The organism is Rothia sp. 11254D007BW (genome assembly GCF_053548195.1).
Genome location: NZ_JBPWPK010000001.1, coordinates 1,261,284 through 1,318,954, shown reverse-complemented (window position 1 = coordinate 1,318,954; position 57,671 = coordinate 1,261,284). Strand labels below are relative to the sequence as shown.

Below are 57,671 nucleotides of genomic sequence, written 5' to 3'. Positions count from 1 at the left end.
GTGAAGTTATTATAGTAAACAATTCTGATAAGCCAATTGTTCTATCAGGAAAAAAAGTTAAGGTTTTAGATCAAGGTAAAAATATTTTTGTGAACCCTGCCTGGAATCGTGGTGCGAAAGAAGCGAGATATGAGTACCTTGCTATTGTGAATGACGATTTACTATGCGACCCAGCAGCTTTTGATATCTCAGCAAAAATATTAGAAAAGAATGTTTTTGGTATTGTAGGTCCTGATAAATCTTGTTTTGATAACCCCGCGCTGAGACCTCGTGTACGACTAGCCCGTATTAGACCTACGGTGGATGGTTTTGGCACTTTTATGTGTTTGCGTAGAAGTAATTATATTGAAATTCCGGACTCTTTAAAGATCTGGGGTGGGGACGATATTCTTATTCAGTTTCAGAATAGACCTCCAGGAGTTTTGATAGGAGTTCCATTCGAGACCGAAATGAGTACCACCTCAGGAGACCCATCATTCCAAGGGATGCGTCAGAAAGAACATGAGAGAACTATTCAGATTCTGGATGAATCATTTGGTAGTAAATGGTGGCATAAACCATTCAACTTCTATAACTCTCGAGTCCGACCTTGGCAAGATAAATTAAAACTAGTAATTATGAAAACATCAAAATAAAAATAAAAAATATATTTTATTTATAACTCTTGAAAATTAAATTAACACTAATTTTTAATCCCTAGTGAACTTATTACATATAGACATTTTGATAGGGATAAAAATAGACATATCCAGAAGATTTTTATGCCTGTGAAAATCTCCATTCATACCTAAAATTTATTTTAGAGCTTATAAGGGGGTTGGATGTGGGATTACTTCTGTAATCCTATTTTGGAAATAATAAATATGATTTAGATGCAGATGGTGATATTGGCCTAATCGACATTAATTTGATGAAAATTGATTAATTTAATCACTGGCGGTTAAGTTGGAGAGAAAATGCTGAAAGGAATTTGAGATGATTAAGAAATTTGTAGTGATTTCACTAGCTGATTCTCCCCGTTTAGAAGGGTTTCAGAAATCCAATTGGGGTCTAGAATTTGAGGTCTTTGACGCAATTGATACGCGTCAGGGACATGTTCCTGACGATTTTAATATTGATGAATATAGGAAGCGAACCTTGAAAGATCCTCGCCCCGCAGAGGTTGGTTGTGCTATAAGCCACTATAGGGTCATCAAAGAATTTGCGGAGCAGGAAGGTGAGGGTGGAGATTTTATGCTTGTTGCAGAGGATGACGCCCGTGCGGTTGCCGGTTTTTCTGAAAAACTTAATAATATTTTAGCAACAAAAGGTAAAAAGGATATTGTTGTTCTGTCTGAACCTATATTTGGTTCAATGAAAAACCTTAAATATTATGCAATGTCGCTAATGGCAAAGAATTTGCCTGGTGGGTATAGAATGGGGCATTATGCTGATCGGCTTGCTGGGGCTGGTTTATATCTCATCTCACGGGAATCGTGTATTAAATATGTTGCTCAAGTGAAAAAAGCAGGTGGTGTTAGCTGGGTGGCAGATGAATACAATGTAAGTCCCTCAGCGACTGCTATTGAGTTGCCCTTCCATGTTCTTGACGTACAGGTCGTCCGCCCTGGTTTGGCTGATTGGGAGGGGGAAACTACGATTCATGACATTGAAGGCTACAATCAGTTTAAGCAGTGGAAGCTGGCTGAGCATAGTATTTCAGTTTCCGGGGTTATGGGATTGATGGAAAAAGTAAAGTCTAAAGTTAATGTTAATAACATTCGTCTCATACGAGATTTACTTATCGTGTCGGCAAAAGACTTAGGAGAACTATTGTCCAAAAAGAATCTTCGGTAACTCTGAGCCCTACTGAATGTTCTTGTTGTGGCGAAGCTCAATATGCTGAATGCGGTGGTATAGCTTGTGCAAACTACTTAACTCAATGATAATTAGTAGGGTCGTGCCGTAGGCGTGACAAGCCAAGGCAGTGGAATGCCGGTGGGAATCCCCGGTAGGTCCGGAACTGACGGTGGCTGGTTAGAAAGCGATTTCTGGCGCCAGTTCACTACACCACTTGGCGCATCGATAACTAACCACAGAAAGGATGGCCCTCATGTCAGAGACCATCAAGATTTCAGCAACCGTCCGCACCGACTTCGGTAAGGGCTATGCCCGCCGCATCCGTATGGCCGGCGACATCCCCGCCGTCATCTACGGCCACGGCGAAGAGCCCAAGCACGTTGTACTGCCCGGCCACGCAACCACCCTGGCAGCCCGCGTCCCCAACGCTATCCTCGACCTCGACATCGAAGGTGACTCACACCTGGCCATGATCAAGGACATCCAGCGCCACCCCATCCGCCCCGAACTGCAGCACATCGACCTGCTGACCGTTAAGCGTGGCGAGCGCGTTGAGATCGAGGTTCCCGTACACGTTGAGGGTGAGCCCGCCGTTGGTGCCGTTGCAAACCAGGAAGAAACCGCTCTGCTCGTTGAAGCAGACGCTCTGAAGGCTCCCGAAGCTCTCGTTGTTAACATCGAAGGTCGCGAAGCTGGCGCCCACGTTCACGCTTCCGACGTTGAACTGCCCGCCGGCGTAACCCTCGTAGCAGACGCAGAACTGCTGGTTGTTAACATCTCAGAGCCCGAGGAACTCGACGTACCGGAGACCGGTGAAGAGGGCGAAAACGCTCCCGAGGGCGCAGAAGCTGACGCCCAGGTAGACGAAGCTAAGTAAGCTCTATAGCTACCTCACCCTTTATAAGGCCCGTACCGTAGTCAACGACGGTGCGGGCCTTCTTGACTCGCTACACTTTTTGTATGCTTACCGCATTCTTGCGCCCTAGGAAAGGCGAAAATATGTCAGATGCATGGCTGATCGTAGGTTTGGGTAACCCCGGCCCCGAGTACGCAGCAACCCGTCACAACATTGGGCAGATGGTGCTCGATGAGCTCGCAAACACTGTGGGCGGTAATTTCAAGAAGCACAGTAAGGCACGAGCCCAGGTACTCGAAGGACGCCTAGGTATGGGGGGCGCAAAAGTTGTGCTGGCTAAGCCCCTGACCTACATGAACGTATCGGGCGGTCCGGTATCTGCACTGGCCCAGTTCTACGGTATTGACCCCGAAAAGACCATTGTGGTGCACGATGAGCTTGACATCCCCTTTGACTCCATCAAACTAAAAATTGGTGGGGGAGAGGGCGGCCACAACGGTCTACGCGATATTACCAAGGCTCTGGGAACTAAGAACTACTACCGGGTTCGCACCGGTATCGGCCGTCCTCATGGGCAGATGCAGACCGCTGATTTTGTGTTGAAGCCTTTTACAACCGCGGAGAAGAAGGATCTCCCTTTCCTTGTTTCTAATGCAGCTGATGCTACGGAGACTCTGGTTAAAGAGGGTTTGCTGGCAGCCCAGCAGCGTTTTCATAGCAATTAGAAACAGATTATCTACACGAGGTAGCAGATAAATGATGGAAGAGACAAAAAAGGCCGGGAAGCTAACCCTTGGAAGTCGGCTGAGCACAAACGATAACGCGTTGAATTTTGTGCGCCTTGTACTGGCTACTCTGGTCATTTTCGGGCATGCATTTCCGCTGGGTGATTTTGAACCAGTAGTTATTGGCCACTTTGCGTTGGGGGCGTGGCATGGTACGGCTGTTGAGTGCTTCTTTGTTGCCTCTGGCTACCTTATCCTTGCTTCAGGTATGAGAATGAGGGCTAAACCTTTCTTGTGGAGACGTTTCCTTAGAATCTATCCTGGATATTTTGCGGCACTACTAGCTACAGCTTTTATCTTTTCTCCTCTTGGAAAATTGTTCGGGGCTGAATGGAAACTGTCTGAAGCACTATACTTCTTCTTTAAATCATTAACTCTTAAATCGGGTGATTTGCCTGTTAACGCGGACGTACCCTTCACGACCACTTGGAATGGATCATTGTGGACTCTGTTCTATGAAGCCCTAGCCTATGTGGGAGTATGTCTCTTCGTGATGGCTCCCTGGGTTCGCAACCATTTGAAACCAGCAGTGATAGCGATAGCTACTCTGATGGTTTTGATTTACTTATTTGTTCCTTCCTCTGCCTACACTTTATTTCCGGGATCACTAGAAGTTATTCTCGCGAATGGTGTGAGGCTCTGGACTTTTTTTGCGCTAGGTATGCTGTTCTACGTCTTTGCGGATAAGATTCCCGCAAATTTACCTCTAGCTGCAGTTTCATGTTTGGTTGCGCTTTCCTTAGTATCGACTTCCCATAATATTTGGGGCAACATCGTTATTTTTGTTGCAATGCCTTACGCCGTTCTTGGATTAGGTGCGGCACTACCAACTCGGATTGGCTCTAGAAACGATGAGGCTTATTCAAAAGTAGACACGCACCCCACACCCACCAACTAGACAACGGCCCCACCCGCGGCAAAAATATGAGCGTTAAATCTCTATAAATAACCTCAAGCCATACCGGACAAGACCGTTGCTACACCAGCGTACAACCGGCCTCACAGCCACGCAATTCGCCACACTACACACAGCCCTCACCCATCACCTCACCTGGTCAAAACCAGGCGGAAGACCACCAGCGCTAACCCTCACCCAAGCCCTCAAAATCACCCTGCTCTACCACCGCCACAACCTCACCGAAGAACTCCTCGCAGAACTTTTTGCTGTCTCTCAATCGACAGTCTCACGAGCTATCAACACCATCGAAAAGGCCCTGGAGAAGATTCTCACTCCGCCGACTCAGCCTTTGAAAGAAAGCCTCAAAGCACCCGGGTCCTTAGTAGTTGACGGGACTCTGATACCCACGTGGAATTGGCGATCACTTGGTAAAACAAATTTCTCTGGAAAGCACAAACGAGCCGGATTCAACCACCAAGTCATTTGCACCTTGGATGGAAAGTTGCTGGCTATCACAGACCCGGTGCCCGGGGCCAGGCATGATGCTTACGCCTTCAAACATCATGGCTTGGAAAGATATCTTGATAAGAGCACTGTGGCTGATAAGGGCTATATCGGGTTGGGGTTGGCTACCCCGGCCAGGCGCAAGCCGGGTCAGCGGCTGAGTCGGGAGCAGAGGCGGAATAATCGGGTGCTGAATCGGCTGCGGTCGGTGGTGGAGCGGGTTATCGCTCACATCAAGACTTGGCGGATTCTTCATACGGGGTTTAGGCGGCCGTTGGGGTTGTATGGGCGGGTGTTTGCGGTGGTGCGGGGGTTGGTGTTTTTGGCTGCGGGTGGGACTTTTGAATAAGCCTCGATATCTCGTATGGGATATACGTTTACGCATTCCCTGTTCAACAGCTACTTGTACTAGCTGGTATTACACAGTATGGGTGGTTTTTTACAGCGCTTTCTTGCTTTGCTCTTACCGTGCCACTCGCTTTCTTATCGTGGCATTTGATTGAGAAACCAGCCATGCGGTTTAAGCGATTAGTTCCAACGCGGGTAGAGAGCTATACACAAAAAATCGCATAAGCTGTTGCGTGATGCATCTGCTGCTCACCTGAACGTCCAAGCCCACCCTAACTACCAATTCCGCCCGGCAGGGAATAGGCTAGAAAAACATGCCGTTATACCAGGCGTACCCAACGGAAAGGCAAAAACAGTGGCCAGCAGCTACCGCACTCCAGCCGGAGCAGAGCTCACCAACGAACTCGTCACCGACCTACGCAAGGACTACCCCATCCTCAGCCGCCAGGTCAACGGCCACCCCCTGGCCTACCTCGACACCGGAGCCACCAGCCAAAACCCCCTCCAGGTTCTCGACGCCGAACGTAACTACTACCTCGGCGCGAACTCAGCCGTCCACCGCGGCGCCCACACCCTCGCCGTTGACGCCACCGACGCCTTCGAGGACGCCCGCCGCACCGTCGCCTCCTTCATCGGCGCCGCCGAAAACGAGCTGGTCTGGACCTCCAACGCCACCGAAGCCCTCAACCTGCTCACCTACTCTTTTGGCAACGCGTCCGCTGGAATCGGCGGGGACGCCGCCGCCCGCTTCGCGCTGGCAGAGGGCGACGAAATCGTCACCACCGAGCAGGAGCACCACGCCAACGTCATCCCCTGGCAAATCCTGGCTGCCCGTACCGGTGCAACCTTGCGCTACATCCCCGTCACCGACCAGGGGCTTATTGACTACGAAGCTGCCGAGAAAATCGTCACCGACCGCACCCGCATCCTTGCCTTCACCCATGTCTCAAACGTAGCGGGCTCTATCACCGACGTGGACTTCATGGTCACCCTGGCTAAGAAGGTCGGAGCTCTGACGGTGCTGGACGCCTGCCAGTCAGTGCCCCACATGCCCGTTGACGTGAAAAAACTCGGCGTAGACTTCGCAGCTTTCTCAGCCCACAAGATGCTCGCTCCCACCGGTATCGGAGCCCTCTACGGCCGCAACGAGCTGCTTGAAGCAATGCCCCCCTTCCTCACCGGCGGCTCCATGATCACCAAGGTCACCATGACCGAAGCCGAATGGATGCCAGCCCCCATCAAATTCGAGGCAGGAACCCAGCGCGTCTCCCAGGCCGTAGCCTGGGCCGAAGCCGTACGCTACCTGCAGCACCTTGGCATGGAGCAGGTGCATGCCTGGGAGTCCAAGCTCGGCCAGCTCCTTGCCGAAGGCGTGAGCTCAATCCCCGGCGTCCGCCTCATCGGCCCGGCAGCAGGCCAGCCCCGAGCCGGACTCACCTCGGTACATGTCGAAGGCGTGCACCCCCACGACGTCGGCCAGCTCCTCGACGAAAAGGGTATCGCCGTGCGCGTAGGCCACCACTGCGCCCAGCCCCTGCACCGGGCACTCGGCATCACTGCCTCAACCCGTGCCAGCGCCTACATCTACAACACCACCGACGAGGTAGAGCGCTTCATCGAAGAACTCGCCAAGGTACGCAGCTACTTCGGCTACACCGACTAAGAGACACCACAGCAGTACAATGGGTAGGCTCCGCCAGCGACCCACCCTGAAAGAAGGACACCGAATATGAGCGGTCTTGAACAGCTCTACCAGCAGATCATTCTCGAACACTCCAAACAGCGCTCCGGCGAGGGACTCATCGACCCCGCCGACGGAACCCGAGTCGCAACCAACCATCAGTACAACCCCACCTGCGGCGACGAAATCAACCTGCGCGTTACCCTTAAAGACGGTGAGAACACCATCGACACTATCTCCTGGGAAGGCGACGGCTGCTCCATCTCCATGGCAGCTGCCTCCGTACTCTCAGAAATGGCCCCCGGCATGAGCACCCAAGAATTTCAGCAGCTCGTCGACGACTTCCGCGAAATGCTCCGCTCCCGCGGCCACATTGAGCCCGACGAAGAAGTCCTCGGCGATGCTGCCGCCTTCGCCGGTGTTTCCAAGTTCGTAGCCCGCGTGAAATGCGCCATGCTCTCATGGGTAGCGGCCGAAGAAGCCACCAAAGAAGCAGCCGTCTAACCCGGCATAAAATCCCAGCTCAGCGCACAGAACCCACCCCCAAGCGTCCGCCCCGCAAGGGCGCCACAGGGTGGGTTTCTTGTTACCCTAACCACGCTCTGACCTGGGCTGTCCCCCAAAGTGGCCCCGGCTGCGTCCTTACCCTGCCCCGAACCTTAACGTAGGGTTAAAAGACAAACACACCCGTACTAGCGCGCTCGCACCGCGCTCACACGCACACCTGGGGGACCCATGAACATCGGCTATGCTGCCGGCGCCTTCGACCTCTTTCACGTAGGCCACCTCAATATCCTGCGCCAAGCTAAGAAAAACTGCGACTACCTCATCGCCGGAGTGGTCTCCGACGAAATGCTAGAACTCACCAAGGGGCGTAAGCCCATCGTGCCTCTGGCTGAGCGCATGGAAATCGTCTCCCACATCGATTTCGTAGACGAAGTGCGCGCCGAAACCGTGGTTGACAAGCTCGAAACCTGGGAGCAGGTGCGCTTCAATACCTTCTTCAAGGGCGACGACTGGAAGGGTACCCAGCGCGGCATCGACCTGGAAAACCGCTTCGCTGAGGTCGGCGTGCAGGTAGTTTACTTCCCCTACACCGCCCACACCTCCAGCACCAAGCTGCGGGCAGCACTTGAAGCGCTCAACACCCCTGTCGCCGCTGCTGCGTAACTGCTTCCTGCCCTAGGGCAAAGCCCAGACATAATGAAGGACGCCCCGCCCTCCTTCCCCTTGAGAGGGGAGTGGAGGGCGGGGCGTCCTCGGTATCTACGGGCTCTTAGTAGTTAGCCTTGATGTACTCTTCAGCGCTGGTTCCCAGGGCTGAGAAAACGCGGCCAATCTGGGGCTCAGCGGCAGCAGCAATCTTCTTACCCACCAGGGGGATGGAACACTTGACCTCACCGTCGACCTTAACCTCGGTGGTTTCACCGGCGGGGGTCAGGGTCTGGGTCGCATTCCCGGTAACGGGGATACCCTTGACGGTTACCTCAGACACCACAGTGCGGGAGCCGTCAGCCGCAGGAGCCGACACCCGGTCAACCTGAGAAACGGTCACACCGTTGGATACGCCGGGAAGCTTCTTCGCCATATCGGGAATACGGTCAGCGGGGATAGCGCGCACGGTGGTGGCGGTGAAGGCACCGGCAGGGTCACCGTCAACCGAGAAGGACTCGAAGGAAATACGGACCTTTTCGCTAGCGAAGCGAGCAAAGTTTTCATCGGCAAAGGCGCGGATGACGTTGTCGATAGAAGCGTTGATAGTGGTTGAACTCTGAACAGCCATGGGCTCTCTCTTTCAGGGCGGTGATAAAGCGGTCGAGCCCTATTCTACGGGGTCGGCTTGAGGGCGTGAAAGCGTGGAGTGTCCTTGCTTACTGAGAGCGGAATCCGGCGATAATCTGGGCAGTTCGGCGGATAAAGCCGCTGTTATAGGCGGTACCGAGGGCTTCTAGCTCGGCCGAGAGATTATCTGAGGCCTGATCACTACCGGGCACCCGGTAGGTGCCGCGCAGGGAACCGGGATCTGCAAAGGCAGCATCGAGCTTGTTCCGAAGGTCCTCGGAGCTGGTCACAACGATAGCTTCACCGTGGGTCTCCATGACCCGGGAGAACTCTACCTGGTGGTTATCAACAACCTCATCGAGATCTGCTACGCGGGGGACCGCCAAAGGGATAGCCCCCACCTCACGAGCATCAAGAATAGAGCCGGGCCCTCCCTGAACCAGCACCACCTTGGCAGCGCGATACAGGTCAAGCAAATCAGCGCGAGGCATACGCTCGACGGCGTCCGCGTGCTGGGGTGGAGCGGTGAAGCCGTGCTGTACCAGGGCAGTGACCTCGGGATGATCTGCCAGGTAGGCATCAACCCACTGGATCAGCCGGTCAAAATGGTGGTGGTCGGTGCCCAGAGACACAACCAGGTCGTAGACCTTGGTCTGGACGTTGCCAGAGCTCGGGTTTTCAGTCACGGCAGCCTCCTAGAGTATATGGCCGATATTGACGGCTTCGGGGAAGGTCTTCTTCTGTTCATCCCACTGCACCACAAAGAGGTCGCTCATGGGGTAGCACATGCGACCGGTGAGGGTGGGCATGGTGATGCGGTCATAGGCCTCAATGAAGACAGTTTTGATGCCTAAGAGCTTGGCGATTAGGAAGAAGGGCACGGCAACAGCTGCGCCGGTTGAGACCACCGCATCGGGCCGTTCCTTGCGCAGCACCCGCCAGGCTACCCCGATATTGCGGATAGCGTTGGGGATGTTACGGGTGGTGGGGAAATGCACCCAGTAGGTGCGCTCGCCCTCTAAAGCCGCTTTGACCTCGGGTAGTTCAAAGGTGGCCCATGCCCGGTCATGTTCCTTCCAGAACTTATCCAGAGCAATGAGCTGGGCGAGGTGGCCACCAGCGCTTGCGGTAAGGAGTACTTTCATGGCTGTTTATTTCTGGGTGGGGGTGTCGAAGTAGACGGGGATGACGCGGGTGGAGCTGGCCGGGGTCAGCTCGTCAAAGAGCCGCTGGGCGCTCTTGACGGTGCTCTTGGACGTAAAGGGCAGCAAGAGGACGCGGGTGTGATCGGCTGCCAGAAGAACCTTGGAGGTAGACGCCGATGCGGGCGCATCGATGATGACAGGAGCGTTCTGCTTGATATGGTCCTTGAGGTTTTCTAGCCCCAGGGCGTTGAAGGTGGCAGCATCAGCGATGGTGTAGTTGCTGTCGGTAAGGACGCCCGCGAGTAGGGAAGTGAGGGAGGCAGCTGCGCGGGGGGTGGGGGAGAAGATGGTGATGCCGCGCAGGTCTGCGTTTTTGAGGCGTCCGTCTGCTACACCGATGCGGCGTAGTAGCTGGGTAGCTGATTCGTTTTCGGCGCCCCGGGCGATGATGGAGACCGGAGAACCTGAGATTTCTGAGAGGCGCTCCGAGTAGCCCAGGGTGCGGTTCGTGCGGTCTACAACGTAGGCTGCGAAGATGCCGATGAGCAGACCCATGGCGCCACCGATGAAGATGGTCTGAGCCAGGCTAAAGTTTGAGGGGGCGTCGGGCACCTGGGCCTCTGAAATGATGGTACCGCTGTCGGTGGAGGTTGCTTCCAGGGTCAGAATTGCCTGGTCAACAAGACCTTTATCCATACCACCGGAGACAGCGTCGATGTTATCCCGAGTCTCTTCGCGGCTAGCACGCAGGGTGTCTGAGCGGTGGGCGAGGTAGGCTCGAGCAACGGTGTTCGCGATATCTGCGGATTTCTGTGCATCATCGGTGTTGACGATGATATCGAGAATGGTGCTATTCGAATGACCGGCAGCGGTAACCTGATCTTTGAGATCGGCTACGTCCATACCCAGCTCATCTGCTGCCGCCTGAAGAACCACACGGGACGAAGCAATAGCTTCCTCGGTATCCATATCGATGGAGTTGAGGGCTGAACGTAACCCGGTTGCGCCTGCACTGGGCTGGGTGACGTTGATGACGGCCTTGGACTCGTAGGAGTTAGGCAGCGCTAGACCTGCTACTGCGCCCAAGACCGCGAAGATGAGGGCGCTGATGAGCACAACAATTTTGTGGCGTAGAATGCGGCGGACGGCGGCCCCCAGCGAAATGGGGGTAGCCTGCTGGTCGTTGGCTCTGGCTCGTGATGAGCGTTCCATGTGTGTTCCTTCCCTAGGAGTGTATGGGCCTAGCGGCGAAGTTTGCGAGTGATTGATGTGACGAGAGATTCAAGGCCGATTGCTCGGCGGAAGCGGTAGATGAGAGCTAAGTAGAGGGGGATAAGAAGCAAGGCATAGGCAGCTAAGGCTAGCAGGCTCTGCCCCCAGATGAACACCGTGGCAGCTGCCCCCAGCCCAGGTGCCAGAGCTGCCAGGAGCATCACCGGTAGCACCTCACCGAGGCGCGGGCGGATGCCCAGCTTGCCGTAGACCTGGGCAGTAGCTAGACCGCAGTCGGTCAGGACGGCTGCCGCCCAAGCAGTTGCTGCACCGGTAAGACCCCAGAGCGGTATAAGCGTTAGGTTCAGTACAAGCGCCACCGCGAGAGCCGACAGCTTGTTGTAGAGCTGCCAGCGGGCGCGTCCGCTCATGAGCAGAACCGACTGCACCCCGCCTGCTGCCATCTGCACCAGCATGGCAGCCCCGATGATGTAGAAAAGTGGGGCACCAGCGCTAAAACCATCGCCGAAGAACCCCAAAAGCACCGGGCCGAAGGCAGCGAGGGTGATGAAGAAAGGCCAGCCAACAGCAATGAGAATACGGGTAGCTGAGACAAAAATCTGGCGGGCCCGAGCCTGGTCACCGGTAGCGATAGCGGCAGAGATATCGGGGCCGGTCACCACACGGGCGGTGTGCTCCACCATGGCCCCCACCCGCACACAGCGGTTGACAGCCCCGTAGACGCCGCTGGCAGCAGGCCCCAGGAAGAGACCGATCAACAACACGTCAATCCATTCGAGGAGAGCTTCGACCATGGCTGAGACGCCGCGAGCTGAGCTAAAAGCCCAGAAAGAGCGGGCAGACTCAGGCGCGGCTACAGCGGTAGGGGGCACCTGCTCAACCGCCAGGTGCTTGGCCTGGTAAGTGGGAATGTCCTCCTGCTGGGGCATATATTTCCGTACCCACAGTGCTGCCACCGCAAAAACCACCAGCAAGGGCAGAGCCCAGGCAAGGGCCAGGTAAGCGATAGCGCCCGAGAAAGCTACAGCCAGGAGCACAGCCCCGATACGCAGGGTCGGTAGCAGGGCTGACTGCAAGAAAGTGAACTCAACCGTATGCCCCAGCCCGCGCAGGGCACCAAAGCACAGGGTCATCCAAGCCGCTACCACCACAAAGGGGGCAGAGACGAGAACCGCGGCGCGGACGTCCGCCCCCAGATTCGGGGTCACAGCTGGCAGCGCACAGAGCAGGGCCCCTAGAGCTAGCACCAGGGCAATGACGGTTGCCGGGCCGACAGCAAAACGCATGAGCTGGGGCAGGCTAGAGTAACGGCCCACGGCGCGCTGAGCGCTCATGGTACGCACCAAGCCGGTGTCGGCCCCAAAAACGCAGAGAGAGGTAGCAATCGCAAAGAAAGCCATGACCTGGAAGAAGGCGCCAGCCCCGGCCTGCCCCACCCCATTAGAAACAATCAGGGTAGCTACAAAAGCCGCGGCAGAACCGTACATCACATAGAGCGATGAAAAAGCACCGCTACGCGCAAGTGACCTAGCCATCAGAGCCCCTCCCCGTACATACGGGAGCGCATCATCAGGGCAACCGATAGCATCAGCACGGTCAGCTGGATAACGTCAAAAGAGTAGAAGAAAACCACAGCCAGAGCAGCGACAATCACCGAGTGCACCCACATACCGGTAATCGAGGCGATATTCCAGGTGTTGATCAAAACCGAGACCACATAGAGCAGGAAAAGCCCCAACCCTACAAACCCAAAGCAGAACATCAGCGCCCAGACCTGACCCTGGGTACCCATCGACACACCCACACTGTCGGCCATCTTCGAGGTGCCGTAACCCACCAGCGGAGAGCGCAGGGTGTACTCAAAGGTCAGCTCGTAGAGCGAAGCGCGGCCACCGGTAGAGTCAGAATACTCCTGACGGCCCAAAATATCCTCGACAGCACCAGAAACTAGCAGGTAGGTCACCACGCCAACGCCCAGCACCGCACCGATACCGAGCGCCCGCCAGTCACCCTTGAGTAGGAGCCGGAAGAGCACATAGGCAAAAGCTGACCCCAGACCAATAAACATACCCCGGTTAGAAGTAGCCACAGCAGGCACCAGCGACAGAGCCACCGCAAAACCCAGCCCCAGCTGAATCTTCTTCGAGTGCACACCGGTCATCACCGCAAACACCACAGGGGTCAGCAGCGCGTAGGCCAGGCCCCAGGAGTTAGCGTAGGGGAAGGGCGCGGACGGGCGGATATAAGCCACCTCAGCGCCCCAGGGCCACTGCACCTCAGCCATCGGCGGAAGCACATAGTCCTTCACCAGCTCGTTATTGAGCAGGGCCCCCGGCAGGACGAAACTCATCGGGGTCGGCAGACGGAAATCGGGGAAGGCCAAGGCCAGGTACCCCAAAATCACCACCGTGAACCAAATCGTCAGCAGCCCACCCAGCATGATGTGGTTGGGAATGCGCTCGCGGGCATTGAAGAAGTAGAGCGTGTAGATACCCACGTTAAAGATATTCATGTAGCGCTGGAACCAGCCCAGGAACTCTGAAGCGGTATCAACCGAAACCACACAGATAAGGCCCCAGAACATCAGAGCGAACCAGATCCACATGGTGGAGTGCACCAGCACATGGCGGCGCATGACCATGAGCACAATCATCGATGCTGCAAGAAGGGTAGGCGCAAACTGCATCATGCCCATGGCCCACACGAGTGGGAAGCCGTAGAGCAGAACCAGAATGGGCCAGGCAGGCAGGGGAGCTCCTGCGGTAGGAGCAACAGCAGATAAAAACCTGTTGTGCCTGTGAGTCGGGGTAAGCACGGTCATGGGGCTAGAGGCCTCGACCGGTCTTATTCACAGCCGCCAAAAGTGCAGAGGGGCTCACCAGACCCAGGGCAACAGGCAACGCAGCCCAGGCTCGTAGCTGCGCGGGATCACGGCGCAGCGTAGCTCGTACATAGGCAAGAGCCAGCTTTTTATTCCCCAGCGCAGCGTGAATAAAAGCAATCTGCCCCGATATGCGGGCAAGACCCTTGGGGTCGCATTCAAACTCGGGGAACTTACGCAGCAGGTAGGTGAGACCCGCGGCCATGTTCTCCCACTTGCCAGCAAAGAAGGACGGGCGATCCCACAGAATCAGTACCAGCGGCTTTTCGACCGAGTAGATATCACCGAACTTGGTGGCGCGCAGAAGAAGGTCGTAGTCCTCACCGTAGGCAGCCGGGAGGTCCTCGTCAACGAGCCCCACGCGTCCTAACAAATCTGAGCGGCGGTAGAGCATCGCCGAGGGGTGGATTTCGGTGATGCGGGACCGGAGAAAATCAGCAAAGGTGGCGCGGGCGGGAGCTAAACGGTCAATATCTTTACCGCCAGAGCGCACCCGGATACCCGAAGAAATTGCAATTGCCTGCGGGGCACGCTGCCAGAGCTCTAGCTGGTCAGCGAGCTTGGTCGGAAGCCAGTAATCATCGTCGTCGCAGAAGCCAAGAATGTCTCCGGCAGCAGCTTCAATACCGGTGTTACGGCCACCGGCTAGACCCTGGGGGCGGGTATTAGGGATAGTGCGCAAGGAGCGGTTCTCAGGAATCTGAAGATCTGCCAGCGGGTCAATCTCAACGTGGTCAAAGACCACCAGCACCTCAACCGGGCCGGTATAAGTCTGTTCGAAAAGAGCGGTAACCGCGGTACGCAGAAGCTCAGGACGCTTGCCGTTCGTGGCGATAATGACGGAAACACTCTGCATTAGGCACCTACCGGCTGAGCGAGGGTAACAAATTTACGGCGCATGGAAAGCAACACGGTGGCAGCATTGGCAGCAAAGAGCAGGCCATAGACCAGCACGAAGCCAAGACCTGTGCCCCAGAAGATAAAAATCCAGCAGAAGGTACCGGCATCCATGTGCAGGTTGACGAAAGAACGGAGGGTGCCCCCGGTTGCAGGGGCAGCAGTACCCCGATTATTGCGTAGCTGTTCAGCCAAAATCTGGCTCATGAAATGCCCCGTGACCAGTACCGTAAAGGCAAGAGGAAGCCACCATAGCTGCCAGCCGGTTACGGGGAAGGCCTGCGGGTACTTGATGAAGCCCACCAGAATTGTCAGATGCATCGCGGGAGTACGCATAGCGTCAACCACGTGGTCGAGCCACTCGCCAGCAGGGGAGGACGCCCCCGTAACGCGAGCAACCTGACCGTCCGCCGAATCCAGAGCGTAGCCCAGCGCGAACAGCAGAGCTACCCCCACACCCAGTAAGAGAGAAGGCGGGAAGAAAATCATCAAGAGCATACCCAACACAGAAACGGTGGCGCTGAGAGCTGTGACCCCGTTGGGGCCAAGACCAATCTTGACCGCAGCCGCAGCAAAGATACGGGCAACACGGCGGTTGACCCAGCGAGTATAGGCGGGCACCCCGACCCCGGACTTCTGGGCAGAATTCAGTTGCGTCAGTGTTTCCCTAAACCCACGGGGGGCCAAAGTGCGAGTGCTAGTCATAAACCCTAGTTAATCCTTGAAAGTGTGTGCGAGATAGGCGTGGCACTGGGCCATAAGCAGAGCTGCCACCGTGCGAATGTCAGGAGCTCACCCGAGAGAAACACGCCCGAGTACTTAATTTTAGGTGAACAACTGTGCCAGCCATAGGTGAAAACTAGCCCACAAAACTATGACCTTCAATATGTTCTTACCCTAGATCCGCCGACTCATCCTGTCGGGGTGAATACCGGCGTCCGCCTCTGCCGTCTTGAAGAAAAAGACGTGGCCCGTGCTCATCGAGCACGGGCCACAGACTCTTACCAGCAGGTATATGCCTTACTTAGTGCGCAGAACAGCTTCCATATCGAAGGTAGCGCTCTCGGAGCGACGGTAAGAGTGAACCTCAACAGCAATCACATTCTTACCCTGGTTCAGCTGGCTAGCAGGCACAACCACAGTAATCGGGGTTGCCTTGGCCAGTGAGTAGGGAACAGCCTTCCGCGCCGGGGTGTTGGGAGCTGCGTTAGCCATCAGGTTGGTGCGGTTGACCTCGCGACCGTTGACGTAGATAGCGAGACCATCATCGGCGTAGGTGGTCAGTACCAGCTCCTGGTTGGCCTGGGGAGTCAGCTGCATCTCCTTGCGTAGGAACATCGACATAGGCTGATTGTAGTAGGCGAACTGGACGCGGTTTGCCAGTGAGAATTCGCCCCAACCGATGGAGGTCGGTGCAACGTACCACTGACGGGCGGTGTTATAGGCGTAGTTGGTGTTACGCCAGGTCTTGTCGTATTCGTTGGTGAGTACGAAAGCGATATCCCAGTTATCGCCCGAGGCAACAACCTTCTGATCTGCAGGCTTGACCGGTTCAACCGGAGCAACAGGCTCAGCGGGAGCGGGGTTTTCCTCAACTACCGGGGGAACCGGCTCCTCAGTGATTTCTTCAATGGGCTTCACATTCGGGTTATCGGGCTGAGTGGGGGCCTCAGTGGTGGGTTCTGCGGTAGGCTCTGCGGTGGGCTCAGCTGGAGCTTCGGTGGTGGGCTCAGCAGTAGGCTCAGCCGGAGCTTCGGTTGTGGGTTCAGCAGTCGGCTCAGCAGGTGCTTCGGTGGTGGGCTCTACCGTGGGCTCAGGAGTGGGCTGAGGCTTAGCCGCTACAGCGACCGGGGTAGAAGCAGAGACGTTACCGGCAGCATCGGAGACGCGGACGAAGTAGCGAGCGTCTTCGGTGGTGGGCAGCTTGTAGCTGGTGTCCGCCGTTGAAGCAATCACGCGGTTATCGCGCAGAATCTGGTAGGTGACACCGCGCTCAGAAACACCGGTCCATGACAGGGTATCGGTGGTTCCGTCGGTGGTGACGGAGAGGTTGGACGCGGTAGCCGGAGCAGTAGAATCAGCGGGCGCGTAGCGGGCGAAACCGACAGTCTGCTGCACACCGTTGTAGCCCAGGGAGCGGGTGATATCGCCGCCAACCCAGAGGGTGCCGGTGGAGTCGGTGAAGGACGCCCAGATACCGTGACCGCGCTGGCCCTGCAGGCTGGGATTGAACTGGGGCAGAATCTCGCCGGTCTGGGCATCAAATGCAGAAATCAGACGGATGGTGTTCACACCGCTGTAAGTGGGTGCGTTCCACGGATTGTCGTGGGTGGTTGCACCGTAGTAAATCCAGTCGCCACAGTGGCAGGCGGCGTAGAGCACGTTATTGCTATCGAGTGATAGGTCCTGGAAGTCGCCGCCGCTCTTGGTGATAGCAGTGGTCAGACGGTTGCTTAGATTGGACTTATCGTACTGGGCAACGAGATGTTCAGCACCCGCAGTCCAGATAGTTGATCCGGCATCCTGCACATCGAACTGGAAGCCATCGCGATGGGTGGGGTTGGTGGCACGGTGAGACAGGGTCCACTCCCAGTTCTGGGCTGCCTTGCCGTCGGTGGTGTTGATGTAGGCCAGCTTCCATGCACGCTGGTCGTTGAGGGTTGAGAAGTAGCCGGCGATAGCGACACCCTCATCGCTTGCCGAAACACCGTTGACGGTACCGTTGGTCACGGGGCGCCAGGACCAGTCAACCGAGTTGTCGTTCAGACGGAAACGGGCGATGTTCTTGGAGTAGGCGTAGGTATCTGAGGTGGCACCCTTAACGTGGGTGAAGTTACCGCCGATGTAGACATAGTTGCCCTGCACATCGATAGCTTTGACGAAGGAGGTGCCGCTGGCGTTGCGGTTGACAACGTCCCAGCCCAGTGAGGTGTCGGTTGCACCGGTGACGGGGTCCAGAATGACAAAGCCGTTAGAGGGCTGACCGTTGACCCGGGTGAACTCGCCACCAACTGCCAGTTTGCCGTTGGGGAGGGGTGAAATAGCCTTGACCTGGCCGTTGAGCTGGGGAGCGAAGGAACGAACCAGCTCACCGGTGTTGACATTGTAGCCGGCGATGAACTTCTGCTGTACCTTCTCGCCGGTGGTGGCGTTTTCAACGAAGGCGAAGTCGCCGCCGGTGTAGACGGTATCGCCCAGCTGGTTAATGGCCTGGACGCGGGTGTTCAGCTCACTGGTGGAACCGGTGCCGCTGTTAGCGCTGGTACGCCAAATGACGCGGGATGAGAAGCTAGCGGGCAGCGCACGTTCGGTAGCTGCTGCGGTACCGCTATCTGCGATGTCGGTCAGGTTCAGGTCAGCCTGGGTAAGTTTGGGGCGGACGAAAACCTGGGTGAAGGGGATACCGTAGCCGGTACCGCGAGGGCCCCACAGGTAGGAGGCGGCGGTATCGGTGCCCTGGACGTTGCGACCAAAGGCGAAGCCAATCTTCCAGGACTGGTTGCTTCGGCCGTAGAAGTTGTTGGAGTAGTAGTAGTCGTTATCGTTGGAGATACGGTTGACTGAGGTGGCTACGGATCGGTCAGCGCCCAGTGAAGGGTCATTATCGTAGCGGATGCTTTCCCAGGGGTGGTAGGCAGAGAGGGTCCACGACCAGTTTTCAGTCTTGGTGCGCTTTGCATACATGTTCTGCCAGGTGGTGCCGGCGGCATTACCCGCGCGGTAGAAGCGCACGCCGTCCTCAAGGTCCTGTACCTTGGTGTCGCCCAGCAGGGCGTCCACGGTGGAGGAGGGAAGCTGGACAGGGGAGAAGGCATCGGTGCCGTCGGGGTTAGTTGCGAGCTCGCGGGGGTCGCCCTTACCGGCGTAGTCCTCGCTCCAGCCTTCACGGCCGCGGCCAATCATGACCCAGCCACCGCCGTTGGTTTCCTGGTCACAGTAGAACTGGGCGGGGGCGTCCATTTCGTCGGTCCAGAGCCAGTAGGCACCTGACTTGGATTCGGGGTCGTTCTGCTTGATTTCCCAGCAGGACGCCGCTGCGGTTTCGGTAGTGAGACCGTTGGCTACATACTCGTTGGTTGCAATAGCGCCGGGGATGACGGAGACGCCAACGCCCAGGGCAACCGCACCAACGGCGATCTTAGTAAACAGTGAGGGTTTTTTCATGTGTGTTTAGCAATCTGCGTTGTTGGGGAAGTCGTGGGAAGCAATCTTCCATTCCCCGTTGTTTTCGACCAGAGTAAAAATGTTGAGTGAGCGGGGGAACTGGTTGGAACTGACGGTGTTACCCGCAGCATCTACAACTTTGACTCCCGAGGAATCGAGGCAGACTTCCATGATTTTGGCTGCCTGGCCGTTGTACTCACCATCGGCGATGCGGGGGGTGCCCACGACGGTTGAGGTTCCCTCAACATGCCAGCCTGACTGGGCGTACTCGGTTGCGGTAGCAAGGTACTGGTCAAGGGCTGTGCCGGTGGCTGCTGCTTCAAGCTGCGCTGTGGTTTCTGCAGAGACGTAGCTATCAACCGCGTTTTCGTTGGCTTGAACGCTTTCGGTATCGCTGGAAATTTCTTCCCCGGTGCTGTTTGCGTCGCTGGACCCGGTAGCTGGTTCAATTCCGCCGAGCGCCCCTTGGATAGCGGTGTAGAGCTGTTCGGTGGTTTGAACTTCTTCGGTGTCTACAGCGGCTTCGCTCGCTTCAGCGAGGGCTTCGGAACCCGCGAAGTTTTCGGTGAGCGTTTCACCGGCGCTATTTGTTGCGGTTGCCGCTGCTGCAGAGGCTGAGCTTGAAGCACTTTCAGAGCTGCTAGCGTTGCTGTCGGATGAGCCGCAGGCCGCCAGGGCTAGAGTGGCGCTGGCGCACAGGGCAAGGACGCCGGTGCGCAGGCTGGGCGCGCGCAGGGCAGCAGAGAGGGGTGTCCCTAATTGTTTCATTAAGTCCCTAAAAGTTGTGGTGCGTGGTGGGGTAAAGCTCGCTGGTGCTCCGTGCGAAAGGAGTGGGGTTTTGCCAGAGTGCTTTACCGGTCATCTCATACTACCGGTTGGTCCTCGGGTGGGTTAATAGCCTTAGGCGGAAAAGATGGGGTTACTCGGTAGTAACTTATGGGGACAAGAATGGTTTTCCTCGAAAATACTATTGGTGTTTATCACACTTGTATTAGTTATTTTCTTGAATAGAGGTTTCTACCGTCTTAGCGGTTTAGCCCTTAGGGTAGTGAAGATGCCTGTGGGATAATGGAGCCTGCACCAACCGGCCTTACCCCAGGGGAGTGAAGATGTCACTGAGCGGCCTTGCCCAAGCCCTCACCCATGAGCCCAGCTATACCGCAATCATCACCCAGGCAGGTGCAGACCCCAAAGCCCGCCTCGATGAATTTCTGATTGGCTCTCCTGACGGGGCCAGGCCCTTTCTGCTTGCCGGTATAGCCCAGCAACTTGCCACCCAGACCGAGCCGACCCCGCCCGTCCTGCTAGCTGTCACCGCTACCGACCGCGAGGCTGAAGACACCGTCACCGCCCTAGAATCGGTGCTAGAGCCTGGACAGGCCCAGCTCTTCCCGGCCTGGGAAACCCTGCCCCATGAGCGTCTCTCCCCGCGAAGCGATACCGTGGGCCAGCGCCTAGCGGTCTTGCGCGCCCTCGCCGAGGGGGGTGCGTCCGCTCCCCGGGTGCTCGTTGCCCCTATCCGCTCGGTGCTGCAGCCCCTGGTCGCAGGTCTCGAAAAAATGCAGCCGGTGACCCTGCGGATGGGCGAAGAACAAGACTTTGATGCCCTGATTAAATCTCTCGCATCGGCCGCCTATTCCCGCGTTGACCTGGTGTCAAAGCGCGGAGAATTTGCCGTGCGCGGCGGCATTATCGATATTTTCTCACCGACCGCAGCTCACCCCGCCCGTATCGAATTCTTTGGGGACGAGGTCGAGAATATCCGCTGGTTCTCGGTTGCTGACCAGCGCACCCTGCCCGGCAAAGACCACCCCACCGAGCTACTCGCCCCTCCCTGCCGCGAACTCCTGATTACCCCCAGCGTGATGAGTCGGGCAGCCAGGCTCAAAGGGTCCTTCCCGGGCGCTGCCGCCATGCTCGAAAAAATTGCCGGTGGTATTTATGTTGAGGGCATGGAGTCCCTGATTCCCCTGCTGGTTGACGATATGGTGACCCTGCTCGACCACCTGCCCCCGGGGTCCCTGCCCCTCATTATCGAGCCGGAAAAGGTACGCTCCCGCGCAACCGACCTGGTTGCTACCAACGAGGAGTTCCTGCTGGCGGCCTGGGATTCTGTCACCGACACTACGGACGCCCCCATCGACCTGGGTGCCAACGGCCCCGATGGTCTGAGCGCCGGTAGCTTCCGCACCATTGCCACCCTGCGAGAAACCGCCCTCGCGAAGGGCTTTGGCTGGTGGGCTATGACGGCCCTGGGCGTCGATGATGCCATCGATGACGGGATTGACTCGGTCCAGCTGGCTGCCCGCGCCCCCCATACCTACTCGGGCAACGTGACCGAGCTGCTGACCGAAGTTGGGAAGAAGGTAAAGGACGGGTGGCGGATTACCGTGGTCACCGATGGGCCAGGCCCGCTCACCCGCCTGCTTGACCTTTTCCAGGAAGCCGAGATACCGGCGTCTCGCGTGGACAGCCTGACGAAACTGCCTGAGCCGGGCATCATCGAGATGACCACCGCCTCCATGGGGCGCGGCTTCATGATGGACGGCGAAAAGCTGGGTCTACTGACCGAGGCAGATATCCTGGGCCGCACCAGCCCCTACGCCACCCGCGACCTGCGCAGCGGTAAGCTACCGGTGCGCCGCCGCAAGAACGCGGTTGACCCCATGAGCCTGTCAGCCGGCGACTACGTGGTGCACGAACAGCACGGTATCGGCCAGTTCGTCGAGCTGATTCAGCGCCCCATTGCCGGGGCAACCGTCATGCCCGGGCAGCCCAAGCCCATGAAGGAATACCTGGTGCTGGAGTACGCCCCCTCAAAACGGGGCGGGCCCAAGGACCGCCTTTTTGTGCCCTCGGACCAGCTAGACCAGGTCTCTAACTACGTGGGGGGCGATGCCCCGACGCTGTCAAAGATGGGTGGCTCCGACTGGGCTAAAACCAAGTCAAAGGCCCGCAAGGCTGTCAAGGAAATTGCTGCTGACCTGATTAAACTCTACTCAGCCCGCCAGGCCTCCCGCGGCCACGCCTTCGGCCCCGACACCCCCTGGCAGCGCGAACTGGAAGAAGCTTTCCCCTACAACGAAACCCCCGACCAGCTCTCGGCTATCAATGAGGTCAAGGCCGATATGGAGCGCGAAATCCCCATGGACCGCCTAATCTCGGGCGACGTGGGCTACGGCAAGACCGAAATCGCTGTGCGTGCTGCCTTCAAGGCCGTGCAGGACGGTAAACAGGTGGCCGTGCTCGTCCCCACCACCCTGCTGGCCCAGCAGCACTACGAGACCTTCACCGAGCGTTTCTCGGGCTTCCCGGTCTCCATCAAGGTGCTCTCCCGTTTCCAGAAGGCCAAGGAATCAGCTGAAATCGCTGAGGGCATCAAGAACGGGTCTGTCGACGTGGTCGTCGGTACCCACCGCATTCTCTCCGAGTCGGTGGACTGGAAAGACCTGGGCCTGGTCATTATCGATGAGGAACAGCGCTTCGGTGTTGAGCACAAGGAAAAGCTCAAAACCATGCGCACCAACGTGGATGTGCTGGCCATGAGTGCTACCCCCATCCCGCGAACCCTGGAGATGTCCCTAACCGGCATCCGCGAGACGTCCACCCTGGCCACCCCGCCCGAGGAGCGCCACCCCGTCCTCACCTTCGTCGGCCCCCGCACCGACAAGCAAATTACCGCCGCCATCCGCCGCGAACTCATGCGCGAGGGGCAGGTCTTTGTGGTGCATAACCGGGTCTCAACCATCGAAGAGACCGCCAACGAGATTCAAAAACTGGTGCCCGAGGCCCGCATCGCGGTGGCCCACGGGCGCATGAGCGAATCCCGCCTGGAAAAGATCATCGTGGACTTCTGGGAACGCAAGTTCGATGTGCTGGTCTCGACCACCATTGTCGAAACCGGCCTGGATATTTCAAACGCCAACACCCTGATTGTGGATCAGGCCCAGAATTACGGCCTGTCCCAGCTCCACCAGTTGCGCGGACGCGTGGGGCGCGGCCGCGAGCGCGCCTACGCCTACTTCCTTTACCCGGCTGAGAAGGTGCTGACCGAGGTCGCCCATGAGCGTCTGAAGGCGGTGGCGACCCACAACGAACTGGGCGCCGGTATGCGCTTGGCCATGAAGGACCTAGAAATTCGCGGTGCCGGTAACCTGCTGGGCGGTGAACAGTCGGGCCATATCGCCGGTGTTGGCTTTGACCTCTACCTGCGCCTGGTGGGGGAGGCCGTGGCTAACTTCCAGCACGGGGAGAAGGAAGAAGCTCCCGCTGAGATTAAGGTCGATCTGCCGGTCAACGCCCACATGCCGCACGACTACGTGAGTTCAGAGCGCCTGCGCCTGTCTGCCTATCGGCAGATTGCCCAGGCCCAGACCGCTGAAGAACTGGCAGAGGCCCGCGAAGAACTGGTTGATCGATACGGCACCCCGCCTGCCCCGGTTGAAAACCTGTTCAAGATTGCTGCCCTCCGCCATCGTGCTCGTGCCGTGGGGCTGAGCGAAATTGTGGCGATGGGCCCCAAAGTGCGCTTTTTCCCGGCCAATGACCTGCCGGAGTCCCGCCAGATGCGACTAGATCGCATGTACCCGGGTGCCCAGTACCGTCAGATTCCGGGTACCGAGAACTGGCAGATTCTGGTGCCCCGCCCCAAGACGTCCGCTGTTGGGGGTAAAGACCTGGTGGATGATGCCATGGTGGAGTGGACCGAGCAGTTCATCCATGCCATCTTCGAGGCCGGCGTCGCCGGTTCATAACGCGGTAGGTACCATCTGAGTCAGAAAAACCCATCTGGTTTGTGGGTTTTTCTGAACTAGATGGTACCTACCCCCATCGGTGCTTCTGCAGGCAGAAGCAAGGGGCGGCCCACCTGAATAGGTGGGCCGCCCCTTGGTGTGAGCAGCGTGCGTCTCTTTACTTGAGTGAGAGCTCAGTGCCGCTGGTGCGAACCTTCTCGTTGGTCTTCGAAGGCAGGAACCACAGGGGGATGATGAAGGTGACGCCGTAGAGCAGAACAGCTACGGTCCACCAGCCCCAGCCACCCTCGGGGTACATGCCCAGGGTGTAGAGGCAGCCCAGCAGGAGCACGAAGCAAAGAACGAAGAGGGCGATGTTAGAGCCCAGTTCCTTGGTGCCTGAGTACTGGGGGGTGCCGTTGCGGGCGGGGGCGCCGGATTCCATCCCGAAGGATTCAACGTTGGAGCGCTTCTCAGCCTCTGACTTATCAGTGGTCTTAGACATGGGGAAGTCCTTTTCGTGTGTGTACTTTATTACTCAGTATAGGTGCTATGCCGGTGGTTCGCACCATATGACAGAGACAAACCTGGCCTAGTAGCCGCCCTCAGCAGCTTCGCCCGCGCCGATGATAGCGATACCCTTTGAGGCACCGATACGGGTGGCACCTGCTTCAATCATGGCGAGGGCTTCTTCGCGGGTGCGGACGCCGCCCGAGGCCTTTACACCCAGGTCGGGGCCGACGGTGGCGCGCATCAGGGCAATATCTTCGACGGTTGCACCGGAGGACGAGTAGCCGGTGGAGGTCTTGACGAAGTCGGCCCCGGCTTCAACGGAGGCCTGGCAGGCCAGAACCTTCTGGTCGTCGGTCAGCTCGGAGGTCTCAATGATGACCTTGAGCAGGGCACCACCGGCGTGGGTAGCCTCGGCGACAGCCTTGATATCTGCCACCAGGGCGTCCTTCTTGCCTGCACGGGCGTCGGCGATGTTGATGACCATATCGACCTCACGGGCACCGGCCTCAACGGCGGTCTTGGCTTCAAAAGCCTTGACCTCGGTGGCGGAAGCACCAAAGGGGAAGCCCACAACCACGCAGGGGACGGACGCAGACCCGGCCAGCTCCTCAGCCAGCACGGGAGCCCAGACGGGGTTGGCACAGACGGAGGCGAAGCCGTACTGCTTGGCCTCGGCGCAGAGGCGGCGGACGTCAGCCTCTGAGGCGGAGGGGGCCAGGATGGTGTGGTCAATCATGGCAGCCAGTTCGGCTGCTGAAAGTTCGAGAGTCATAGTGTTTCTTCCTTGAAATCTTGGTTTGTTTAGAGGCCCAGAGCCGCGGTCATGTCTGCCTTGAGCAGGGCCAGTTTGGTGCTAGCAACCTGGCGGGCATCGGCTACGGAACCGCTGACCGGTACGACCACTTCGAGATAGCACTTGAGCTTGGGCTCGGTGCCGGAGGGGCGCACGATGACGCGGGTGGAGTCCTCGGTGTAGTAGCGCATACCGTCGGTGGGTGGCAGGGTTTCGGTGCCCTCGGTGAGGTCTTCAACCGACACCACAGGGGATTCGGCGAGCTCTGCGGGCGAGTTAGCGCGCAGGCGCTTCATCATCGCCGGGATCTGGGCGATGTCGTCGACGCGGACGGAGAGCTGGTCTGTGGCGTAGAGGCCGTGCTCGGTGGCAAGCTCGTCGAGGAGGGCGGGGAAGGAGGAACCGGCGTCCTTAAGCTCCTGGGCGTAATCGGCCATAACCAGGGCGGCTGAGATGCCGTCCTTATCGCGCACCTGGGCGTGGTCGACACAGTAGCCCAGCGCTTCTTCGTAGCCGAAAGTCAGGTTATCGACGCGGGCAATCCACTTGAAGCCGGTCAGGGTTTCGTAGTGGGCTACCCCCGCAGCCTTGGCGATGGCCCCTGCCAGGCGGGAGGAAACAATCGAGTTGGCGAAGGTTGCGCTTTCGGCGTCGGTGACGGACGCCAGCACCCGGGTAGCTAGGATCGCACCGGTTTCGTCGCCGCGCAGCATCGCCCAGGCACCGTCTCGCTTGACGGCGAAAGCCGCGCGGTCGGCGTCCGGGTCGTTGGCGATAATCAGGTCGGCATCAACCTTTTCGGCCAGGGCCATGGCAAGGTCGAGGGCGCCGGGCTCTTCGGGGTTGGGGAAGGCCACGGTGGAGAAGTTGGGGTCGGGATCTGCCTGCTCGGGTACCAGGGTGACGTTGGTGAAGCCGGCCTGACGCAGCACAGCCTCAGCGGTCTTACCGCCCACCCCGTGCATGGGGGTCAGAACGATCTTGAGGTTGCGTTCCTTCTGTTCGACCAGGGGAGTGACGCGGGCTATGTAGTCGGTAGCCACGCTCTCGGGCAGGACCGTCCAGCCGTCAGCGGCCAGTACCGGGGTTTCAACAGCGGCGATAGCGGCTGCAATGTCGCCGTCGTAGGGAGGAATGATCTGGGCGCCGCGGGCACCTGGCTCAACGGCCGCTCCGCCCAGGTAGACCTTGTAGCCGTTGTCGTTAGGCGGGTTGTGGGAGGCAGTGACCATGACGCCAATTTCAGCCCCGTATTCGCGGGTCGCCCAGGCAGTCACAGGGGTGGGTAGGGCTGAGGGCATGAGGTGGACCTCAATACCGGCAGCGGTGAAGATAGCGGCGGTGTCGAGGGCGAAGACATCCGAATTCTTGCGGGCGTCAAAACCCACCACGGCAGAAATCTTCTCCCAGCCCTCGGCGGACGCGCGCGCGGTGGCGTAGTCTGCCAGGCCCTGGGCAGCACGCTGAACAACGACACGGTTCATGCGCATGGGGCCAGCACCCAGTTCGGCGCGCAGACCCGCGGTGCCGAACTGCAGGGTGCCAGAAAAACGGTCGGCCAAATCGGCGGTTGCTCCCTCATCGCCGGCCTCAACATGGGCAATGATGCCCTCAAGCTGGGCTTTGGTTTCTGTATCGGGGTCGATAGCGGCCCAGGTGCGGGCTTGCTCAAGGAGCTGCTGAGTATCGAGTGACATATCTTTCCTTGTCCTTAGAGGGCCGCGATGATGTCTGCGAGCAGGCGGGAAATGCGGGGGCCAGCGGCTTCACCGGCCTCAATGACCTCTGCGTGAGAGAGGGGGGTCTCCTGGATACCTGCGGCCAGGTTGGTGACGAGTGAAATACCAAAGACCTCAAGGCCTGCTGCGCGGGCGGCAATGGCTTCAAGAGCGGTGGACATGCCCACTAGATCAGCACCCAGTACACCTGCCATCTTAACCTCGGCTGGGGTCTCGTAGTGGGGGCCGGGGAACTGCATGTAAACGCCTTCCTGCAGGGAGGGGTCAATGCTGCGGGCAATCTCGCGGATGCGAGGGGAGTACAGGTCGGTTAGGTCAACGAAGTGGGCTCCGGTGAGCGGGGAGGCTGAGGTGAAGTTCAGGTGGTCAGAGATCAGGACGGGTTCACCGGCGGAGTAGGCGGGGTTCAGGCCGCCGCAGCCGTTGGTGAGAATCATGGTCTCAGCGCCTGCGGCAGCTGCGGTGCGTACACCGTGGACGACAGCGTCAACGCCGCGGCCCTCGTAGAAGTGGGTGCGGGAGCCAATCACCAGGGCTCGCTTGCCGCTTTCGGTCAGAATTGAGGTCAGGGTACCGGGGTGGCCCACCACGGCGGCCTTGTGGAAGCCAGGTACCTCATCGGCTGAGAGAACATGGGTGGCCTCGCCAATGAGTGAGGCGGCCTCGCCCCAGCCTGAACCCAGCGTCAGCGCAAGGTCGTGCTTCTCGACGCCGGTTTTCTCGGCAATGAACTCCGCGGCCTCACGGGCACGAACCAGTGCCGGGTGGTGAGGGTCAGCGGTGGAAACAGCGGAAATATTTGAATCATTCAACACCCTTCTACGGTACCAAACCTGCCCAGAGTTGAGCGTGCGTGCGATGTGCGACACAATAAAGGGGTGACTCTCAAAACAGACTACGCATCGCACAAAATTGTCATTCTCGGCGGTGGCCCCGGCGGTTATGAAGCTGCCCTGGTCGCTGCAAGCCACGGCGCCGACGTCACTATCATCGAAGATAAGGGCATGGGCGGCTCGGCCGTCCTCACCGACGTCGTACCCTCCAAAACCCTGATTGCTAGTGCGGACGCCCGCAACCGCTTCGGCAAGGCCCAGGAACTCGCCATTTCGGTGGGCGATAATGACGCGCCGCCGCCCATTTCGGTTGACCTGGCCAAGGTGAATAAGCGTCTGATTGACCTGGCTCATCAGCAGTCCCACGATATTAAACGCACCCTTGAACGTAGCGGCGTCAAAGTGATTGATGGCCGCGGCAAGCTGGTGGACCGCCACACCGTGCAGGTGACCGATTCCAGCGGGCTGACCTATGACCTGACCACCGAGTTCATCATTCTGGCGGTGGGTACTCACCCCCGCGAGCTACCCACCGCTAAGCCGGACGGTAAGCGCATTCTCAACTGGACCCAGCTCTACTCACTTGAAGAACTCCCCGAAGATCTGATTGTGGTCGGGTCCGGTGTGACCGGTGCAGAGTTCGCCTCGGCCTACAACGGTTTGGGCTCGCGGGTTACCCTGATTTCCTCCCGCGACCGGGTGCTGCCCGGTGAGGACGAGGACGCCGCGACCGTCCTTGAAAATGTTTTCGAACGTAAGGGCGTGCGCGTTATGCCCCGCTCCCGCGCCGAAGCCGCCTGCTACAACGAGGCCGGCGACGGCGTCATTGTCACCCTGGGGGACGGGCGCAAGGTGGCTGGCTCCCACGTGCTGATTGCTGTGGGGTCGATTCCCAATACCGAAAATCTGGGTCTTGAGGACGCCGGGGTTGAGGTGAGCGAATCAGGGCATATTAACGTGGATCGCGTCTCCCGCACTAACATCCCCAACATTTATGCGGCCGGTGACTGTACCGGGGTTTACCCTCTGGCTTCTGTTGCCGCGATGCAGGGGCGCGTTGCTGTTTCGCACATGCTGGGCGACATCGTCAAGCCCCTGCGCACCCACCAGGTTGCCGCCAACATCTTTACGGCCCCTGAAATTGCAACCGTCGGCGTGAGCCAGAGCGAAATTGAGTCGGGGAAGTACCAGGCCGATATGGTCATGCTGCCGCTGGCTACCAATCCGCGCGCCAAGATGATGGCGGTAGAGGACGGCTTCATCAAAATCTTTGCCCGCAAGCACTCGGGAACCGTTATCGGCGGTGTGGTGGTAGGCCCCCGCGCCTCAGAGCTCATCTTCCCGCTGTCTCTGGCCGTTGATAAGAAGCTGCACGTCGACGATATTGCTGAGACCTTCACGGTCTACCCCTCGCTGACCGGCTCTATCTCAGAAGCCGCGCGGCAGTTGCACACCATGCAGTAGTAAATGAAAAAGGGGAGGGGTAGCGCCCGCTCTTGCCGACTAACCTTCTCGCTGGCTCGCAAGCTCGCAAGCGATTCATGCCAGCCCCAGCCAGTCGGCTCCGAACGGGCGCTACCCCTCCCTTTGTGTCGTTAAAGCTCTCCCCTACTTAGTGCGGGCCATGGTGGTCAGGTCCACGTCGCGGGTTTCATGGGTGATCGCCATGAAGATCAGGGTGAGCAGACCTGCGCCGGCCAGGTAGAGGCCGACTGCGCCCACACCACCGTTGGCGTTCAGCCACACCGCTGCGTAGGGGGTCAGCGCTGCGCCCAGGATGGAGGCGACGTTGTAGCTGATACCTGAGGCGGTGTAGCGGACGTTGGTGGGGAAGAGCTCGGGCAGGTAGGCGCTCATGGAACCGAAGGTCAGGCCCATGAGGGTCATGCCGATGGCCATGAAGAGGACGATGCGGCCGGCGTTGGCGTCCTCACCGGTGCCGACGACGGAGGGGTCCATGAGGTAGCCGAAGGAGAGGCCGAAGATGATGATGGCGCCGGTTATGACGAGCTGGGAGGAACGGCGGCCGTACTTGTCGGCTAGCCAGCCGGAGACCGGAACCATGGCGGCGAAGAAGAGAATGGTGATGAGCTGGATGACCAGGAATTCGCGGTAGGCGATGCCCAGGCCGCCCTTTTCTACCTTGCCGATGCCGAAGGAGAGGATCCAGGCGGTCATGAGGTAGAAGAGTACGTAGGTGGCGAGCATGATGAAGGTGCCCTGAATCATGGGCCACCAGGCTACCTTGAAGGCTTCAGCGAGCGGGGTCTTGACCTTTTCGTCCTTTTCGAGGGCTTGTTTGAAGACGGGGGTTTCTTCGAGCTTGAAGCGCACGTAGAGGCCGACTGCGACCATGATGATGGAGGCGATGAAGGGGATGCGCCAGCCCCAGACGAGGAAGTTGTGGTCGATGGTGTCGCCGGCGGCGAGGGAGGTGAAGCCCATGGCGACGGTGAGTAGCAGCATGAAGCCGTTGGCGAGGATGAAGCCGAACGGGGCGCCGAGCTGGGGCCACATGGCGGCGCGGGCGCGCTTACCTTCTTCGGCGTATTCGGTGGCCAGTAGGGCTGCGCCTGACCATTCGCCGCCGAGGCCTAGGCCCTGGCAGAAGCGCAGGATGGTCAGCATGGCCGGTGCCCACAGGCCAATCTGGTAGTAGGTGGGGAGCAGACCGATGAGGAAGGTGGCGATGCCCATGGTCAGGAGTGCACCGACCAGGGTTGCCTTGCGGCCTACCTTGTCGCCGAAGTGGCCAAAGACGATGGAGCCGATGGGGCGGGCGATGAAGGCTGCGCCGAAGGTCGCCATGGAGGCGAGGAGCTTGGCGGTGTCGTCCTCGCCGGTGAAGAAGAGGGCGGGGAAGACTGCCACGGCGGCGGTGGCGTAGATGTAGAAGTCGTAGAACTCGATGGTGGTGCCGATGAGCGACGCCAGGATGACGCGGCTGCGGGGCACGGTCTGCTCGGTGGCAGAAGAGGACGCTGGGGTGGCGGTTGTGGTGCTCACAGGATCTCTCTGAGGGTGTGTGGAATGTGTTGAACAGTTTTACTCTAAAACTGGTGTTCTCTATGTGAAACTTCAATTCCACTATGTGAGCTTATGGGGGTCGGGTATAGGTCAGGCCCCCTTACCTAGTGGCAAGGGGGCCCGGCCTAGTCCGTGCGCGGTACTTTTATTTGATGGTGGCGATAATTGCCCCGGCTGAGACGGTATCGCCCGCCTTGAGCTTGAGTCCGGTGACCTTGCCTGCCTTGTGGGCGGTGATGGGCTGCTCCATCTTCATGGCTTCCAGAACGACGATCAAATCGCCTTCGGCGACCTTGGCGCCCTCCTTGCTGGCAACCTTGACGATGGTGCCCTGCATGGGGCTGGTGAGCTCATTGCTGTTGGCAGAGCCGGACGCGCCCCCGCGGCTTGAGCGGGACTTTCGGGCCTTGGACGCGGCGGCGGGCTTGGCGGTAGTACCACCTAGGGCGGGCAGGACGACTTCCATGCGCTTGCCGTTGACCTCAACGGTAATCTTCTGGCGCTCTTCATCGGCCTCAGCCAGGGTGAGGGCACCGTCGTAGGCGGGCAGGGTGTTCTTGAACTCGGTTTCAATCCAGCGGGTATGAACAGCAAAGTCACCGCCGGGGGCAGGGGCGAAGGCAGGCTCATCGAGCACGGCGCGGTGGAAGTTGGCAACGGTGGGCATACCCTCGATGACCAGCTCACCCAGGGCGCGGCGGGCCCGCTGTAGGGCCTGCTCGCGGGTGGCGCCGGTGACGATGAGCTTAGCAATCATGGAGTCAAAGTTGCCGCTGACGGTATCGCCTGCAATAACGCCGGAATCCCAGCGGACGCCCGGGCCGGTGGGTATAACCAGCTTCTCGATGGTGCCGGGGGAGGGCATGAAGCTGCGGCCGGCGTCCTCACCGTTGATGCGGAATTCGAAGGAGTGGCCGCGTACCTCGGGGTCGGTGGCTTCGATGGTCTCACCGCGGGCGATGCGGAACTGCTCGCGCACCAGGTCAATGCCGGTGACCTCTTCGGAGACCGGGTGCTCAACCTGCAGGCGGGTGTTAACCTCGAGGAAGGAGATGGTGCCGTCGGTACCCACCAGGAATTCGCAGGTACCGGCACCCTGGTAGCCTGCCTCGCGCAGGATAGCCTTGGACGCCTCGTACAGGCGCTCGTTCTGCTCCTTGGTCAGGTAGGGGGCCGGGGCCTCTTCTACCAGCTTCTGGTTGCGGCGCTGCAGGGAGCAGTCACGGGTCGAAACAACCACAACATTGCCGTGGGCGTCGGCCAGGCACTGGGTTTCAACGTGACGGGGGGAGTCAAGGAAGCGCTCAATGAAGCACTCGCCGCGGCCAAAGGCGGCGATAGCCTCGCGGACAGCTGACTCGTAGAGATCCCCGATACCTTCGCGCTCGCGGGCGACCTTGATGCCGCGCCCGCCGCCGCCAAAAGCTGCCTTGATAGCAACGGGCAGGCCGTACTCGTCCGCAAATTTTTCAACCTCAGCGGCGCTCTTGACCGGGTCCTTGGTACCGGGAACCAGCGGGGCGCCGACCTTCTCGGCGATATGGCGGGCAGCTACCTTGTCACCCAGGCGGTTGATGGACTCGGGGGAGGGGCCAATCCAGGTCAGGCCGGCGTCGATGACCTGCTGGGCGAACTGGGCATTCTCAGAAAGGAAGCCGTAGCCGGGGTGCACGGCGTCGGCGCCAGAGCGCTTAGCAACCTCAAGTAGCTTATCCATGACCAGGTAGGACTCGGCCGCAGTGGTGCCACCTAGCGCGTAGGACTCATCGGCTAACAGTACGTGCTGGGCCTCGCGGTCGGGGTCTGCGTAGACAGCGACGGTTGCTAGTCCCTCGTCCTGGGCGGCACGAATAACGCGAACAGCAATTTCACCGCGGTTAGCAATCAGTACCTTGCTGACGGGGCCGGTGTGGCGCCCCTTCACCGGGGTAAAGGCCTGGGCCAGGTCGTTATGTGCAGTCACTATGAAAGCTCCTCGGGTTATCGTGCCGTGCTGGCGTGCCGTTACTGGCTATGACGCATTATGAGCAGGCGCCGGGTGACGGCGCCTCACAAAAGTCGTATCTTGAAATTTATCGCGAATTTTTCCAAATGTCGCTGATTGAAACACCAAAGTTAGCCAGCATTGTGCGTAGGGCATGCACCGAAAGCCCCACCACGGTGTGGTATTCGCCCTCAATTCCCTTAATGAAGGCCGCACCGAAACCGTCGATTGTGAAGGATCCAGCCACCCACAGGGGCTCGCCGGTGGCCACGTAGCGCAGGGCTTCTTCGTCGCTGAAGGTATCGAAGTGGACGGTTGCCGTGCGCAACTCGCTGGCCTCGGGGTGCTTACCATTTGCTGTGTTCTGGGCAGACTCGCGGGTATCGACCAGCCAATGCCCGGTGTGGAGCTGCCCGTTGCGTCCGCTCATAGCGGTGATGCGTTCTAAGGCTTTCTCGGCGCTACCGGGCTTGCCGTAAGCGGCACCGTCAAGTTCGAAAACAGAGTCGCAGCCTAGGACCAGGGCGCCGGCCGCTTCAGGCAGGGCCGCAACAGCCTGTGCCTTAGCCTTGGCTAGGAGCTGAGCTGTTTGTGCAGGTGTGATGTCGCCCAGGCCAGCCTCGTAGGCAGCCTGCTGGGCCTCGCGCAGGGCAGCGTCCTCGTCGACATCGCTGACAATGATGGTGAAGCGGACGCCGGCGTCCTCCAAGAGCTTTTTACGGGCAGGGGAAGATGAGGCAAGGACGAGCCGCACCGGCTGTTCGCCCGCCGCGGCTGCGGTTTCAGTAGGGTTCTGCATGGGTAACAGTCTAACGGGGCTGACGAACCCCGAACCCACAACATGTGTGATGGGCCAAGTCTGCACATCGGTATGGAGCTGATGGTATCAACTTGGTATTGTGGGTGTATGGCTCTTACTTTACGACTTCCTGAAGATTTAGACCACCAGCTTGCAGATTTAGCGGAGCGCGAGCATTTATCTAAGCACTCCCTCATCGTCGAAAGTGTGCGTCGCATGCTGGAAGAAAGAGAGCATCGGGCCATGGTAGAAGAGGGACTTGCTTACGCGCTTGAGCATGATGCAAAAACTTTGGAACGACTAGCCGACTCATAAATGCAGCGGATTCAACTCGAAATTGCTATTGAGGTTATAACGCGTCTGGGCTTTTACGTTCGAGATGTAGGACTGCTAGATTCGGCCTTAGAAAGACCTATCACGAGGGTGTATGGAGCTCACGTTTACCCTACGATTCCGCTGGCGGCTGCCGCTCAGAGCGAATCTCTAGCTCGGAACCACGCACTGGTTGATGGGAACAAGCGAACCACGCTGATTTTCTTCAATATCTTTTTGCGTATCAACGGATTAAAGCATGTGATGGATTCTGATACCTCCTACCGGCTCATTATGGACATAGCAGAAGGGCAGGAGAGTCTTGAGTCAATCGCTAGCAGGTTAGAGCCTTTCCTTATTCCTTGGAGCTAGTTTTGGCGGGGCGTCCGCTGGCTCAGGTGCAGATACTGGATTGGGCTCAAAAGGCTGTTGTCTTGCGGCAAATCGATGCCCAGCCTACTAGAGGCCCGGCAGGGCGTACCTGGTATGGATTTGATATGGCAGCTGAAATGTCTGAAGATGCTGAAACCATTGCCAACAATCATGAGTCAGTAGCAGATGACCCTGAAGAGGAATTAGTTATGGACTTACACAATAATATTGTGGGGCGAGAGATTGGTCGGCGTGTTGGTACTGAGGATGATGCTAAACAGGGTGTCAGGACGCAGTGACCTCTGATGAGCTGCAAGTGATAGGTTAGGTAAACCTAGACTCGAATTCCTTTATGACAGAAAGAAGGCAGTATCGTTATGAACCTTGTAAAGAATCATAAACTCTTTTTTCTCTCCTTCTGTTTTTGGCTATTTTTGATGGCTTTTGAATATTTCGTCCGTTTTACTGCTGGGATAGCTTGCCATACTTCAAATGAGTATATTCAAGGCGAAGCCTATTGGGGGTTTTTCCCTGTAATTGGAACTCGTTGTGTATGGGATAGCCTGCCTGATGGGGTGAGTGCTTATTCTGGTCCTGGCCTTACAACGGTGGCTGCTCCGGTGATTCTGTGTGCGTGGTTGTTAGAGGCTTGGTTGCAGGGGCGGAAGAAGAAAGAAGCTTATTCCAAAGGGTAGATGGAGCAGGCTCACAGCGAGCGTGAGCCTGCGGAACCCCTTATGAATAAGCTTCATATAATTGCTACCGAAGTGTTCTGCTCCTGATAATTTTCGTTGAACGAATACGCGGCAGTGAAAGATGTAAATCACAAAAAACTGTTGCAATGGCTGAGGGATAGAGTAATACGCTTCTTTGGCATAATCAGATCTCCTTGATACCTGTTTGGTGAATGTAATCTACATTGCACAGTATGGGGCCGTGTGGGTGTCAATAGGAAATTGAAAAATTAAATGAGGGTCTGGCTGTATAAATCAATAACTATTTCTTAAAAAGAAGACTTTTGAAAAAGGCAATAAAAAATACTAGAACTATACATACCAAAGAGCTTGCTACGAGTGCAAGAACCAGGTTAACAATAAAGTTAAACTCTAAAATACTGTCGAATAACTTAATAAATATAAATGCACTAAAAATTCCAACTATTGTTATAAAATAATCCTTGAATGTTTTTTCCTCTGTCATCCTCAGGTGCCTCCGTTGAATATTCTAATTTTATACTATTCTATATTTTATTTTTAATTCTTACGTAAGTCAAGAGAATTTATTGGGGTCCTTTAATTTAAAACGTTTGACGTATCTCATCGAAAAAGAATTTTAGTTGCCTCACTATTGAGGAAAGTATGATGCTTGTCATGTGGAAAAGGGCAACAATGTAGAACTGGTAGATAGTAAGGCTTATTCATAAGGATAGGTGGAGCAGGCTCACAGCGAAGCTGCTGGCTCGGCGGCTGGCGTGAATCGCATTGTGAGCGAAGCGAACCATGCGAGAGGGTCGGCAGCGAGCGTGAGCCTGCGGAACCCCTTATGAATAAGCCTCAAGCTATCAGAAGCAGGTATTAGAAGAGCCCCATCGGCTTATCTGAGTAGCTGACCAGCATGTTCTTGGTTTGCTGGTAGTGGGCTAGCATCATCAGGTGGTTCTCGCGGCCGATGCCTGACTTCTTGTAGCCACCGAAAGCGGCGTGGGCCGGGTAATTATGGTAGTTGTTGATCCAGACACGGCCAGCCTGAATGGTGCGGCCTGCCCGGTAGGCGGTGTTCTGGTCGCGCGTCCAGACGCCCGCACCCAGGCCGTAGTCGGTGTCATTGGCAATACGCATAGCCTCATCGAAATCAGTGAAAGAGGTAGTAGCCAGAACGGGGCCAAAAATCTCTTCCTGGAAGATACGCATGTCGTTGCTGCCGGCAAAGACGGTCGGCTGAATGTACCAGCCATCTGCCAGGTCGCCGCCCAGCTCGCAGGCCTCACCGCCGACGAGAACGTCCGCGCCCTCGTCCTTACCAATCTTCAGGTAGCCGGTAATCTTGTCCCACTGCTCCTTAGAAGCCTGGGCACCGACCATGGTCTCGGTATCGAGCGGGTTGCCCTGCTTCATGGCCTTCACGCGCTCGATACCGGCCTCGAGGAAGGAATCGTGAATCGGCTTCTGAATCAGCGCACGCGAGGGGCAGGTGCAGACCTCGCCCTGGTTCAGGCCGAAGGAGGCAAAGCCCTCTAGTGCCTTGTCGTAGAAGGAGTCCTTCTCAGCAGCAACATCGGCAAAGAAGACGTTGGGGGACTTGCCGCCCAGCTCCAGGGTAACCGGGATGATGTTGTCGGCTGCGGCCTTCATAATGATGGAGCCGGTGGTGGTCTCGCCGGTAAAAGCAATCTTGCGGATGCGCTTGCTGCCAGAGAGGGCGGCGCCTGCCTCGGGGCCAAAGCCGTTCACAACGTTCAGCACACCGGCGGGGAGTACATCCTTCCACAGGTCAACCAGGTAGAGCACCGAAACCGGGGTCTGCTCGGCGGGCTTGAGCACGATGGTGTTGCCCGCTGCCAGGGCCGGGGCAATCTTCCAGATGGCCATAAGGATGGGGAAGTTCCAGGGGATAATCTGACCGACCACGCCCAGGGGCTCGTGGAAGTGGTAGGCCACGGTGTTCTCGTCAATCTCTGACAGGCGGCCTTCCTGGGTGCGGATAGCGGACGCGAAGTAGCGCAGGTGGTCAACGCCAAGCGGGATATCTGCGGCCAGGGTTTCACGCACGGGCTTGCCGTTCTCCCAGGTCTCAGCCACGGCAATGGATTCCAGGTTATCTTCCATAATCTGGGCCAGCTTGAGCAGCAGGGTGGCACGCTCGGTGGGGGAGGTCTTGCCCCAGGTCTCAAAGGCCTTCCAGGCTGCGTCAATAGCCTTATCAATGTCAGCTGCGGTGCCGCGGGCGACCTCGGCAAAGGGCTTGCCGTTAACGGGGGAGATGTCTTCAAAATACTGGCCTTCGGCCGGGGCTACCCACTCACCCCCGATGAAGTGGTCGTAGCGGGACTTGAACGTGGTGATGGAATCTGCTGAGCCGGGTGCGGCGTAAACAGTCATTGCCTCTCCTTTGAGTTGTGTCTGATCAAGACGCGTGGTGGGCCAAGCCACCTGTTCACAAAAAGCACATAAAAGTAACTTGAATCACAGTTTAGTGGTGGGTTGTGCAAAAGTGAAGAGCGCTACGCGAAAAACCCTGTCGGTCTGTGACCCACACCAAAATATGTCTTAGCTTTACACCCCGGTTCACAAGCCCCAACCCCCGGCGTACAGTGTTGAGACATGTCAAACCACACCACAGCACTTCCTTCCCGCAAGAGACTTCCCGCCTGGGCTACGTCCTTCGGCAACCAAATTGTCGCCGCCCTCATCCTGGGCGTGATCTTGGGCCTGGTAGCCACCAACCTCGGCGGCGACGCCACCGAGAACCCCAACTGGCTCATGACCACCCTCTCCACTATTGGCTCCTCCTACGTCACCCTGCTCAAAGCGGCGGTCGTACCCCTCATTTTCACTGCCGTGGTGTCGTCCATCGCCAACCTGGCTGAAGTATCTAACGCAGCCCGCCTGGCCACCAAAACCCTGCTCTGGTTCGCCTACACCGCACTCATCGCCGTCCTCATCGGCCTGGTGCTCGGGCTCGTCACCCAGCCCGGTTCAAATACCGGCCTGACGGCCCCCGACACCTACGAAGGGCGCACCGGCTCCTGGCTGGGCTTCCTCACCGGCCTGATTCCCGCTAACTTCCTGGGCCTGGGGGTGAGCATCTCAACCTCCGGTGAAACCGTCACCGGTTCAGCCAGCTTCAACGTGCTCCAAATCCTGGTGATTTCAGTAGTCGTGGGTATCGCAGCGCTGAAAACTGGCCCGGCCGCCAAGCCCTTCCTCGAAATCAACAAGAGCGCCCTGGCCATTATTCAGACCGTGCTCTGGTGGATTATCCGCCTGGCTCCGCTGGGTACCATCGGCCTGATTGGCCGCGCCGTCTACGCCTACGGCTGGACCTCCATGGGCTCCCTGGCCCGCTTTGTAATCGTGCTCTACATCGGACTGGCCCTGGTACTCTTCGTGGTCTACCCCGCTATCGTCCGCGCCAACGGCCTGTCGGTCAAGCAGTTCTTCTCGGGCGTCTGGCCTGCCGTGCAGATGGGCTTTGTCTCTCGCTCATCCATGGGCACCATGCCCCTGACCCAGTCCGTAGCTGAGCGTAACTTCGGCGTACCTCGCGCCTACGCCTCCTTCGCGGTCCCCCTGGGCTCCACCACTAAGATGGACGGCTGCGCCGCGGTCTACCCCGCGTTGGCAGCCCTCTTTGTGGCCCAGTTCTACGGCATTGACCTGAACTTCACCCACTACCTGCTCATCATCATGGTCTCGGTGCTGGGCTCCACCGCTACCGCCGGAACCACCGGTGCAACGGTCATGCTCACCCTCACCCTCTCCACCCTGGGCCTTCCCCTCGACGGCGTTGGCCTGCTTCTGGCTATCGACCCCATCATTGATATGGGCCGTACCGCCGTCAACGTCGCAGGCCAGGCCCTGGTTGCGCTCATCGTCGCTAAGCGCGAGGGCATTCTGAACGAGGACCTCTACAACGCCCCGCGCACCGAGGGCGGATTTGTAGCTGAGGACGTCTACGCCCGCCTCGGCGAGGCACCCCAGGTACCTGCCGCGGCAGCGTCCTAACCCTTACCCCTACCTCGTAGAGAAGCGGGCCCTGCGCACCTATCGGTGTGCAGGGCCCGCTTCATGTTTACGCGACTTAGGCAGCTAGTGCCCGGCGCAGGGTATCAAGCCCGACTGAGCCCAGTTTGAGGGCCCGGGTGTGGAAGTCGCGGTCAGAGATTCCGGCGGCGCGGGCGTTCTCACGCAGCTGTAACCAGACTCGCTCGCCCACCTTGTAGGAGGGGGCCTGGCCCGGCCAGCCCAGGTAGCGCAGGAACTCGAAGCGGCGCTGGCCCTCGGAGATATCGAGGTTGGCCTCTAGGAACTTATAGCCCTTCTCTGCGTCCCAGATGCCAGGTTCTACACCCAGCTCGGCAACCCAGCGTTCGGGGATCTCAAAACCGCAGTGCAGGCCGATATCGAAGACCACGCGGGCAGCACGCAGGCGCTGGGCATCGAGCATACCCATGCGGTCGCCGGGGTCAGAGAGGTAGCCCAGCTCGTCCATGAGGCGCTCAGCGTACAGGGCCCAGCCCTCACCGTGGCCCGAAACCCACACGGCATTAGCCCGCCACTGGTTTAGGGCTTCAGCCATAGCGGTAGCGTATGCAACCTGTAGGTGGTGGCCGGGCACACCCTCGTGGTAGACGGTTGAGGTTTCGCGCCAGGTGCCAAAGGTATCTTCACCTTCGGGCACTGACCACCACATGCGACCGGCGCGCTCAAAATCAGCGGACGGGCCGGTGTAGTAGATGCCGCCCTCCTGGGTGGGGGCAATCATGCACTCAAGCTTGCGCAGGGGGCCTTCGATAGTGAAGTGCTCTTGGGCCAGGTAGTCAACGGCGGCGTCGGACAGCTTCTGCATCCAGGCCTGGAGCTCATCGGTGCCGTTGAGGGTGCGTTCGGGGTCGGCATCGAGCAGGGCCTTTGCCTCGTCAATGGTGGCACCGGGTCTGATGGCTTCGGCGACCTCCTGCTGGGCCGCGATGATGCGGTCGAGTTCCTCGATGCCCCAGGCATAGGTCTCTTCCAGGTCGAGGGTGGTTCCCACGAACTGACGGGAGTAAAGGGAGTAGCGCTCGCGACCCACAGCATCGGCCTCGGGCGCGTCGGGGCGCAGGGTGTCTTTGAGGTAGGAGAGAAGTTCGCTGTAGCCTTCCTTGGCGGACGCCGCCCCCTGGATGGCTCGGTCGGCGTGCTCGGGGGCTGCTTCGGCTACCTCTTGTGCCAGAGCGTCGAAGAAACCGCCCTCGGCAACGTAGGCGGCTACCTGCTCGATGACGATATCGACCTGACGCACCGCTGCCACCTTACCTGCGGTGCGGGCGGCTTCTAGGGTCTCGATATAACCGCGAACCGCTTCCGCAACGTTACCCAGGCGGCCAGCAATGTGCCCCCAGTCCTCGGCTGTTTCACGGTTCATCAGGTCAAAGATGGCGCGAATACCCTGAACAGGGGAGGCAATGTTGTTGAGTTCCCAGTCGCCCAGGCCCGCCTCGTGCAGTTCGAGCTTGAGACCCAGGCGCTCGCGCATGGCATCGACAGTAACCCGGTCGATGTCGTCGGCCGGTTCAACGGCTTCAAGGGCTGCCAGAGTAGCGCGGGCTAGGTCAATCTCTGCCTGGGTACCGGCGGGGGAGTAGTCGGGGTACTCGGTTTCCCGTCCCTTACGGCCCTCGATAGTGGCCGCTGCCGGGTCGAGTTCCAGGGTCTTCTCGTAGTAGTCGTTGGCAATGCGGTCGACCTCGGTCTGGGCGCGGTCGGCCTTAAAAATTTCGGGTAAATCTGGGTGTAGTGTCATACACTCCATTCTAGGTTACTGTGACCCAGAAAACAGGGAGCTGAGTGGGTGAACTACTGGGGGCGGGCCCGCTTCCAGGAACCCGGCCCGGGGCGCAGTCGCATACCCAGGCGCTGGGTGTGGTTGAGGCGGCGCTGCCACATTTCCAGCGCGGTCTCCTGCCGGGAATCAGCCTGGGCCTGTAGCGCCACCACGACGCTAGTCAGCGCAGCCAGCTCTTCTTCCGTGGGGTTGCCCCGCACCACCGAAAGCACAGGGGCGGGCACCTGCTCATCGCCGGCGTCCTGCCCCTGGTTTTCAAGGGGCGCGGACGCCGGTACCGGCTTCTTGCCGAAGCCCAGCAGGGACAGCGGATTGGGAGTTGCCATGTTCTACCTACCCCTTACAGCGGAATGTTGCCGTGCTTTTTAGCGGGGGAGGCTGCGCGCTTATCGCGCAGGGCCCGCAGGGAAGAAATGATGCGCACGCGGGTCTCGGAAGGGGCGATGACCTCATCGATGTAGCCCAGCTCAGCAGCCTGGTAGGGGTTGAGCAGCTCCTCTTCGTACTTGGCAATCAGCTCAGCGCGCTTAGCCTCAACATCGCCGCCCTCTTCGGCCACAGCGGCCAGCTCGCGGCGGTAGAGAATATTAACCGCACCCTGGGCCCCCATCACGCCAATCTGGGCGGTGGGCCAGGCCAGGTTAATATCGGCACCCAGCTTCTTCGAGCCCATCACAATGTAGGCCCCGCCGTAGGCCTTGCGGGTAATCACGGTAACCAGCGGAACGGTCGCCTCGGCGTAGGCGTACAGCAGCTTGGCACCGCGGCGGATAATGCCGTTGAACTCCTGGTCGGTACCGGGCAGGAAGCCGGGCACATCAACAAAGGTCAGAATCGGAATGTTGAAGGCATCGCAGTTGCGCACGAAGCGGGCGGCCTTTTCAGAGGCATTGATATCGAGGGTGCCAGCGAACTGCATGGGCTGGTTGGCCACAATACCCACGGTCTTACCCTCAACCCGGGCATAACCAATCATCACGTTGGGGGCGTAGAGGGCCTGCATCTCAAAGAAATGGCCATCATCAACCACCGACTCAATCACAGCCCGCATATCGTAGGGCTGGTTAGCCGAATCGGGAATCAACAGGTCAAGGTCAAGATCATCGACGGTGACCTCGGGGTCCTGGTCATGATTCAGGGGGAAGGTCTCGGTGAGGTTGTTGGAGGGCAGGAACTCAACGAGTTCGCGGACGAAATCAAAGGCGTCCTCTTCGTCCTCAGCCAGGTAGGTCGACGTACCCGTCACCGCGTTATGCTGGCGGGCACCGCCCAGGGTCTCCATATCGACCTCTTCGCCGGTTACGGTCTTAATGACATCGGGGCCGGTAATAAACATGTGGCTGGTCTTATCAACCATCACAATATAGTCGGTCAGAGCGGGGGAGTAGGCTGCACCACCGGCACAGGGGCCCATAATTACCGAAATCTGCGGAATCACACCCGAGGCCCGCACATTCATACGGAAGATATCGGCAAACATGGCTAGCGACGCAACACCCTCCTGAATACGGGCGCCACCACCGTCATTAATACCGATAATGGGGCAGCCGTTCTTCAACGCGAACTTCTGCACCTTCACAATCTTCTCGCCGTTAACCTGCGATAGAGAACCACCGTAGACGGTGAAATCCTGGGAATAAACCGCAACCAGGCGACCATCGATAGTGCCGTAGCCCGAAACCAGGCCATCACCCAGCGGCTTTTTCTTCTCCATACCAAAAGCCGTAGTGCGGTGCTTAGCCAGGGCATCAAACTCCACAAAAGAACCCTCGTCAAGCAGCATCTCGATGCGCTCGCGGGCAGTCTGCTTGCCGCGTTCGTGCTGGCGGTCAATAGGGGCCTGGCCGGTGGGGGCAAGAGTCTGCTCGCGGCGGGCGTAGAAGTCAGCGATCTTACCGGCAGTGGTGGTCAAATCGGGGGCATCGGTGGTGGGGTTCTCGCTCATGCTCTGCCTGCCTCGTGCACTGTGGGTCAATGGTGTGGGGTGACCTGGGATAAGGGCCATTCTTTTCAACTATAGACCTGCCACCCCGCCCCACCCAATTATTCTTGGGATTTTTGAGCGATTTTTCTAAATAAGAGTGTTTCGGGAGAGCTGGAGCAGGCTCACGCTTGCTGTCGACCCTCTCGCTGGTTCGCTAGCGCTCACAAGCTCGCCAGATTCGCACCGAGATTTGTTTTCCTCGCGCGCTCGGAATCTCGGTGCTCATCACCAGCGATTCATGCCAGCCCCAAGCCAACAGCTTCGCTGTGAGCCTGCTCCAGCTCTAGTGCTTCTTGCTTACTTGCCGACCTTGCCGATCACAGCGTTCCATTCGCGTACGGTGTAGCCGGTGAGCACCCCACCGGTATTCATCGGGTCAGCTGCGATAATGCGGTCGAGATCGTCGCGGTCTTCGGCAACGAAGATGAGCAGGGCACCTGCGGGGTCGCCATCGAGGAAGGCGCCGGCTGCGTGCAGCTTGCCTTCTTCGTGGAGCTGGGCCAGGTATTCGCGGTGGGCGGGGCGGTGCTCAGCCTGCAGGTCGGCGGGGCCGTAGGAGTACTGTACAGCGTAGACGGTCATGGTAGAACCTTTCGTAGGGGTTAGACAGTTCCAGTATTGCACCGCTAGGCCGCTCAGGCTGGGCGTGACCCCGTAGAATAGCGGTCGAAACTTAGTATGTGAGATAAAGGAGTGCGCGCATGGGGCATCTTCAGGCTGACCTGGTTGATGTGAGCGGGTTTGAGCGGGTGGAGCTTTTGCCCTCGGTGGGGTCAACCAACGAGTATGCCCGGCAGATTGTGGTGGGCGACGCCCTGGTGCGCCGCAGCTATGGGGAGCTCTCGCTGGTCTCGACCGCCGACCAGAACGCGGGAAAAGGACGCCTGGACAGGGTCTGGGTAGCCCCGGCAGGTGCCGCTTTGGCAACCAGCTTTATTGTGCGTCCGCACGTTAACCCGGCCAACAGGGTTGCGCCCGACCAGTATCACTGGTTTACCTCTTTAGCCGCCTTGGCTGCCTGTGATGTTTTTGAGCAGCTCTCAGGGCTGCACCCTTCTATTAAGTGGCCTAACGACGTGCTGCTGGGTAGCCGTAAGGCCTGCGGTATTCTAGCCCAGCTCGTGATTGAACCGGAGGGGCAGATTTCGGTTGTGGTGGGTATCGGGCTCAACCTGAACCTGGCTCAGGAGGATTTGCCCGTCCCTACCGCCACCAGTGCCCTGCTGGAATCTGGGCAGCCGGTTGACCTGAATCGGGCGCTGACGGTCTTAGCGACCAGCTTTTCGCGCTACTACCGGGAGTTTGCAGCCACCGGCTTCGATGCGGGTGCGGCTACTGGCGGGGCCTCCCTCCTGGACCGCCTGCGGGGGCGCATGAGCACCCTGGGAGCTACCCTTACCATTCACCTGCCCGGGGATGAGACCTTTAGGGGAACCGGAGTTGAGTTGACCGCGGAAGGGGAGCTGGTCGTCCGCTCCGATACCGGCGAGGAGCGAAGCTTCACTGTGGGGGATGTGGTGCATGTACGCCCCCAGGGGTACGGGCGCTAGCTATTCAACCTAGCCAATATCGGGGAATCTTCAGGAAGCATCGATAGACTCACCAGTGATGAAACTACGAGGCGACCTCTACCCCGCAGAACACACCCTTGCCGCAACGCGTGCCCACGGGGTGCTTTTGGTGCGCCCTCTAACGTATTTTCTCGTTGCTATGACTGCCTGGAGTTTCGCCTCGGCTCTGGGTGCCGGTGCCCCTGTCTGGCGCTACCTGGCACTGGCTCTTGCGCTGTGGCTGGTCTGGCTGGGCGTGCGGGGGGTGGTGCGCTGGGTGAATACCAGCTACCTGCTCACTAACGGTCGGGTTGTGATTAGACGGGGCTGGGGCCCCGGTCAGGACGTCAGTGTTCCGCTTGCCGAGATTGAGGGAGTGAGCGTGGGGCGCCGGCACTTGATGGGGTTAACCAATGCTGCTGCCCTGACCGTCCACGCCCGTGGAGTGCAACACGTACTGCGGGCCGTACCCGACCCCGAACGCTTTAGTCGGGGGATTCAGGAGGCCCAGCGGGCTCTGCTGAGCGGGTCTACCTCCCGCTACCGGGTATAAACTTAAAATATCTGTCTGATAAGCGTAAACAAGTTGTTTTGGCTCGAAAAAAGGTGATGGCGGGCATAGAATAGGCGATGGCGCTTAGCGGGTGGTGAACATTTCGTAGCCTGGCTCACAGTAACTAGGTATTCTTGAAGTAGGCAACTATTCGCCGTGCCAGCCCTAGACCTTACTACCTCTAGAACCACGCAGCACTAACCAAGAGAAGGAAGACTCCAGTGGAGAAGTCAGCACCCGGTAGCGACCCCGCCGAACAGGCCGGAACCGCACCCAACCGGAGCAGGCACCACCATAACCGCGTGCAAAGCCAGCTCTACCGTAGCGACGAAGCCCGCCAGGGCGTGCTGGAACTCGAACGCGCTCTACTGGGAGAAAACCGTAGTATGAAGCGCGGCGAAGTAGCTGACGACGCCGGGGTTTCGCTGCTGACCGCCCGCAAAATCTGGCGCTCCTTGGGGCTACCTAACCTCACTGATGACGACGCCTACTTCACCCACGCTGACAGCAAAGCCCTGACCACGGTTACCTCCCTTATTAAAGAGGGCAAACTGACCGAAGAGGCCGCCCTGTCGCTCACCCGGTCGGTGGGGCAGATGATGGACCGCATGGTGGTCTGGCAGGTCGAAGCCCTGGTGGAAGACATGGTTATCAATGGAGGGCTGACCGACACCGAAGCCCGCGGTGAACTGCTAAGTCTCCTTCCGCGCCTTATAGAAGACCTAGAAGATATCACCGTCTACGGCTACCGCCGCATGCTCAATTCGGCCATCTTGCGTCTTGCCCTGCGCGATGAAGAAGATGGAACTGACCTGGCAGACAGTGACCTGCCCCTAGCCCGCGGTGTGGGTTTTGTCGACCTGGTCTCCTACACCTCACTCTCACGCGAGATGAACGAGCGGAACCTGGCTCGCCTGGTTAAGAACTTCGAACAGCGCTGTGCTGAAGTGATTGCGGTAGGCGGCGGACGCATTATCAAAACGGTTGGGGACGAGGTCATGTACCTGGTCGAATCCCCCGAAAACGGCGCCCGTATCGCCCTGACCCTCTCAAAACTTATCAGCGAAGACCCCCAGCTCCCCGAAGCCCGCGTATCCTTCGTGTGGGGCAGGGTACTGCCGCGTCTGGGCGACATCTACGGACCTACCGTTAACCTGGCTTCCCGCCTGGTTGCGCTGACTGAACCCGGGGTCGTCCTCACCGATGACTCGACCGCTGAAGCGCTGGAAGACGACAGGCGTTTTGTACTCATCCCCCAAGGCGTGCGCAACGTGCGCGGTTTTGGCAATGTTAGGCCCGTGGCAATTACCCCGGGCATCGGTAATGAACTGGAGATCGATTTCGAATGACCACAGCCCCCAACCTCACTATCTACGCGGGCAAGTCAACCGACGTAGGCCAGTACCGTGACAACAATGAAGACTCTATGGTCGTTGCCGGCACCCTCTGCGTGGTCGCCGACGGCATGGGCGGGCACGAAAAGGGTGAAGTTGCTTCGCGCCTGTGCACCCGCACCCTAGCCTACGCCCAGATGTTTACCCGCCCCGGCGGCATGACTGAAGAAGAAGAGACAGCGTTCCGGCAGGAAGTTGCCAGCGAGGCCCTCAACGACGAACCGGGCGGACGCCGCCTGGGAAGGCGCCGCAAAGAAACCTCCGCCCTCAACCGCCAGATCCTCAAAACCCTCGATAAAATCAAGGAAATCATTGGTGAGGCCGATGAGGCCATCAAAAACGCCCTTGACCTACGAGCAGGAACAACCGTCACCGGTGCCTGGCTCACCCACATTGGCGACCAGCAGATGTGGTTTATCTTCAACGTGGGCGACTCCCGAACCTACCGGCTGGTCCGGGCAGAAGAGGCTCAGACCGAAGAAGCTCTCTCTATCTCTAACGGGCCGGTTGAAGGTCTAGAACTAGAACAGATCACTGTAGACCACTCTGAGGTTCAGTACCTGGTCGACACCGGTCAGATCACCGCTATGGAGGCCCTGACCCACCCCCGCCGTAACGTCATTACCCGTGCCCTGGGCACCGGTAACTACTGGGAACCCGACTTCTGGGTTATTCCTGCTCGTGAGGGCGACCGCCTGATGATGTGTTCCGACGGTCTTTCTGGCGAACTCTCCCACAACTACATGGCCCGGGTACTTGCTACCGTCGAGCACCCCCAGGACGCGGCGGACGTGCTCCAGATGGCTGCCCTGCGCGCAGGTGGGCGGGACAACATCACCGTAATTGTGGCAGACGCTATAACCGTAGCGGACGCCGAAGCCCGTGCAGCCGAACTCAAAGCCCTGACCGAGACCGACGCCCACGAGATTGTGGCCAACATCGACGGCTACGACTACCCCCACACCGCTACCACCGAAGAAGAACGGTTCCACTCTGAAAAAGAACTGCACCGGGGTATCAACGGCTAGAGTTCAGCCGGGGAGGTTATAGGGCAGAATAGATAGGGTGAGTGAAAACAAAGACCTTCCCGGTGTAGAAGAAGAAACCGTCCACGGCGTTGACCGCGACCTGGTCGAAGGCCAGGGCGTAGCCGCTGATATCAAGGAGCGCTACGCCCAGCTCGTTGACCGAGTGAGAGCAGCCCGTCAGAGCTACTACGTCAACGACGCCCCCACCATCTCGGACGCCGAGTACGATACCCTCTACCGCGAGCTCGAAAAGCTCGAAGCCCAGCACCCCGAACTGGTTGCTAACGACTCACCCACTCAGGAAGTCGGTGGCGAAGCCTCCGCGGCCTTTGCCCCCGTTACCCACCTGGCCCGCATGTACTCGCTGGAAGACGTCTTCTCGCTCGAAGAGCTCGGTGCCTGGCTAGACCGCGCCGAAACCAACGCCCAGGAGATGACGGGCGCTCGCCCTGCCTGGCTCACCGAACTCAAGATTGACGGCCTGGCCGTCAACCTGCTCTACCGCAAGGGCAAGCTGGTACGCGCCGCCACCCGCGGCGACGGAACCACCGGCGAAGACGTGACCCACAACGTCCTGACCATCGCATCAATCCCTACCCAGCTCGCCGGTAGCAAGCACCCCGAAGAAATCGAAATTCGCGGTGAAGTCTTTATCTCATCGGCTGACTTCAAGGCCCTCAACGAGCAGATGGTTGAACAGGGTAAGGCCCCCTTCGCCAACCCGCGAAATGCGGCAGCAGGCTCTTTGCGGCAGAAGGACGCCGCCCTGACCGCCGAGCGCCCCCTGAGCATGTTTGTGCACGGCATTGGCTCCCGCACCGGCCTGGATATCAGCACCCAGTTCGAAACCTACACTCAACTTCAGGAGTGGGGTCTGCCCGTCAGCCCCTACTCCCAGCTGCTTACTAGCCGCTCAGAGATTCTTGAATTCATTGCAACCTACGGCGAAAAACGCCACTCCCTGGTGCACGAAATCGACGGTATCGTCATTAAGGTCAATGACTTTTCCACCCAGGAGCGCCTGGGCTACACCTCCCGCGTGCCCCGCTGGGCCGTGGCCTACAAGTATCCGCCCGAAGAGGTCAACACCAAGCTGCTCGATATCCGGGTGGGGGTTGGCCGGACCGGCCGCGTAACCCCCTTCGGCGTGATGGAACCGGTTAAGGTAGCCGGCTCAACGGTTGAGATGGCGACCCTGCATAATCAGGACGTGGTCAAGGCCAAGGGTGTGCTCATCGGCGATACCGTGGTACTGCGCAAGGCAGGGGACGTCATCCCCGAAATTGTGGGGCCCGTGGTTGCCCTGCGCGATGGCAGTGAACGGGAATTCGTGATGCCCACTGATTGCCCTTCTTGCGGCCAGCCCCTGGCACCCGCTAAGGACGGCGACGTTGACATTCGTTGCCTCAACGCCCGCTCCTGCCCCGCCCAGCTCACCGAGCGCGTCAATCATCTGGCAGGGCGCGGAGCTTTCGATATTGAAGCTTTAGGTTATGAGGCTGCTAAGGCCCTGACCAGTCCTGCGGCTCCTGATCAGGCCCCGCTGATCTCTGAGGCCTTCCTCTTTGACCTCACCGCTGAGGACCTGGCAGATGTGCGCATTGAGCGCGAGAAAAAGGTCAAAGGTGAACCTACGGGTAAGACCGAACTGGTTCCCTACTTCTATACGCGGGGTACCGCGAAGAAGCCGAGTGTGCCTACCCGCAATACCGAAAAGCTCTTTGAGCAGCTGGAGAAGGCAAAGAGCCAGCCCCTGTGGCGGGTGCTGGTTGCCCTCTCTATTCGGCACGTGGGGCCCACTGCGGCTAGGGCCCTGGCGACCGAGTTCGGGTCGATGGGCGCAATTCGTGAAGCTAGCGAGGAGCGCCTGGCAGGTGTTGACGGCGTGGGCTCTACTATTGCTAGCTCGCTCAAGGAATGGTTTGCAGAAGACTGGCACCGCGAAATCGTAGATCACTGGGCGGCAGCCGGCGTGCGGATGGAGGACGAACGGGACGCCTCAATCGAGCGCACCCTGGAAGGCCTCACTATCGTGGTAACGGGTACCCTAGCTCGTTTTACCCGTGATAGCGCGAAAGAAGCCATTATCGTGCGAGGTGGAAAAGCCTCGGGTTCGGTGTCGAAGAAGACCAGCTATCTGGTTGCCGGTGAATCCGCTGGCTCTAAGCTCGATAAAGCTGAACAGCTGGGTGTGACGGTGCTGGATGAAGAAGGTTTTGAGGCGCTTTTGGCGCAGGGGCCGGACGCTGTTGCTTAGGGTATGAGTCACAGGTAGATCACAGGATTCTTTGATTCTGTGACCTAAATGTGACATAAGACTCTGTTGTTTGAAGGGGGAGTGGCTGAACTTTAAGAAATTTTTAAAGCGGGGTAAGCCTGTCTTTAATGATAGACAAGTCTTGGTGTGTTGAGTGACTGTAGCCCGCTTTAAACCGCAGAAATACGGGCTTGTTGCCGGTGTTAAGGGTGGTGCAAGCCTGTCTTTAAAGCCAATTGCCCAGGGGAGGGCTAGGGGTCTTGGCTTCGACTGTAAAAGGTGTTCTGTCTCAAAAATGGGTTGGCAAAGCCGAAATCGTTACGTTATCGTTATCAACGAATCAAAAACGACCGCCAAGCCACAGGTGCAACGGTCTATAGCTCACAGTGGAAGCTGTGGGCGCATGCTGGGCTCTACCGCACACCTGATGCCGTCTACAGGGTAAAGCCTCAAACAATCCACTCAACGATTACGGGTAGACGGCAATGCATTGATGCCCAGGGATGGGAAGAGCATAAGGTGGCCTTACGGAGCATTTCATGACTTCCAACATTCGTCGTTCAGCAGCAGTACTTGCAATCGGTGGCGCAGCAGCAGCAAGCCTGGCCGCTACCCCCGCAGCCAACGCCGCTCCCCTCGAAGCTTGGGAAGCTCTCGCACAGTGCGAGTCAGGTGGCAATTGGTCCATCAACACCGGCAACGGCTACTACGGTGGCCTGCAGTTCTCACTGTCCTCATGGGCAGCCGCAGGCGGCACCGGCAACCCCGCAGCTGCCTCAAAGGCAGAGCAGATTCGCGTTGCTGAAAACCTCCTTCAGATGCAGGGCTGGGGCGCCTGGCCCGCTTGCAACGCTAAGCTTGGCCTAGCAAACTACGGTACCGCAGCACCCCAGCTGCCTGCTGAAGCCCCCGCTGTTGCGCCTCAGGCAACCGAGGTAACCGAAGTTGCTACTGCCCCTGCTGTTGAAGAAACTGCAGCTCCCGTTGCTGAGGCTCCTGTAGCTGAAGCTCCCGCTGCAGAAGCAACCGCAGAAGCAGCACCTGCTGCTAACACCTACACCGTCAAGGCTGGCGACACCCTGTCAGAAATTGCTTACGCTCACGGCTTCAACGGCTGGGACGAAGTACTGGCAGCTAACTCTGACCTGATTCAGGATGCTGACCTGATTGAAATCGGTTGGGTTCTGACCATCCCCGCTAAGTAAGACCCACCGGGTTCTTAGACCTCTAGCGGATTTCTGATCTCACACCGTCGCCCCCTAGCCTGCACAGGCTAGGGGGCGATTCTTTTTTAAATCGTGTTATGACCGTATGGGGGCTAAGATAGAAACTGAAAACCTATGTCTAACTCGTGGAAGTGATTATGTCTGCTATTACGAGTGAGCAGGTGGCACACCTTGCCATGCTGGCTCATATCGAGATGACTGATGAAGAGCTGGCCGCTATGGCCGCTGAGCTCGACGTCATCGTAGAATCCGTCAAGTCAGTCTCAGACGCCGTCTCAGACGATATTCCGGCAACCAGCCACCCCATCCCGCTCAAGAACGTCTTCCGCGAAGACGTGGTGGGCGAAACCCTGACGGCTGAAGAAGCTCTTTCGGGTGCTCCTGACGCCGAAGACGGCAAGTTCAAGGTTCCGGCAATTTTGGACGAAGACTAAGGAGCGGGCATGAACGACATCATCAAACTTTCCGCAGCAGAACTTGCTGACAAGCTGGCCGCAGGGGAACTGACTTCTGTTGAAGCAACCCAGGCCTACATAGACCACATCATCGCCACCGATGGCGAACCTCTGGACACAGAAAACCGCGCAGCCGGCAAGAGCGGCCTCAATGCCTTCCTGCACCTCAACGCTGAAGAGGCTCTGGAAGTTGCTGCCGCTGTAGACGCAGACCGCGCCGCCGGTAAGGAACTACCTGCCCTGGCAGGCGTCCCCATCGCCGTTAAAGACCTCATTGTCACCAAGGGCCAGCCCACCACCGCAGCTTCCCGTATGCTCGAGGGCTGGATGAGCCCCTACGACGGCACCGTCACCCAGAAGATCCGCGAGGCTCGTATGCCCATCCTGGGTAAGACCAACCTCGACGAGTTTGCTATGGGCTCCACCACCGAGCACTCAGCTTTCGGTGTTACCCGCAACCCCTGGGCCCTAGACCGTATTCCCGGTGGCTCCGGCGGTGGCTCCGCTGTAGCAGTAGCTGCCTTCCAGGCCCCTCTGGCTCTGGGGACCGATACCGGTGGCTCCATCCGTCAGCCCGCAGCCGTCACTGGCTCCGTTGGCGTTAAGCCCACCTACGGCTCGGTCTCCCGCTACGGCGTCATTGCCATGGCCTCATCTCTCGACCAGGTCGGTCCCTGTGCCCGCACCGTCCTCGACACCGCCCTGCTGCACGAGGTCATCGGCGGTCACGACCCCAAGGACTCCACCTCCCTGAACGAGCCCGTGCCCGCCTACGCGGGCGCCGCCCGCGCCGGTGCCGCTGAAGGTGGCCTCAAGGGCCTGCGCGTTGGTGTCATCAAGGAACTGACCGGCGAGGGCTTCCAGCCCGGCGTTATGGCCCGCTTCAACGAGTCCCTGGAGCTGCTCAAGGAAGCCGGCGCAGAAATCGTTGAGGTCTCCCTGCCCTCCGTCAAGGAAGCAATTGGGGCTTACTACCTGATTATGTCCTCCGAGGTCTCATCCAACCTGGCCAAGTACGACGGCGTCCGCTTCGGTCTGCGTAAGCTGCCCGAAGAAGGCCACGTCACCATCGAGCGCGTCATGGCAGCCTCCCGTGCCGCAGGCTTCGGCTCAGAAGCCAAGCGCCGCATCATCCTGGGTACCTACGCCCTGTCCGCCGGTTACTACGACGCCTACTACGGCTCAGCCCAGAAGGTACGCACCCTGATTCAGCGCGACTACGCCAAGGCATTTGAGGTCGCAGACGTGCTGATTAGCCCCACCGCGCCCACCACCGCCTACAAGCTGGGGGAGAAGACCAAGGGCGACCCCATGGCCATGTACAAGGGCGATATCGCCACCGTACCCACCAACCTGGCCGGTGTACCCTCCCTGTCCTTGCCCGGTGGCCTGGCAGATGAGGACGGCCTGCCCGTCGGCATCCAGTTCACCGCCCCCGCCCACGAGGATGCCCGCCTCTACCGCGCCGGTGCTGGTCTGGAAGCCCTGCTGACCGCTAAGTGGGGTGGCTACCTGCACGAGCAGCTGCCCGACACCGCCGCCCTGATCCGTGACTTTGACTTCGAGGGAGCTAAGTAAATGTCTGACGAAATCCTGTCGTTTGAAGAAGCCATGGAGAAGTACGACCCCGTACTCGGCTTCGAGGTTCACGTAGAACTCAACACCAAGACCAAGATGTTCGACGCCGCTCCTAACGAGTTTGGCGATACCCCGAACACCAATGTCACCCCCGTCTCCCTGGGCCTGCCCGGCGTGCTGCCGGTGGTCAACGGCAAGGCTGTTGAATCAGCTATCAAGCTGGGTCTGGCTCTGGGCTGCGAGATTGCGCCCGTTAGTCACTTTGCCCGCAAGAACTACTTCTACCCCGATACCCCCAAGAACTTCCAGACCTCCCAGTACGATGAGCCCATCGCCGCTAACGGGTCCCTGGACGTTGAGCTGGAGGACGGCACCGTCTTCACCATCGATATCGAGCGTGCCCACATGGAAGAAGACGCTGGCAAGCTGACCCACAAGGGCGGCACCGCTGGCCGTATTCAGGGCGCAGACTTCTCCCTGGTCGACTACAACCGCGCCGGTGTTCCCCTGATTGAAATCGTGACCCGCCCCATCGTGGGTGCAGGCGACAAGGCTCCTGAACTGGCCCGCGCCTACGTGGCTGCCATTCGCGAAATCGTCAAGAACCTGGGTATCTCCGACGCCCGCATGGAGCGCGGTAACGTCCGTTGCGACGCCAACGTCTCGCTCATGCCCAAGGGTTCCACCGAGTTCGGTACCCGCTCAGAAACCAAGAACGTCAACTCCCTGCGTTCGGTTGAGCGTGCGGTGCGCTACGAGATTCAGCGTCACGCGGCCGTCCTCGAAGCAGGCGAAAAGGTTGTTCAGGAAACCCGCCACTGGCACGAAGACACCCGCGAGACCACCAGTGGCCGCCCCAAGTCTGATGCCGACGACTACCGTTACTTCCCCGAGCCCGACCTGGTTCCGGTCGTCACCGATGAAGAGTGGATTGAGCGCCTTCGCTCTGAGCTGCCCGAGCCTCCCGCCGAGCGCCGCCGCCGTCTGAAGGCCGACTGGGGCTTCTCGGACGAAGAGTTCCGCGACGTGGTCAACGCCGGTGCTATGGACGCCATCGAAGAGACCGTCGCCGCCGGTGCTCCCGCCTCAGTTGCCCGTAAGTGGTGGATGGGTGAAATTGCCCGTATCGCCAAGGAACGCGAGGTTGAGCTGACCGAAACCGGTGCAACCGCCGCTACCATCGTTGAGCTCAACCAGCTGATTGAGGGTAAGAAGATTAACGATAAGATTGCCCGCCAGGTACTCGGCTTCGTCATTGAGGGCGAGGGTACCCCTGCTGAGATCGTTGAGAAGCGCGGCCTGGCCGTTGTCTCTGATGACTCGGCTCTGACCGCCGCTGTTGACGAGGCTCTGGCCGCTATGCCCGATGTTGCCGACAAGATCCGCGCTGGTAAGGTGCAGGCCGCTGGCGCCGTGGTTGGCCAGGTTATGAAGGCTACCCGCGGTCAGGCAGATGCCGGACGTGTGCGCGAGCTGATTCTCGAAAAGCTGGGTGTTGAGGGCTAAGGTTCCCTGACCTACTGAGCTATGTGCCGGGCGTTCTCCCCTGTGGGGAGGGCGCCCGGTTTTTCTTGCCCTGGAGGGGAAAGGGTACAAAGAAGGCGCCCGCTCTGGGAAAGAGGGGCGCCTTATTACTTTGCACCGCGGGTAGGGCTCTGAGGATAAGAGCTCTACCCGGTGAGCGGCCGATGCACTAGGGAAACAAATCGACCGCCGGGCTAGATAGCAAAAATCGCACTGAGGCTATCTAGCTTTTCTCGATATAACGCGGTGGGAGGTTGTGCACTAGTACAGAGGGGGGAACTAGGAGCGAAAACATGCACCAGGGGCGGGATGTCCTTTTGTCAGAAGCTCTGAACCTCTAGCACCGGTTAGGGTTATCGAGTGTAAGGGAAGGTGGTTACCACATCCACCAAACCTTACATGCTTAGGTTATGTTCTCCCACGTCTCACTTATATCGCAGAGCGATCAGGGGACCTAGATATTGGGAGTGGTAGGAATCTAGGCGGCAACCGACCAGCTCAGGGTAAGGCGGGTGTCTTTAATGCTGGGGTAGAAATGGGAGAGATAATCGGTTACTTCTCCGGCACAGGTAATAGTGGCATCTGAAGCGTTGGCATCGGTTTGCTCGGTGAAGCGGACGGCTAAGGGTTTTCCTGCAGTAGTCAGTTTGATAGCGGCGGAGTAGCTGCGGTGGGTGAAGGGCAAAAGGAGCTGGTAGCTGCCGTCTGCCTGTGGCTGGACTGTACCGCGGACATTGAACCGCAGCATAAAGGTTTGTAGGGGCTGGATGAAGCTGGTGGGGGTGAAAACCCATTCTTGGTCTTCGCTGACGCGCGATACGGAGAAGTGCCGGTTATCGCAGATGAGTTCTTGGCCCTGGGGCAGGGCGAAGACGAAGGCCGAGCAGCCTGATTCGAGGCTGAGCAGGGTGTAGGTGGCGTGGAGGGTAAAGGTGCCGGGGTCAGTCGGGTCAAGCTGAATATCCAGGTAGCAGCTTGAGGTCAGTACCTGGGGGTTAGTGCGGAGGAACTGTACGGTTTCTGAGTCATCGAACCCCTGGGTGGCTGCCTTGTGCAGGGTCTTACGGGTTCGCTCATCGAAGCCGAAGGTCTCGCTCAAGAGGTCAATGGTTTCGCTACTGATGTGTTCGCCGGTAATGGCTCGACGTACCCGGTCTTTGTACTTGTGGGGTGGGATTTCTAAGCCGTAGACCGTATGTTGGTGGGCACTCATAGCGCGGGCGATAGCCCTGATAGAGAAGGGGTTGGCCTCGCCCAGTTTTTCGTGGTGGACGTAGCGTTCCCACACATCGCGGACGTAGGGTTCAAGGAGCTCTGAACGAAGCAGGGAGCTCACCAGATGGGTCGTGGAATCTGTGCCGGAAGGAGAAGACATGGTTTTAGTGGGAGTTTGAGGAGTCGAGAGGGGAAGGACGCACGGAGGTGCCCCCGTGGTAGTGGCTGACAGCTCCATCATGGTCTGATTCCCAAAAGTAGGCGAAGACAGTGTCTTCGGCGATGGGGAAGCTCATAGAGTAGCGCAGCTGAGCGGGAAGCTCTATCACTTCGAGCAGGTTTTCATCGCGCATGGCTTGGGACCAGATTTTCTGGTGCATATTGGTGGGTGGGGCATCGAAGGTAAGGGCCATGCTGGTGTTGAAGCGGGCTGGCGTAAAAGGCCCTAGAGAAGCGTAGTTGAACTTCTCTCGTTTACGGAGCATGGGTTCGATATTGAGGTCGATCCGGTAGCGGATCTGGTGTACCTGGCCGTAGCGGACGGGGGCAGGTGGCTTGATAGCGAGCTGCCACATGGTGTTTTCCTCGTGATGGATATGGGCGCGTTCGTGCTCGTTCATAGAGATGAGTTCGCCACCTTCAATAAGGGTGACGGTAGAATCCGTGGACTCGAAGCGGGGGGAGATGAGGGTGAGTTCGTCGATTTCGGAGCGGATGATCTCGGTGACGATGAAGTGGCGCATGAACCCGAACCGGTCGATGTGGCCGTCCATTAGGGTGGAGAGGGAGGTGTAGTTGCGGGTGTCGATGGTACGTTCGGTAGAGGTGAGGGTTTCTGCCCGCTGGGCGAGCTTGCGGCTGAGGCTGTGTGTTGAGAGGGCCCTCTGCAGTTCTCTGGCTTCGGCTGAGGTGAACTCGAAGGCTGTGATGAACATGTGGGCGGTGGCGTCCGAAATTGCTTCGCCGTTGAGGGCGCGAGAGACCCTGTCTTTGATGGTGGCAGGGTCAATGTCTTGGTCGAGATAGTCCGAGAGCTCGTAGGCGATAAAAGTGGCTACGGCTCGTTGGTTGATGGAGTTACCCCGGCGTCTTTGCACGTGCCGCATCCACTTTTCCCGGTAAGGGGGTTTGTTCAGCAGGGAGAGCAGGATTTCGTGGGGGACGCGCGGGGTGAGATCTACTAGATCAGCGGACGGGGGCATGAGCGGGTTTACTCCGTGATGCTAGTGGCACCCAGGTGGGTGAGCAGGAAGGAATAGTCCCAGGCGATTTCGCGCCAGGCGGTGTAGCGGCCTGAGCCGCCACCGTGGCCGCCGTCCATCTCAATTTTGAGCAGGGGAGTGGGGGAGGTCGGGTCGATGGTTTCGCGCAGGGCTGCTACCCACTTGGCCGGTTCGACGTAGAAGACGCGGGTGTCGTTGAGGGAGGTAACAGCTGCGATGGCCGGGTACTTGACGGGGCGGATGTTTTCGTAGGGGGTGTAGGACTTCATGTAGTCGTAGACCTCCTTGTCGGTGATGGGGTTGCCCCATTCTTCCCATTCCAGGGCTGAGAGCGGCAGGTTGGGGTCGAGAATGGTGGTGAGGGCGTCCACGAAGGGGACCTGGGCCAGGCAGGCCGCGTATTTTTCGGGGGCCATGTTGACGACGGCGCCCATGAGCAGGCCGCCGGCTGATCCACCCATGATGCCGATACGGGCAGCGTCCACCCAGGCCTGGGAGGCCAGGAAGTCGGTGGCGTCGACGAAGTCGGTGAAGGTGTTTTTCTTGGCCAGCTTCTTGCCCTCGGTGTACCAGGTGCGGCCCATTTCGCCGCCACCGCGGATGTGGGCAACGACGAAGATAACGCCGCGGTCCAGCACGCTGAGGCGGGCGGTGGAGAAATAGGGGTCCATGGAGGACTCATAGGACCCGTAGCCGTACTGAATCACGGGGTTTTCCTGGGCCTTATCGAGGTCGGCGCGGTGCATGACGGAGAGCGGAATCATGGCTCCGTCCGCTGCCGGTGCCCACATGCGGTAGGCGGTGTAGTTCTCGGGCTCGTAGCCGATGACGGGGGTGCGGCGGCGCAACACGAGGTCGTCGGTATCGGGGAAGTAGTCGTAGACGCTGCTGGGGGTGAGGTAGGAGGTGTAGTTCAGGCGGATGACCGGGGACATGATGTTCACACCGGAGAAGGCTGACGTGTAGAGCTCTTCGGTGAAGCCGCCGGGCTCGTAGAGGTCAATACCCTGGGGGTGGGCA

The 57,671-nt window shown here is 58.7% G+C and carries 50 protein-coding genes (2 of these 50 cut by a window edge); 25 read left to right on the top strand and 25 right to left on the bottom strand.

The window, feature by feature from the left end; translation table 11 throughout:
* The 9 genes from ACEE43_RS05885 to ACEE43_RS05845 all read left to right on the top strand — a co-directional run.
* Positions 1-635: the 3' portion of a glycosyltransferase family 2 protein gene (locus tag ACEE43_RS05885; protein ID WP_449108289.1), read on the top strand. It extends 94 nt beyond the left edge of the window; the window shows 635 of its 729 coding nt (coding positions 95-729); its start codon lies beyond the left edge, outside the window; its stop codon occupies positions 633-635.
* Positions 636-975: 340 nt separating this feature from the next.
* Positions 976-1,836: a glycosyltransferase family 25 protein gene (locus ACEE43_RS05880; RefSeq protein ID WP_449108290.1), complete on the top strand. Its 861-nt coding sequence runs from the start codon at positions 976-978 to the stop codon at positions 1,834-1,836.
* 256 nt (positions 1,837-2,092) lie between these two features.
* Positions 2,093-2,716 (top strand): 50S ribosomal protein L25/general stress protein Ctc, encoded by a 624-nt coding sequence (locus tag ACEE43_RS05875; protein ID WP_237206700.1) that lies wholly within the window; start codon positions 2,093-2,095, stop codon positions 2,714-2,716.
* Positions 2,717-2,838: 122 nt separating this feature from the next.
* Positions 2,839-3,420, top strand: a complete 582-nt coding sequence (gene pth / locus ACEE43_RS05870; RefSeq protein ID WP_449108291.1) for an aminoacyl-tRNA hydrolase — start codon at positions 2,839-2,841, stop codon at positions 3,418-3,420.
* Positions 3,421-3,451: 31 nt separating this feature from the next.
* Positions 3,452-4,378: an acyltransferase family protein gene (locus tag ACEE43_RS05865; protein ID WP_449108292.1), complete on the top strand. Its 927-nt coding sequence runs from the start codon at positions 3,452-3,454 to the stop codon at positions 4,376-4,378.
* Between the two features lie 76 nt (positions 4,379-4,454).
* A complete protein-coding gene (locus ACEE43_RS05860; RefSeq protein WP_449122304.1) occupies positions 4,455-5,231 on the top strand; it encodes a transposase family protein in 777 nt (258 codons plus the stop codon).
* A gap of 354 nt (positions 5,232-5,585) precedes the next feature.
* Positions 5,586-6,893 carry a SufS family cysteine desulfurase gene (locus ACEE43_RS05855; protein WP_449108172.1) on the top strand — a complete coding sequence of 436 codons (1,308 nt, stop codon included), beginning with the start codon at positions 5,586-5,588 and terminating at the stop codon, positions 6,891-6,893.
* Positions 6,894-6,959: 66 nt separating this feature from the next.
* On the top strand, positions 6,960-7,415 hold the full coding sequence (sufU, locus tag ACEE43_RS05850) for a Fe-S cluster assembly sulfur transfer protein SufU (RefSeq protein ID WP_449108173.1): 456 nt from the start codon (positions 6,960-6,962) through the stop codon (positions 7,413-7,415).
* A 231-nt stretch (positions 7,416-7,646) separates the two neighbouring features.
* On the top strand, positions 7,647-8,081 hold the full coding sequence (locus ACEE43_RS05845) for an adenylyltransferase/cytidyltransferase family protein (RefSeq protein ID WP_237198666.1): 435 nt from the start codon (positions 7,647-7,649) through the stop codon (positions 8,079-8,081).
* Between the two features lie 106 nt (positions 8,082-8,187).
* On the opposite strand, the gene ACEE43_RS05840 is transcribed toward ACEE43_RS05845, so the two are convergent.
* The 10 genes from ACEE43_RS05840 to ACEE43_RS05795 form a co-directional block, all read right to left on the bottom strand.
* Positions 8,188-8,694 carry a DUF2505 domain-containing protein gene (locus tag ACEE43_RS05840; protein ID WP_135010995.1) on the bottom strand — a complete coding sequence of 169 codons (507 nt, stop codon included), beginning with the start codon at positions 8,692-8,694 and terminating at the stop codon, positions 8,188-8,190.
* 88 nt (positions 8,695-8,782) lie between these two features.
* Positions 8,783-9,379 (bottom strand): glycosyltransferase, encoded by a 597-nt coding sequence (locus ACEE43_RS05835; RefSeq protein ID WP_449108174.1) that lies wholly within the window; start codon positions 9,377-9,379, stop codon positions 8,783-8,785.
* A gap of 9 nt (positions 9,380-9,388) precedes the next feature.
* Positions 9,389-9,838, bottom strand: coding sequence for a PssD/Cps14F family polysaccharide biosynthesis glycosyltransferase (gene pssD, locus ACEE43_RS05830; RefSeq protein ID WP_237197418.1), 450 nt, complete (start codon positions 9,836-9,838; stop codon positions 9,389-9,391).
* A 6-nt stretch (positions 9,839-9,844) separates the two neighbouring features.
* Positions 9,845-11,050 (bottom strand): YveK family protein, encoded by a 1,206-nt coding sequence (locus ACEE43_RS05825; protein ID WP_449108175.1) that lies wholly within the window; start codon positions 11,048-11,050, stop codon positions 9,845-9,847.
* 29 nt (positions 11,051-11,079) lie between these two features.
* Entirely contained in the window at positions 11,080-12,606 is a 1,527-nt protein-coding gene (locus ACEE43_RS05820) for a lipopolysaccharide biosynthesis protein (protein ID WP_449108176.1), read from the bottom strand.
* Positions 12,606-13,892 carry an O-antigen ligase family protein gene (locus tag ACEE43_RS05815; protein ID WP_449108177.1) on the bottom strand — a complete coding sequence of 429 codons (1,287 nt, stop codon included), beginning with the start codon at positions 13,890-13,892 and terminating at the stop codon, positions 12,606-12,608. Before ACEE43_RS05815 ends, ACEE43_RS05820 begins: the two co-directional genes overlap by 1 nt.
* Before the next feature lie 4 nt (positions 13,893-13,896).
* Complete coding sequence (locus ACEE43_RS05810; protein ID WP_449108178.1) at positions 13,897-14,808, bottom strand: glycosyltransferase family 2 protein; 912 nt, start codon at positions 14,806-14,808, stop codon at positions 13,897-13,899.
* Positions 14,808-15,554 (bottom strand): CDP-alcohol phosphatidyltransferase family protein, encoded by a 747-nt coding sequence (locus ACEE43_RS05805; RefSeq protein ID WP_449108179.1) that lies wholly within the window; start codon positions 15,552-15,554, stop codon positions 14,808-14,810. The genes ACEE43_RS05810 and ACEE43_RS05805 overlap by 1 nt, the downstream gene beginning before the upstream one ends.
* Before the next feature lie 315 nt (positions 15,555-15,869).
* The gene (locus ACEE43_RS05800) at positions 15,870-19,013 is read right to left on the bottom strand and encodes a fibrinogen-like YCDxxxxGGGW domain-containing protein (protein ID WP_449108180.1); all 3,144 of its coding nucleotides are present in this window, start codon (positions 19,011-19,013) and stop codon (positions 15,870-15,872) included.
* A gap of 6 nt (positions 19,014-19,019) precedes the next feature.
* Entirely contained in the window at positions 19,020-19,781 is a 762-nt protein-coding gene (locus ACEE43_RS05795) for a hypothetical protein (protein WP_449108181.1), read from the bottom strand.
* A 341-nt stretch (positions 19,782-20,122) separates the two neighbouring features.
* On the opposite strand from ACEE43_RS05795, the gene mfd reads away from it, so the two are divergent.
* Entirely contained in the window at positions 20,123-23,767 is a 3,645-nt protein-coding gene (gene mfd / locus ACEE43_RS05790; protein ID WP_449108182.1) for a transcription-repair coupling factor, read from the top strand.
* 157 nt (positions 23,768-23,924) lie between these two features.
* Here mfd and ACEE43_RS05785 read toward each other — a convergent pair whose 3' ends face one another.
* From ACEE43_RS05785 to ACEE43_RS05770, 4 genes are all read right to left on the bottom strand, one after another.
* Positions 23,925-24,251: a hypothetical protein gene (locus ACEE43_RS05785; protein ID WP_449108183.1), complete on the bottom strand. Its 327-nt coding sequence runs from the start codon at positions 24,249-24,251 to the stop codon at positions 23,925-23,927.
* Positions 24,252-24,338: 87 nt separating this feature from the next.
* Entirely contained in the window at positions 24,339-25,031 is a 693-nt protein-coding gene (gene deoC, locus ACEE43_RS05780; RefSeq protein ID WP_185173361.1) for a deoxyribose-phosphate aldolase, read from the bottom strand.
* Between the two features lie 29 nt (positions 25,032-25,060).
* Positions 25,061-26,749, bottom strand: a complete 1,689-nt coding sequence (locus ACEE43_RS05775) for a phospho-sugar mutase (RefSeq protein WP_449108184.1) — start codon at positions 26,747-26,749, stop codon at positions 25,061-25,063.
* A 14-nt stretch (positions 26,750-26,763) separates the two neighbouring features.
* Positions 26,764-27,549 carry a purine-nucleoside phosphorylase gene (locus ACEE43_RS05770; protein ID WP_449108218.1) on the bottom strand — a complete coding sequence of 262 codons (786 nt, stop codon included), beginning with the start codon at positions 27,547-27,549 and terminating at the stop codon, positions 26,764-26,766.
* 120 nt (positions 27,550-27,669) lie between these two features.
* Between ACEE43_RS05770 and ACEE43_RS05765 the strand changes: the two genes are divergently transcribed.
* Positions 27,670-29,088 (top strand): NAD(P)H-quinone dehydrogenase, encoded by a 1,419-nt coding sequence (locus tag ACEE43_RS05765; RefSeq protein ID WP_237187081.1) that lies wholly within the window; start codon positions 27,670-27,672, stop codon positions 29,086-29,088.
* A 144-nt stretch (positions 29,089-29,232) separates the two neighbouring features.
* Here ACEE43_RS05765 and ACEE43_RS05760 read toward each other — a convergent pair whose 3' ends face one another.
* From ACEE43_RS05760 to ACEE43_RS05750, 3 genes are all read right to left on the bottom strand, one after another.
* On the bottom strand, positions 29,233-30,630 hold the full coding sequence (locus ACEE43_RS05760) for an MFS transporter (protein WP_449108185.1): 1,398 nt from the start codon (positions 30,628-30,630) through the stop codon (positions 29,233-29,235).
* 166 nt (positions 30,631-30,796) lie between these two features.
* Positions 30,797-32,614, bottom strand: a complete 1,818-nt coding sequence (locus ACEE43_RS05755) for an acetyl/propionyl/methylcrotonyl-CoA carboxylase subunit alpha (protein ID WP_449108186.1) — start codon at positions 32,612-32,614, stop codon at positions 30,797-30,799.
* Between the two features lie 109 nt (positions 32,615-32,723).
* Positions 32,724-33,434 carry a Maf family protein gene (locus ACEE43_RS05750; RefSeq protein WP_449108187.1) on the bottom strand — a complete coding sequence of 237 codons (711 nt, stop codon included), beginning with the start codon at positions 33,432-33,434 and terminating at the stop codon, positions 32,724-32,726.
* Positions 33,435-33,542: 108 nt separating this feature from the next.
* On the opposite strand from ACEE43_RS05750, the gene ACEE43_RS05745 reads away from it, so the two are divergent.
* From ACEE43_RS05745 to ACEE43_RS05730, 4 genes are all read left to right on the top strand, one after another.
* On the top strand, positions 33,543-33,749 hold the full coding sequence (locus ACEE43_RS05745; protein ID WP_237205964.1) for a CopG family ribbon-helix-helix protein: 207 nt from the start codon (positions 33,543-33,545) through the stop codon (positions 33,747-33,749).
* Positions 33,750-34,118: a type II toxin-antitoxin system death-on-curing family toxin gene (locus ACEE43_RS05740; RefSeq protein ID WP_449108188.1), complete on the top strand. Its 369-nt coding sequence runs from the start codon at positions 33,750-33,752 to the stop codon at positions 34,116-34,118.
* A 125-nt stretch (positions 34,119-34,243) separates the two neighbouring features.
* On the top strand, positions 34,244-34,417 hold the full coding sequence (locus ACEE43_RS05735) for a DUF6973 domain-containing protein (RefSeq protein ID WP_449108189.1): 174 nt from the start codon (positions 34,244-34,246) through the stop codon (positions 34,415-34,417).
* A 78-nt stretch (positions 34,418-34,495) separates the two neighbouring features.
* The gene (locus ACEE43_RS05730) at positions 34,496-34,813 is read left to right on the top strand and encodes a hypothetical protein (RefSeq protein WP_237198649.1); all 318 of its coding nucleotides are present in this window, start codon (positions 34,496-34,498) and stop codon (positions 34,811-34,813) included.
* Between the two features lie 879 nt (positions 34,814-35,692).
* Here the strand turns inward: ACEE43_RS05730 and exaC are convergent.
* Complete coding sequence (gene exaC / locus ACEE43_RS05725) at positions 35,693-37,216, bottom strand: acetaldehyde dehydrogenase ExaC (RefSeq protein ID WP_449108190.1); 1,524 nt, start codon at positions 37,214-37,216, stop codon at positions 35,693-35,695.
* A gap of 222 nt (positions 37,217-37,438) precedes the next feature.
* On the opposite strand from exaC, the gene ACEE43_RS05720 reads away from it, so the two are divergent.
* A complete protein-coding gene (locus ACEE43_RS05720; protein ID WP_449108191.1) occupies positions 37,439-38,842 on the top strand; it encodes a dicarboxylate/amino acid:cation symporter in 1,404 nt (467 codons plus the stop codon).
* A gap of 76 nt (positions 38,843-38,918) precedes the next feature.
* On the opposite strand, the gene ACEE43_RS05715 is transcribed toward ACEE43_RS05720, so the two are convergent.
* The 4 genes from ACEE43_RS05715 to ACEE43_RS05700 all read right to left on the bottom strand — a co-directional run bounded on the left by ACEE43_RS05715 (position 38,919) and on the right by ACEE43_RS05700 (position 43,230).
* Positions 38,919-40,622, bottom strand: coding sequence for a DUF885 domain-containing protein (locus ACEE43_RS05715; RefSeq protein WP_449108192.1), 1,704 nt, complete (start codon positions 40,620-40,622; stop codon positions 38,919-38,921).
* Between the two features lie 53 nt (positions 40,623-40,675).
* Complete coding sequence (locus ACEE43_RS05710; RefSeq protein WP_449108193.1) at positions 40,676-40,990, bottom strand: acyl-CoA carboxylase subunit epsilon; 315 nt, start codon at positions 40,988-40,990, stop codon at positions 40,676-40,678.
* 14 nt (positions 40,991-41,004) lie between these two features.
* Positions 41,005-42,609 (bottom strand): acyl-CoA carboxylase subunit beta, encoded by a 1,605-nt coding sequence (locus ACEE43_RS05705; protein WP_449108194.1) that lies wholly within the window; start codon positions 42,607-42,609, stop codon positions 41,005-41,007.
* 336 nt (positions 42,610-42,945) lie between these two features.
* Positions 42,946-43,230 carry a YciI family protein gene (locus tag ACEE43_RS05700; protein WP_449108195.1) on the bottom strand — a complete coding sequence of 95 codons (285 nt, stop codon included), beginning with the start codon at positions 43,228-43,230 and terminating at the stop codon, positions 42,946-42,948.
* Between the two features lie 119 nt (positions 43,231-43,349).
* Between ACEE43_RS05700 and ACEE43_RS05695 the strand changes: the two genes are divergently transcribed.
* The 9 genes from ACEE43_RS05695 (at position 43,350) to gatB (ending at position 54,195) form a co-directional block, all read left to right on the top strand.
* Positions 43,350-44,198 carry a biotin--[acetyl-CoA-carboxylase] ligase gene (locus ACEE43_RS05695; protein ID WP_449108196.1) on the top strand — a complete coding sequence of 283 codons (849 nt, stop codon included), beginning with the start codon at positions 43,350-43,352 and terminating at the stop codon, positions 44,196-44,198.
* A 58-nt stretch (positions 44,199-44,256) separates the two neighbouring features.
* Positions 44,257-44,751 carry a PH domain-containing protein gene (locus ACEE43_RS05690; protein WP_449108219.1) on the top strand — a complete coding sequence of 165 codons (495 nt, stop codon included), beginning with the start codon at positions 44,257-44,259 and terminating at the stop codon, positions 44,749-44,751.
* A gap of 221 nt (positions 44,752-44,972) precedes the next feature.
* Positions 44,973-46,100, top strand: coding sequence for an adenylate/guanylate cyclase domain-containing protein (locus ACEE43_RS05685; RefSeq protein WP_423817417.1), 1,128 nt, complete (start codon positions 44,973-44,975; stop codon positions 46,098-46,100).
* On the top strand, positions 46,097-47,173 hold the full coding sequence (locus ACEE43_RS05680) for a PP2C family protein-serine/threonine phosphatase (RefSeq protein WP_449108197.1): 1,077 nt from the start codon (positions 46,097-46,099) through the stop codon (positions 47,171-47,173). Before ACEE43_RS05685 ends, ACEE43_RS05680 begins: the two co-directional genes overlap by 4 nt.
* Positions 47,174-47,273: 100 nt before the next feature.
* A complete protein-coding gene (ligA, locus tag ACEE43_RS05675) occupies positions 47,274-49,430 on the top strand; it encodes an NAD-dependent DNA ligase LigA (RefSeq protein ID WP_449108220.1) in 2,157 nt (718 codons plus the stop codon).
* A gap of 539 nt (positions 49,431-49,969) precedes the next feature.
* Positions 49,970-50,635: a transglycosylase family protein gene (locus ACEE43_RS05670; RefSeq protein ID WP_449108198.1), complete on the top strand. Its 666-nt coding sequence runs from the start codon at positions 49,970-49,972 to the stop codon at positions 50,633-50,635.
* 158 nt (positions 50,636-50,793) lie between these two features.
* Complete coding sequence (gene gatC, locus ACEE43_RS05665; protein WP_237197368.1) at positions 50,794-51,090, top strand: Asp-tRNA(Asn)/Glu-tRNA(Gln) amidotransferase subunit GatC; 297 nt, start codon at positions 50,794-50,796, stop codon at positions 51,088-51,090.
* Between the two features lie 9 nt (positions 51,091-51,099).
* The gene (gatA, locus tag ACEE43_RS05660; protein ID WP_449108199.1) at positions 51,100-52,689 is read left to right on the top strand and encodes an Asp-tRNA(Asn)/Glu-tRNA(Gln) amidotransferase subunit GatA; all 1,590 of its coding nucleotides are present in this window, start codon (positions 51,100-51,102) and stop codon (positions 52,687-52,689) included.
* Positions 52,690-54,195, top strand: coding sequence for an Asp-tRNA(Asn)/Glu-tRNA(Gln) amidotransferase subunit GatB (gatB, locus tag ACEE43_RS05655; protein ID WP_449108200.1), 1,506 nt, complete (start codon positions 52,690-52,692; stop codon positions 54,193-54,195).
* 496 nt (positions 54,196-54,691) lie between these two features.
* On the opposite strand, the gene ACEE43_RS05650 is transcribed toward gatB, so the two are convergent.
* The 3 genes in view from ACEE43_RS05650 to ACEE43_RS05640 are tightly spaced (at most 8 nt apart) and all read right to left on the bottom strand, a layout consistent with a single transcriptional unit that may run on beyond the window.
* On the bottom strand, positions 54,692-55,588 hold the full coding sequence (locus ACEE43_RS05650; RefSeq protein WP_449108201.1) for a hypothetical protein: 897 nt from the start codon (positions 55,586-55,588) through the stop codon (positions 54,692-54,694).
* Positions 55,589-55,592: 4 nt separating this feature from the next.
* A complete protein-coding gene (locus ACEE43_RS05645; protein ID WP_449108202.1) occupies positions 55,593-56,630 on the bottom strand; it encodes a hypothetical protein in 1,038 nt (345 codons plus the stop codon).
* A gap of 8 nt (positions 56,631-56,638) precedes the next feature.
* Positions 56,639-57,671 carry the end of a S9 family peptidase gene (locus tag ACEE43_RS05640; protein WP_449108203.1) on the bottom strand. It continues 1,148 nt past the right edge of the window, so the window shows 1,033 of its 2,181 coding nt (coding positions 1,149-2,181); the start codon falls outside the window, past its right edge; its stop codon occupies positions 56,639-56,641.

What these genes read in the sequence shown, in the direction of transcription:
- ACEE43_RS05880 (WP_449108290.1), top strand. Translation starts at nt 976, where the DNA reads ATGATTAAGAAATTTGTAGTGATTTCACTAGCTGATTCTCCCCGTTTA.
- ACEE43_RS05875 (WP_237206700.1), top strand. Translation starts at nt 2,093, where the DNA reads ATGTCAGAGACCATCAAGATTTCAGCAACCGTCCGCACCGACTTCGGT.
- pth (WP_449108291.1), top strand. Translation starts at nt 2,839, where the DNA reads ATGTCAGATGCATGGCTGATCGTAGGTTTGGGTAACCCCGGCCCCGAG.
- ACEE43_RS05865 (WP_449108292.1), top strand. Translation starts at nt 3,452, where the DNA reads ATGATGGAAGAGACAAAAAAGGCCGGGAAGCTAACCCTTGGAAGTCGG.
- sufU (WP_449108173.1), top strand. Translation starts at nt 6,960, where the DNA reads ATGAGCGGTCTTGAACAGCTCTACCAGCAGATCATTCTCGAACACTCC.
- ACEE43_RS05845 (WP_237198666.1), top strand. Translation starts at nt 7,647, where the DNA reads ATGAACATCGGCTATGCTGCCGGCGCCTTCGACCTCTTTCACGTAGGC.
- ACEE43_RS05840 (WP_135010995.1), bottom strand. Translation starts at nt 8,694, where the DNA reads ATGGCTGTTCAGAGTTCAACCACTATCAACGCTTCTATCGACAACGTC.
- pssD (WP_237197418.1), bottom strand. Translation starts at nt 9,838, where the DNA reads ATGAAAGTACTCCTTACCGCAAGCGCTGGTGGCCACCTCGCCCAGCTC.
- ACEE43_RS05825 (WP_449108175.1), bottom strand. Translation starts at nt 11,050, where the DNA reads ATGGAACGCTCATCACGAGCCAGAGCCAACGACCAGCAGGCTACCCCC.
- ACEE43_RS05820 (WP_449108176.1), bottom strand. Translation starts at nt 12,606, where the DNA reads ATGGCTAGGTCACTTGCGCGTAGCGGTGCTTTTTCATCGCTCTATGTG.
- ACEE43_RS05815 (WP_449108177.1), bottom strand. Translation starts at nt 13,892, where the DNA reads ATGACCGTGCTTACCCCGACTCACAGGCACAACAGGTTTTTATCTGCT.
- ACEE43_RS05810 (WP_449108178.1), bottom strand. Translation starts at nt 14,808, where the DNA reads ATGCAGAGTGTTTCCGTCATTATCGCCACGAACGGCAAGCGTCCTGAG.
- ACEE43_RS05805 (WP_449108179.1), bottom strand. Translation starts at nt 15,554, where the DNA reads ATGACTAGCACTCGCACTTTGGCCCCCCGTGGGTTTAGGGAAACACTG.
- ACEE43_RS05800 (WP_449108180.1), bottom strand. Translation starts at nt 19,013, where the DNA reads ATGAAAAAACCCTCACTGTTTACTAAGATCGCCGTTGGTGCGGTTGCC.
- ACEE43_RS05795 (WP_449108181.1), bottom strand. Translation starts at nt 19,781, where the DNA reads ATGAAACAATTAGGGACACCCCTCTCTGCTGCCCTGCGCGCGCCCAGC.
- mfd (WP_449108182.1), top strand. Translation starts at nt 20,123, where the DNA reads ATGTCACTGAGCGGCCTTGCCCAAGCCCTCACCCATGAGCCCAGCTAT.
- ACEE43_RS05785 (WP_449108183.1), bottom strand. Translation starts at nt 24,251, where the DNA reads ATGTCTAAGACCACTGATAAGTCAGAGGCTGAGAAGCGCTCCAACGTT.
- deoC (WP_185173361.1), bottom strand. Translation starts at nt 25,031, where the DNA reads ATGACTCTCGAACTTTCAGCAGCCGAACTGGCTGCCATGATTGACCAC.
- ACEE43_RS05775 (WP_449108184.1), bottom strand. Translation starts at nt 26,749, where the DNA reads ATGTCACTCGATACTCAGCAGCTCCTTGAGCAAGCCCGCACCTGGGCC.
- ACEE43_RS05750 (WP_449108187.1), bottom strand. Translation starts at nt 33,434, where the DNA reads ATGCAGAACCCTACTGAAACCGCAGCCGCGGCGGGCGAACAGCCGGTG.
- ACEE43_RS05745 (WP_237205964.1), top strand. Translation starts at nt 33,543, where the DNA reads ATGGCTCTTACTTTACGACTTCCTGAAGATTTAGACCACCAGCTTGCA.
- ACEE43_RS05740 (WP_449108188.1), top strand. Translation starts at nt 33,750, where the DNA reads ATGCAGCGGATTCAACTCGAAATTGCTATTGAGGTTATAACGCGTCTG.
- ACEE43_RS05735 (WP_449108189.1), top strand. Translation starts at nt 34,244, where the DNA reads ATGGCAGCTGAAATGTCTGAAGATGCTGAAACCATTGCCAACAATCAT.
- ACEE43_RS05730 (WP_237198649.1), top strand. Translation starts at nt 34,496, where the DNA reads ATGAACCTTGTAAAGAATCATAAACTCTTTTTTCTCTCCTTCTGTTTT.
- exaC (WP_449108190.1), bottom strand. Translation starts at nt 37,216, where the DNA reads ATGACTGTTTACGCCGCACCCGGCTCAGCAGATTCCATCACCACGTTC.
- ACEE43_RS05720 (WP_449108191.1), top strand. Translation starts at nt 37,439, where the DNA reads ATGTCAAACCACACCACAGCACTTCCTTCCCGCAAGAGACTTCCCGCC.
- ACEE43_RS05715 (WP_449108192.1), bottom strand. Translation starts at nt 40,622, where the DNA reads ATGACACTACACCCAGATTTACCCGAAATTTTTAAGGCCGACCGCGCC.
- ACEE43_RS05710 (WP_449108193.1), bottom strand. Translation starts at nt 40,990, where the DNA reads ATGGCAACTCCCAATCCGCTGTCCCTGCTGGGCTTCGGCAAGAAGCCG.
- ACEE43_RS05705 (WP_449108194.1), bottom strand. Translation starts at nt 42,609, where the DNA reads ATGAGCGAGAACCCCACCACCGATGCCCCCGATTTGACCACCACTGCC.
- ACEE43_RS05700 (WP_449108195.1), bottom strand. Translation starts at nt 43,230, where the DNA reads ATGACCGTCTACGCTGTACAGTACTCCTACGGCCCCGCCGACCTGCAG.
- ACEE43_RS05695 (WP_449108196.1), top strand. Translation starts at nt 43,350, where the DNA reads ATGGGGCATCTTCAGGCTGACCTGGTTGATGTGAGCGGGTTTGAGCGG.
- ACEE43_RS05690 (WP_449108219.1), top strand. Translation starts at nt 44,257, where the DNA reads ATGAAACTACGAGGCGACCTCTACCCCGCAGAACACACCCTTGCCGCA.
- ACEE43_RS05680 (WP_449108197.1), top strand. Translation starts at nt 46,097, where the DNA reads ATGACCACAGCCCCCAACCTCACTATCTACGCGGGCAAGTCAACCGAC.
- ACEE43_RS05670 (WP_449108198.1), top strand. Translation starts at nt 49,970, where the DNA reads ATGACTTCCAACATTCGTCGTTCAGCAGCAGTACTTGCAATCGGTGGC.
- gatC (WP_237197368.1), top strand. Translation starts at nt 50,794, where the DNA reads ATGTCTGCTATTACGAGTGAGCAGGTGGCACACCTTGCCATGCTGGCT.
- gatA (WP_449108199.1), top strand. Translation starts at nt 51,100, where the DNA reads ATGAACGACATCATCAAACTTTCCGCAGCAGAACTTGCTGACAAGCTG.
- gatB (WP_449108200.1), top strand. Translation starts at nt 52,690, where the DNA reads ATGTCTGACGAAATCCTGTCGTTTGAAGAAGCCATGGAGAAGTACGAC.
- ACEE43_RS05650 (WP_449108201.1), bottom strand. Translation starts at nt 55,588, where the DNA reads ATGTCTTCTCCTTCCGGCACAGATTCCACGACCCATCTGGTGAGCTCC.
- ACEE43_RS05645 (WP_449108202.1), bottom strand. Translation starts at nt 56,630, where the DNA reads ATGCCCCCGTCCGCTGATCTAGTAGATCTCACCCCGCGCGTCCCCCAC.